The 57671-nt window shown below is 60.1% G+C and carries 46 protein-coding genes and 3 tRNA genes (1 of these 49 cut by a window edge); 28 read left to right on the top strand and 21 right to left on the bottom strand.

Annotated elements, in window-relative coordinates; translation table 11 throughout:
• On the bottom strand, positions 1 to 1912 hold the 5' portion of the coding sequence (locus ASO19_RS04085; RefSeq protein WP_086431071.1) for an ABC-F family ATP-binding cassette domain-containing protein. 5 nt of this gene lie to the left of the window's left edge; the window shows 1912 of its 1917 coding nt (coding positions 1-1912); the start codon lies at positions 1910 to 1912; its stop codon lies off the left edge, out of view.
• A gap of 112 nt (positions 1913 to 2024) precedes the next feature.
• On the opposite strand from ASO19_RS04085, the gene ndk reads away from it, so the two are divergent.
• Complete coding sequence (ndk, locus tag ASO19_RS04090) at positions 2025 to 2447, top strand: nucleoside-diphosphate kinase (RefSeq protein WP_043560494.1); 423 nt, start codon at positions 2025 to 2027, stop codon at positions 2445 to 2447.
• A 96-nt stretch (positions 2448 to 2543) separates the two neighbouring features.
• Here ndk and purN read toward each other — a convergent pair whose 3' ends face one another.
• Positions 2544 to 3134 carry a phosphoribosylglycinamide formyltransferase gene (purN, locus tag ASO19_RS04095; RefSeq protein WP_081563055.1) on the bottom strand — a complete coding sequence of 197 codons (591 nt, stop codon included), beginning with the start codon at positions 3132 to 3134 and terminating at the stop codon, positions 2544 to 2546.
• Between the two features lie 7 nt (positions 3135 to 3141).
• Entirely contained in the window at positions 3142 to 4200 is a 1059-nt protein-coding gene (gene purM, locus ASO19_RS04100) for a phosphoribosylformylglycinamidine cyclo-ligase (protein ID WP_043561347.1), read from the bottom strand.
• 171 nt (positions 4201 to 4371) lie between these two features.
• Between purM and ASO19_RS04105 the strand changes: the two genes are divergently transcribed.
• The 3 genes from ASO19_RS04105 (at position 4372) to ASO19_RS04115 (ending at position 8966) form a co-directional block, all read left to right on the top strand.
• Positions 4372 to 5082, top strand: coding sequence for a DnaA/Hda family protein (locus ASO19_RS04105; protein ID WP_086431070.1), 711 nt, complete (start codon positions 4372 to 4374; stop codon positions 5080 to 5082).
• 252 nt (positions 5083 to 5334) lie between these two features.
• Entirely contained in the window at positions 5335 to 7452 is a 2118-nt protein-coding gene (locus tag ASO19_RS04110; protein ID WP_373364569.1) for an RNA degradosome polyphosphate kinase, read from the top strand.
• Between the two features lie 2 nt (positions 7453 to 7454).
• Positions 7455 to 8966: a Ppx/GppA family phosphatase gene (locus ASO19_RS04115; RefSeq protein ID WP_103765454.1), complete on the top strand. Its 1512-nt coding sequence runs from the start codon at positions 7455 to 7457 to the stop codon at positions 8964 to 8966.
• A gap of 202 nt (positions 8967 to 9168) precedes the next feature.
• Here ASO19_RS04115 and ASO19_RS04120 read toward each other — a convergent pair whose 3' ends face one another.
• From ASO19_RS04120 to ASO19_RS04140, 5 genes are all read right to left on the bottom strand, one after another.
• The gene (locus ASO19_RS04120; RefSeq protein WP_181005195.1) at positions 9169 to 11841 is read right to left on the bottom strand and encodes a DUF4175 family protein; all 2673 of its coding nucleotides are present in this window, start codon (positions 11839 to 11841) and stop codon (positions 9169 to 9171) included.
• A gap of 5 nt (positions 11842 to 11846) precedes the next feature.
• Positions 11847 to 13169 carry a diaminopimelate decarboxylase gene (gene lysA / locus ASO19_RS04125; protein WP_103765456.1) on the bottom strand — a complete coding sequence of 441 codons (1323 nt, stop codon included), beginning with the start codon at positions 13167 to 13169 and terminating at the stop codon, positions 11847 to 11849.
• 149 nt (positions 13170 to 13318) lie between these two features.
• Positions 13319 to 13395: transfer RNA gene (locus tag ASO19_RS04130), tRNA-Arg, on the bottom strand.
• A gap of 31 nt (positions 13396 to 13426) precedes the next feature.
• Positions 13427 to 13503 (bottom strand) — tRNA-Arg (locus ASO19_RS04135).
• 98 nt (positions 13504 to 13601) lie between these two features.
• Positions 13602 to 13979, bottom strand: a complete 378-nt coding sequence (locus ASO19_RS04140; RefSeq protein ID WP_043560483.1) for a hypothetical protein — start codon at positions 13977 to 13979, stop codon at positions 13602 to 13604.
• 165 nt (positions 13980 to 14144) lie between these two features.
• On the opposite strand from ASO19_RS04140, the gene guaA reads away from it, so the two are divergent.
• Positions 14145 to 15740 (top strand): glutamine-hydrolyzing GMP synthase, encoded by a 1596-nt coding sequence (gene guaA, locus ASO19_RS04145; protein WP_081563461.1) that lies wholly within the window; start codon positions 14145 to 14147, stop codon positions 15738 to 15740.
• A gap of 48 nt (positions 15741 to 15788) precedes the next feature.
• On the opposite strand, the gene ASO19_RS04150 is transcribed toward guaA, so the two are convergent.
• Both ASO19_RS04150 and ASO19_RS09115 read right to left on the bottom strand, forming a co-directional pair.
• Complete coding sequence (locus ASO19_RS04150; RefSeq protein ID WP_103765457.1) at positions 15789 to 17540, bottom strand: AIPR family protein; 1752 nt, start codon at positions 17538 to 17540, stop codon at positions 15789 to 15791.
• Positions 17527 to 17691: a hypothetical protein gene (locus ASO19_RS09115; RefSeq protein ID WP_181005196.1), complete on the bottom strand. Its 165-nt coding sequence runs from the start codon at positions 17689 to 17691 to the stop codon at positions 17527 to 17529. Before ASO19_RS09115 ends, ASO19_RS04150 begins: the two co-directional genes overlap by 14 nt.
• Before the next feature lie 186 nt (positions 17692 to 17877).
• Between ASO19_RS09115 and ASO19_RS04155 the strand changes: the two genes are divergently transcribed.
• Entirely contained in the window at positions 17878 to 18597 is a 720-nt protein-coding gene (locus tag ASO19_RS04155) for an SH3 domain-containing protein (protein WP_258036074.1), read from the top strand.
• Between the two features lie 24 nt (positions 18598 to 18621).
• Positions 18622 to 19986: a pyruvate kinase gene (gene pyk / locus ASO19_RS04160; protein WP_043560476.1), complete on the top strand. Its 1365-nt coding sequence runs from the start codon at positions 18622 to 18624 to the stop codon at positions 19984 to 19986.
• 126 nt (positions 19987 to 20112) lie between these two features.
• Here the strand turns inward: pyk and ASO19_RS04165 are convergent, their stop codons facing one another.
• Both ASO19_RS04165 and ASO19_RS04170 read right to left on the bottom strand, forming a co-directional pair.
• Entirely contained in the window at positions 20113 to 21003 is an 891-nt protein-coding gene (locus ASO19_RS04165) for a prephenate dehydrogenase/arogenate dehydrogenase family protein (protein WP_086431052.1), read from the bottom strand.
• Positions 21004 to 21051: 48 nt separating this feature from the next.
• A complete protein-coding gene (locus tag ASO19_RS04170; protein ID WP_043560470.1) occupies positions 21052 to 22062 on the bottom strand; it encodes a lysylphosphatidylglycerol synthase domain-containing protein in 1011 nt (336 codons plus the stop codon).
• Between the two features lie 130 nt (positions 22063 to 22192).
• On the opposite strand from ASO19_RS04170, the gene hpnA reads away from it, so the two are divergent.
• The 12 genes from hpnA (at position 22193) to ASO19_RS04230 (ending at position 36854) form a co-directional block, all read left to right on the top strand.
• Positions 22193 to 23200 (top strand): hopanoid-associated sugar epimerase, encoded by a 1008-nt coding sequence (gene hpnA / locus ASO19_RS04175; protein ID WP_103765459.1) that lies wholly within the window; start codon positions 22193 to 22195, stop codon positions 23198 to 23200.
• 25 nt (positions 23201 to 23225) lie between these two features.
• On the top strand, positions 23226 to 24380 hold the full coding sequence (locus ASO19_RS04180) for a glycosyltransferase (RefSeq protein ID WP_043560465.1): 1155 nt from the start codon (positions 23226 to 23228) through the stop codon (positions 24378 to 24380).
• The gene (hpnC, locus tag ASO19_RS04185; protein ID WP_232317223.1) at positions 24377 to 25267 is read left to right on the top strand and encodes a squalene synthase HpnC; all 891 of its coding nucleotides are present in this window, start codon (positions 24377 to 24379) and stop codon (positions 25265 to 25267) included. Before ASO19_RS04180 ends, hpnC begins: the two co-directional genes overlap by 4 nt.
• A 117-nt stretch (positions 25268 to 25384) precedes the next feature.
• Positions 25385 to 26269, top strand: a complete 885-nt coding sequence (hpnD, locus tag ASO19_RS04190; protein ID WP_103765460.1) for a presqualene diphosphate synthase HpnD — start codon at positions 25385 to 25387, stop codon at positions 26267 to 26269.
• Positions 26266 to 27570, top strand: a complete 1305-nt coding sequence (hpnE, locus tag ASO19_RS04195) for a hydroxysqualene dehydroxylase HpnE (protein ID WP_103765461.1) — start codon at positions 26266 to 26268, stop codon at positions 27568 to 27570. Before hpnD ends, hpnE begins: the two co-directional genes overlap by 4 nt.
• Positions 27571 to 27671: 101 nt before the next feature.
• The gene (shc, locus tag ASO19_RS04200; protein WP_103765462.1) at positions 27672 to 29600 is read left to right on the top strand and encodes a squalene--hopene cyclase; all 1929 of its coding nucleotides are present in this window, start codon (positions 27672 to 27674) and stop codon (positions 29598 to 29600) included.
• Positions 29600 to 30238, top strand: a complete 639-nt coding sequence (locus tag ASO19_RS04205) for a phosphorylase family protein (RefSeq protein ID WP_103765463.1) — start codon at positions 29600 to 29602, stop codon at positions 30236 to 30238. Before shc ends, ASO19_RS04205 begins: the two co-directional genes overlap by 1 nt.
• Positions 30239 to 30417: 179 nt before the next feature.
• Positions 30418 to 31185, top strand: a complete 768-nt coding sequence (gene rpsB / locus ASO19_RS04210) for a 30S ribosomal protein S2 (protein ID WP_043560449.1) — start codon at positions 30418 to 30420, stop codon at positions 31183 to 31185.
• A gap of 148 nt (positions 31186 to 31333) precedes the next feature.
• Positions 31334 to 32245: a translation elongation factor Ts gene (gene tsf / locus ASO19_RS04215; RefSeq protein ID WP_043560447.1), complete on the top strand. Its 912-nt coding sequence runs from the start codon at positions 31334 to 31336 to the stop codon at positions 32243 to 32245.
• Between the two features lie 79 nt (positions 32246 to 32324).
• The gene (recO, locus tag ASO19_RS04220) at positions 32325 to 33095 is read left to right on the top strand and encodes a DNA repair protein RecO (protein WP_043560446.1); all 771 of its coding nucleotides are present in this window, start codon (positions 32325 to 32327) and stop codon (positions 33093 to 33095) included.
• A 41-nt stretch (positions 33096 to 33136) separates the two neighbouring features.
• Entirely contained in the window at positions 33137 to 35347 is a 2211-nt protein-coding gene (gene parC, locus ASO19_RS04225; protein WP_103765464.1) for a DNA topoisomerase IV subunit A, read from the top strand.
• Between the two features lie 85 nt (positions 35348 to 35432).
• The gene (locus tag ASO19_RS04230) at positions 35433 to 36854 is read left to right on the top strand and encodes a phospholipase D-like domain-containing protein (RefSeq protein ID WP_103765465.1); all 1422 of its coding nucleotides are present in this window, start codon (positions 35433 to 35435) and stop codon (positions 36852 to 36854) included.
• On the opposite strand, the gene ASO19_RS04235 is transcribed toward ASO19_RS04230, so the two are convergent.
• Entirely contained in the window at positions 36845 to 37564 is a 720-nt protein-coding gene (locus ASO19_RS04235) for an endonuclease/exonuclease/phosphatase family protein (RefSeq protein WP_248460534.1), read from the bottom strand. The genes ASO19_RS04230 and ASO19_RS04235 overlap by 10 nt on opposite strands.
• 196 nt (positions 37565 to 37760) lie before the next feature.
• Here ASO19_RS04235 and metC point away from each other — a divergent pair, with 196 nt between their 5' ends.
• Positions 37761 to 38987 carry a cystathionine beta-lyase gene (metC, locus tag ASO19_RS04240; protein ID WP_103765466.1) on the top strand — a complete coding sequence of 409 codons (1227 nt, stop codon included), beginning with the start codon at positions 37761 to 37763 and terminating at the stop codon, positions 38985 to 38987.
• Between the two features lie 3 nt (positions 38988 to 38990).
• Here the strand turns inward: metC and ASO19_RS04245 are convergent, their stop codons facing one another.
• From ASO19_RS04245 to ASO19_RS04255, 3 genes are all read right to left on the bottom strand, one after another.
• Positions 38991 to 40487, bottom strand: coding sequence for a YifB family Mg chelatase-like AAA ATPase (locus tag ASO19_RS04245; RefSeq protein ID WP_043560437.1), 1497 nt, complete (start codon positions 40485 to 40487; stop codon positions 38991 to 38993).
• A gap of 94 nt (positions 40488 to 40581) precedes the next feature.
• Positions 40582 to 41847: a phosphoglycerate dehydrogenase gene (serA, locus tag ASO19_RS04250; protein ID WP_043560435.1), complete on the bottom strand. Its 1266-nt coding sequence runs from the start codon at positions 41845 to 41847 to the stop codon at positions 40582 to 40584.
• An 82-nt stretch (positions 41848 to 41929) separates the two neighbouring features.
• Positions 41930 to 42724 carry an inositol monophosphatase family protein gene (locus tag ASO19_RS04255; protein WP_103765467.1) on the bottom strand — a complete coding sequence of 265 codons (795 nt, stop codon included), beginning with the start codon at positions 42722 to 42724 and terminating at the stop codon, positions 41930 to 41932.
• Between the two features lie 65 nt (positions 42725 to 42789).
• Here ASO19_RS04255 and ASO19_RS04260 point away from each other — a divergent pair, with 65 nt between their 5' ends.
• The 4 genes from ASO19_RS04260 (at position 42790) to smpB (ending at position 45885) form a co-directional block, all read left to right on the top strand.
• A complete protein-coding gene (locus ASO19_RS04260) occupies positions 42790 to 43539 on the top strand; it encodes a 3-deoxy-manno-octulosonate cytidylyltransferase (RefSeq protein WP_103765468.1) in 750 nt (249 codons plus the stop codon).
• Positions 43530 to 44369 carry a prephenate dehydratase gene (locus tag ASO19_RS04265; protein ID WP_103765469.1) on the top strand — a complete coding sequence of 280 codons (840 nt, stop codon included), beginning with the start codon at positions 43530 to 43532 and terminating at the stop codon, positions 44367 to 44369. The genes ASO19_RS04260 and ASO19_RS04265 overlap by 10 nt, the downstream gene beginning before the upstream one ends.
• Positions 44370 to 44473: 104 nt before the next feature.
• On the top strand, positions 44474 to 45373 hold the full coding sequence (gene dapA / locus ASO19_RS04270) for a 4-hydroxy-tetrahydrodipicolinate synthase (RefSeq protein ID WP_043560424.1): 900 nt from the start codon (positions 44474 to 44476) through the stop codon (positions 45371 to 45373).
• A gap of 8 nt (positions 45374 to 45381) precedes the next feature.
• Complete coding sequence (gene smpB / locus ASO19_RS04275) at positions 45382 to 45885, top strand: SsrA-binding protein SmpB (protein ID WP_081563081.1); 504 nt, start codon at positions 45382 to 45384, stop codon at positions 45883 to 45885.
• 143 nt (positions 45886 to 46028) lie between these two features.
• Here the strand turns inward: smpB and ASO19_RS09260 are convergent, their stop codons facing one another.
• Together ASO19_RS09260 and recG are read right to left on the bottom strand one after the other, a co-directional pair.
• Complete coding sequence (locus ASO19_RS09260; RefSeq protein ID WP_103765470.1) at positions 46029 to 46715, bottom strand: cold-shock protein; 687 nt, start codon at positions 46713 to 46715, stop codon at positions 46029 to 46031.
• Between the two features lie 279 nt (positions 46716 to 46994).
• Positions 46995 to 49097 carry an ATP-dependent DNA helicase RecG gene (recG, locus tag ASO19_RS04285; RefSeq protein ID WP_103765471.1) on the bottom strand — a complete coding sequence of 701 codons (2103 nt, stop codon included), beginning with the start codon at positions 49095 to 49097 and terminating at the stop codon, positions 46995 to 46997.
• A gap of 106 nt (positions 49098 to 49203) precedes the next feature.
• Here recG and mfd point away from each other — a divergent pair, with 106 nt between their 5' ends.
• Entirely contained in the window at positions 49204 to 52698 is a 3495-nt protein-coding gene (gene mfd / locus ASO19_RS04290; protein ID WP_103765481.1) for a transcription-repair coupling factor, read from the top strand.
• A gap of 85 nt (positions 52699 to 52783) precedes the next feature.
• On the opposite strand, the gene hmpA is transcribed toward mfd, so the two are convergent.
• Positions 52784 to 53998, bottom strand: coding sequence for an NO-inducible flavohemoprotein (gene hmpA, locus ASO19_RS04295; RefSeq protein ID WP_103765472.1), 1215 nt, complete (start codon positions 53996 to 53998; stop codon positions 52784 to 52786).
• A gap of 220 nt (positions 53999 to 54218) precedes the next feature.
• Here hmpA and ASO19_RS04300 point away from each other — a divergent pair, with 220 nt between their 5' ends.
• Positions 54219 to 54683, top strand: coding sequence for an RrF2 family transcriptional regulator (locus ASO19_RS04300; protein WP_081563464.1), 465 nt, complete (start codon positions 54219 to 54221; stop codon positions 54681 to 54683).
• Positions 54684 to 54701: 18 nt separating this feature from the next.
• On the opposite strand, the gene ASO19_RS04305 is transcribed toward ASO19_RS04300, so the two are convergent.
• Complete coding sequence (locus ASO19_RS04305; RefSeq protein ID WP_103791300.1) at positions 54702 to 55565, bottom strand: glycosyltransferase family 32 protein; 864 nt, start codon at positions 55563 to 55565, stop codon at positions 54702 to 54704.
• Positions 55555 to 56346, bottom strand: a complete 792-nt coding sequence (locus ASO19_RS04310; protein WP_103765474.1) for an RlmE family RNA methyltransferase — start codon at positions 56344 to 56346, stop codon at positions 55555 to 55557. Before ASO19_RS04310 ends, ASO19_RS04305 begins: the two co-directional genes overlap by 11 nt.
• 85 nt (positions 56347 to 56431) lie before the next feature.
• Here ASO19_RS04310 and ASO19_RS04315 point away from each other — a divergent pair, with 85 nt between their 5' ends.
• Together ASO19_RS04315 and ASO19_RS04320 are read left to right on the top strand one after the other, a co-directional pair.
• Entirely contained in the window at positions 56432 to 57496 is a 1065-nt protein-coding gene (locus ASO19_RS04315) for a DUF475 domain-containing protein (protein WP_103765475.1), read from the top strand.
• A 69-nt stretch (positions 57497 to 57565) separates the two neighbouring features.
• A tRNA-Gln gene (locus tag ASO19_RS04320) sits at positions 57566 to 57639 on the top strand.
• Positions 57640 to 57671 lie beyond the last annotated feature (32 nt).

The raw sequence follows: 57671 nt of genomic DNA on the forward strand, positions 1-57671 counted from the left end.
TTGTGGCTTTTTCAAGTTCATCCTGCGCTTCCAGCCAGTGCATTTCCGTTTCGTCCTGTTTCTGGCTGACGAGGGCGAGATCGCTGTTCAGCGTGGCAATATCTTCTGCACGGCTGGACTGATAAAGGTCTGGGTCGGCCAGTTTGGCTTCCAGCTGGGCTTTGGCTTTTTCCAGACGTTCCAGCCGTGTTTCCAGATCACGGATCTTGCGGCGGAGTGGAGCGAGCTGGCGGGTCTGCTCCTTGCGCTGGGCACGCTGCTGGTTCCTGTCCGGCTGCGGGATGTCGTCATCCGTATCTTTCCGGGATCGGGCTGCCTGACGCTGGTTTTCCTGCGTGGCCTGTCTGGCCCGTTCGTCCAGCCATGTGCGGTAATCGTCCATGTCGCCGTCAAAAGGCGTGATCGTCCCGTTTTCGGCAATCCAGAGCTGGTCAGCGACAGATTCCACCAGATGGCTGTCATGGCTGATGAGAATGACGGCCCCTTCAAACTCACCGAGGGCACGGATGAGCGCATCACGGGCATCAAGGTCCAGATGGTTGGTCGGTTCGTCCAGCAGCAGCAGATGGGGAGCGTGGCGGGTGGCCAGAGCCAGAAGCAGGCGAGCCTTCTCGCCACCGGAGAGGCTGCTGACAGGGGTTTCCGCCCGTTCTGCATCCAGCCCGAAACGGGCCAGCTGGGCACGGACCTGTGGCGGGGTGGCCTCCTTCAGCGTACGGGCCATGTGCTGGACGGGTGTTTCGTCCAGAACCAGTTCATCCGTCTGATGCTGGGCAAAATAGCCGACCCGCAGGCGGGAGGAGGCCTGTACCTCGCCGGACATGGGAGACAGCTGCCCTGCCAGAAGTTTGGCGAAGGTGGATTTGCCGTGCCCGTTGCGCCCCAGAAGGGCTATCCTGTCCTCACTGTCCAGCCGGAGGGAGAGGCGGCGCAGGATGGCCGTCTCACCATAGCCGACGGACACGTCATCCAGTTTCAGCATGGGGGGTGGCAGGGCACCGGGGGCCGGGAAGGAGAAATGGGTGGGGGTGTCCTCCACCACCGCATCAATCTGCGGGAGGCGGGCCAGAGCCTTCAGGCGGGACTGGGCCTGCTTGGCTTTCGTGGCCTTGGCCCGGAAGCGGGCCACGAAGGCCTCCATCTTCGCCCGCTGGTCCGCCAGCTTTTCGGCCTGCCGGTTCTGCTGGAGCCTCTGTTCCGTGCGTATCTGCACGAAGCGTTCATAGCCGCCGGGGGTGAGAGAGAGTTTTTTCTGGTCCAGATGGGCAATGGCCTGCACGCTGTTGTCCAGCAGCGCACGGTCATGGCTGACGATCAGGGCCGCACCGGGGAAGCGGGCCAGCCAGTTCTCCAGCCAGAGCGTGGCCTCGATGTCCAGATGGTTCGTCGGCTCGTCCAGCAGCAGGAGGTCGGGGGCCAGAAAGAGCGCACTGGCCAGGGCCACACGCATCCGCCATCCGCCCGAGAAATCATTGACGGGACGCTGCTGCGCCGCCTGATCGAACCCCAGACCCGCAAGAATGGTGCTGGCCCGGGCTGGCGCACTGTGGGCATCGATGGCGAGCAGGCGTTCATGCACGTCCGCCAGACGGGTCGGGTCTGTCGTGCTGTCGGCTTCTGCCAGAAGGCGGGTGCGTTCCTCATGGCTGTTCAGGACCGTGTCCAGAAGAGAGAGGTGGCCGGAGGGTGTTTCCTGCTTCACCCGGCCCATCGTGGCACGGCCGGAAAGGGTGATGCTGCCGCCATCGGGAGAGATGTCCCCGGCAATGGCGGCCAGAAGGGTGGATTTTCCTGCCCCGTTATGGCCGATCAGCCCGATGCGCCGCCCGGGTTCGATGGTGAGGGAGGCCTGGTCGAGCAGGGTACGGCCTGCGATGCGCAAGGTAAGATCGGTAATGGAAAGCAGACTCACGCAGGCCCTCGGACGATGAAAATATGAAAAAAGATGCCCCGAACACTACCAGAAACAGGTTTTTTCCTCTAGGGGAGGCTGACTACAGACGTCTATTACTGAGGAGGGTCTTATGGCTCTGGAACGTACACTGTCCATCATCAAGCCTGATGCCACACGTCGCAACCTGACCGGCAAGGTGAATACTGTATTCGAGAATGCAGGCCTGCGCATCGTGGCCCAGAAGCGCATCCAGCTGACAGAGAAGCAGGCTGGTGCTTTCTACGAAGTCCACAAGGACCGCCCCTTCTTTGGTGAGCTGGTGTCCTTCATGTGCTCCGCTCCGGTGGTCGTGCAGGTTCTGGAGGGCGAGAATGCTGTTGCCCACCATCGTGACGTGATGGGTGCCACCAACCCGGCCGAAGCCGCAGAGGGAACCGTCCGCAAGCTTTATGCCCAGAGCATTGGCGAGAATTCCGTTCATGGCTCTGACAGCCTCGAGAATGCAAAGCGTGAGATTTCTTTCTTCTTTGCCGAGACGGAAATCCTGCCCTGATCCCTCTCTGAATGGAGAGCGGCATGGGGCATCGGCCCCTATAAGAAAGGGAGCCGGAGACGGCTCCCTTTTCTGTATCCAGTTGGTGGATCCTGTTCAGGAAATCTGCCGTCCCTCGATGAACCGGCGCAGTGTTTCCGGGTAGAGGCGGTGTTCCTGCTCCAGAACACGGGCTGCCAGAGTGTCAGCATCATCGCCGGGCAGGACGGGGACATGGGCCTGGGCCAGAATGGGGCCTTCATCCACACCATCTGTTACGAGATGGATGGTGCAGCCATGCTCCTTGGCTCCCGCCTTAAGGGCGGCCTCATGCGTATGCAGGCCGGGGAAGGCGGGCAGCAGGCTGGGATGGATGTTGATCATGCGGCCCTGCCACTGCTGGACAAGCCAAGGGGTCAGCACCCGCATGTAGCCTGCAAGGCAGATCAGCTTCGCACCAGAGGCCCGGACGGCCTCGTCCAGTGCCCGCTCATGAGCTTCACGATCCTTGCCGTATTCCTTGTGGGGAATGCAGAGTGTTTTTATTCCAGCCCTGCTGGCCGTTTCCAGCCCGGCCGCATCGGCCCGGTTGCTGAGGACAAGAACGATCTCGGCAGGAAAGTCTGGCCGGGCACAGGCTTCCATCAGGGCGACCATGTTGCTGCCACGACCGCTGATGAAAACGGCGATGGGGGTCTTCTTCACCATTGGTTCCTCAGCCCAGATTCAGCGGGGAGGTGAGGCGGAACGGCGTGCTGCTGCGGACGACACGGCCAATCAGCATGGCTTCTTCATCACGCTGTTCCAGCTCTGCCATGACCTTCTCCGGCTCGCTGGTGACCAGCACCATGCCGATGCCGCAGTTGAAGACCTTCAGCATTTCATCCTCGCTGACAGGTCCCTGTTCGGCAAGCCATGAGAAGATGCCGGGGATCGGCCAGCTCTGCCCGTCCACTTCCACACCCAGCCCCTCAGGCAGGACACGGGGCAGGTTCCCGGGCAGGCCGCCACCGGTGATATGGGCGCAGCCATTGATCAGCTTCTTCTCATGCAGGGCAAGAACGGTGCTGACATAGAGGCGTGTGGGCGTCAGAAAGGCTTCGGCCAGCGTCTGCTTCGGGGAGAAGGGGGCAGGGTCGTTCCAGCTCAGGCCGGAGGCTCCCACGATGTGGCGGACGAGGGAGAAGCCGTTGGAATGGACACCGGAGGATGGCAGGGCGATCAGGCTGTCGCCTTCATGGATGGTGGCGGGCAGCATGGCATCACGTTCCACGGCACCAACGCTGAAGCCTGCAAGGTCGTAATGGCCCTTGCCATAGAGTCCCGGCATTTCAGCCGTTTCACCCCCCACCAGGGCGCAGCCGCTTTCCTTGCAGGCGTTGGCAATGCCCTTGATGATCCGTTCCGCCACGGCGACGGAAAGGCTGCCCGTTGCCATGTAGTCTAGGAAGAAGAGCGGCTGGGCACCCTGCACGATCAGGTCATTGACGCACATGGCCACGAGGTCGATGCCGATCTCATCATGCAGGCCGCTTTCGATGGCGAGCAGGAGCTTCGTGCCCACACCATCCGTGCAGCTGACGAGCACGGGGTCTTTCAGGCCCGCTGCCTTGGGGTCGAACAGGGCACCGAACCCTCCAAGCCCGCCCATGACACCGGGGCGTGTCGTGGCCTTGGCCGCCGGCTTGATGGCATCGACCAAGGCATCTCCGGCTTCGATGTCCACACCGGCTGCGGCGTAACTGGCACTGGGGGAGGAGGATGTCTTGGTCATGGGGGTATGATGTCCCTGCTGGTTGATGCTGGTGCCCTTATAGAGCATCCTGCGTGAAGACGGAATGTGCAGGACTGTCAAATCATTTCGGTTTTGTGAAAGAATGGGAAACCTTCTGCTCCCCGATGACAGGGGCAGGCAGGCTGAGGCAAGGGGGCGGATGAAGCGGGGATGACAGACGCACGGGTACAGCTGGTGTTGGATCTTCAGCAGGACCGTCCTTTCTCGGCGGAACGGTTCATTGCTGGTTCGTCCAATGCGTCGGCGCGTGCATGGCTGGCACGGGCCCGCTGGCCGGAAGGGAGGCTCTGGCTGTGGGGGCCTGCGGGTACAGGCAAAAGCCATCTGCTGCATGTCTGGGCGCAGCAGAATGGGGCTGTGCAGTTCGAGGCTGCGGCACTGTCCTGTGATGCAGATGGGGCCCTGCTGGTGGCGGGGCAGAAGCTGGAGCCGGGCGTAACCCCGTTTGTGATCGACCATCTGGAGGGGCTGGAGCAGAAACAGGAAGTGGCGCTGCTGCATCTGCTCAACCGTGCTCATGCGGCGGGCAGGCGGGTGCTCATGGCATCCCGGCACCCACCGGCACGCCGTTTTTTCCATCTGCCAGACCTTGCGAGTCGGCTCAGGGCGACCATGACAGCGGGGCTGGAAGAGCCAGAGGATGAGTTGCGGGCAACCCTGCTGCTGTCTCTCATGGCTGAGCGGCAGCTTGTCGTGCCACAGTCCGTCACGGACTGGCTCTGGCGTCAGCTGCCCCGGACAGGGGAGGCACTGGTCCGGGCGGTGAACAGACTGGATGATGCTGCCATGAAACGGGGCAGCGCCATCAGTCGTGCTCTGGCCATGGAGGTGCTGGTCGATCTTCTCAAAGAAGAAGACTGATGGAGCCTTGCCTGGTCCGGGGGAAGAAATAAGAGGCGATTTTCTGCCAGATCAGGAACTGTCCAGCCCCAATTGCATTTGTTACCTGCAAGGCTGAAATACTATCTTAATAATTGTCATATTGACGGAACCTCTGTCTTATTGAAGCAATAAAGAAGCGGGATTGTGCCTGCTGACCAGCCAGGTGAGGAGACTGTCATGTCCAACATAGGGAATATGGCGTTTGTTGAGACAAACATGGCGAGTGAAGCCATGACAAAGAAACATCAGACCCGTTTCATCAATCGTGAGCTTGGCTGGCTGGATTTCAACCAGCGTGTTCTGGATGAAGCTGAAAATCCGGCAGCGCCCCTGCTGGAGCGGCTGCGCTTTCTCTCCATCAGTGCGGGCAACATGGATGAATTCTACGCCGTCCGTGTCGCTGGGCTGGTGCACCAGCTGAAGGATGGTTCCGGCAAGAAAAGCCCCGACGGGCTGCCCCTGGCCCAGCAGCTTGAAACGGTACGGCACCAGGCATGGCATCTCCAGGGAGAGCAGCAGCGCATTTGGGGTGACATGCTGAAGGAGCTGCGGGACGAGAATATTCTCATCAGGAATGTTGAGAAGCTCCATCATCACGATCAGGAGTGGCTTTCCAAATATTTTGACAGCCAGCTTTTTCCTGTACTGACGCCGCTGACCCTGAATCCCACCCATCCCCTGCCGTTCATCTTCAGTGGCGGGCAGGCGCTGGTGCTCTGTCTCAAGGACCCGAAGACGGATCATCACATGATGGATGGCATGGTTGTCCTGCCAGAACAGCTGCCTCGTTTCATCCGTCTGCCGGACCAGGATGAAACGATCCGCTTCGTATTGCTGGAGGATGTGATCTCCCGCTTTGCCAAACGTCTGTATCCGGGGCTTCATGCCAGCCGTTCAGGCATGTTGCGCCTTGTGCGTGACCTGGATGTGGAGCTGGAAGAAGATGCTGAAGACCTGCTGAACAGCTTCGAGAAGGCTGTGAAGGAACGGCGGCGTGGGGCCTGCATCCATCTGGAGGTGGATGGTCGCCTGCCCGGGCATCTTATCCGCAAGCTGGGCGTGGCCAAGGATGATGTTGTCCATCTGCCGACCATGGTCGGTGTGGGCGATGTCAAGCAGCTCATCGTGTCCGACCGGCCGGAGCTTCTTTTCAGACCGTATCATCCCAGTATTCCGCAGCGTGTCCTGAAGCATGACGGCGATTATTTTGCCACGATCCGGGAGGCTGACCTTGTCGTCCATCATCCGTATGAGAGTTTTGATACGGTTGTTCATTTCCTCCAGCAGGCAGCACGGGATCCGGATGTCCTGTCCATCAAGCAGTCCATCTACCGGACATCGCATGACAGCCCGATCGTGGATGCGCTGATCGAGGCTGTTGAGGCGGGTAAATCCGTTACGGTAGAGGTGGAGCTGCGGGCCAGGTTTGACGAAGAAGCCAATATCCGTCTTGCCCGGGCACTGGAGACCAGAGGCGTGCAGGTCGTGTATGGTCTGGCGGCTTACAAGACCCATGCCAAGATGATCCTAGTGGTACGGCGTGAAGGCGACCACCTCCAGTCCTATGCCCATTACGGGACGGGCAACTATCATCCCAATACAGCTAAGATCTATACGGACATTTCCTATTTTACCTGTAATCCCGTCCTGGTTGATGACTGTGCCCGGCTCTTCAACTGTATTACCGGCGCTGCGGTGCCGGAGCTTCATGCGGTGGCTTTTTCGCCTCTTACCATTCGCCCGACGCTGGAAAAGCTGGTGCGGGAAGAGATGGAGCATGTCAGCGCCGGACGGCCCGGGCAGATATGGCTGAAGATGAACAGCCTTGTGGACAGGAAGCTGATCGAGCTTCTCTACGAGGCATCACAGGCCGGTGTGAAGATCACCATTGTGGTGAGGGGGATGTGCAGCCTGCGGCCGGGTGTGCCGGGCCTTTCTGAAGGGATTGAGGTACGGTCCATCGTGGGGCGGTATCTGGAGCATGCCCGTGTCTTTGCTTTTGGCAACGGGTGTGAGCTGCCTTCCCGCCAGGCAAAGCTGTACATTGCATCGGCTGACTGGATGAAACGGAACATGGACCGCCGCATTGAGGCCATGGTGCCCATTACGGATACGGAGTCTCATGACCGCATCCTGGGCGAGATCATGGTGGTGAATGTTCATGATACGTTGCAGAGCTGGGTAATGCTGCCTGATGGCCGCTGGAAACGTGTCGAACCCGGCGAATCTCCCCTTTCCGCGCATGAGTATTTTATGGAAAAAGCCTCTGCGTCGGCTAAAGAAGCAGACACTCCAGCGAATCCCCGGCTGGACTCCGAGGATGGGGAAGTGCCTGCGAAGGAGGCGTAAGAATGGTGTATACGGCAGCGCAGTGGGGGGGACGGGAGTCCCGCCGGGCTGCAATCGTGGACCTGGGCTCCAACTCCGTGCGGATGGTGGTCTATGAGGGGGTTGCCCGCAATCCCGTTCCCATCTTCAACGAAAAGGCCACTCTGCGTCTTGGTGCAGGGCTGGAGGCCACAGGGATGCTGAGCGAGGAAGGCATCAACCGCGCGTTGGAGGTCCTTGCCCGTTATCAGGCCATTGGTCAGGCCATGAAAGTGGAACCGTTCGATGTTCTCGCCACGGCTGCCGTGAGGGATGCCCATAATGGGGCTGACTTTGTGAAAGCGGCCAAAGCCCGTATGCCGGAAGCCCGCTTCCGTGTGCTGAATGGAGAGGAAGAAGCGGATTATTCCGCCGCAGGGGTGCTGTGTGCCCTGCCGGATGCTGATGGTGTGGTGGCCGATATTGGAGGGGGCTCGCTGGAGCTGATCCGTGTCAGGAACGGGGCCTATTTCGAGGCTGGGACGACACCGCTTGGAGTGATCCGGTTGCGGGAGCGTTCGCAGGAGGACTTGGGAGAGGCCAGCAAGATTGCCAGAAAGACGCTGGCAGATGTCTCATGGCTGGCAACGGCGGCCGGCAAGCCTCTTTATCTGGTGGGTGGGGCCTTCCGGGCGCTGGCCCGCCTGCATGTGGCTCGTATGGAGTATCCTCTGAACATGGTCCATCTCTTCCGGCTCAGCCGGTCAGAGGCAGAGGAAATGGCAGGCTGGGTCATCGGGGCCAGCCGCAAGCAGATGGAAAAGATCGGCAACGTCCCACGCAAGCGGATGGTGGATGCGCCATTTGCAGCCCAGGTTCTGCTCGCCCTGCTGGCCCAGACGGGTGCGCAGGAGGTCGTTTTCAGTGCGGAGGGTCTGCGGGAAGGCTGGTACATGCGTGAGGTTGCCTCCTCTGTCGCTGAGGAAGACCCTATGGAGGCTCTGGCTCGGGAGATGGCAGGGCGGCTTGGCCGTAATGCCTCCTTGGCCGAGCCTCTTATCACATGGGTGTCTCCTGTCTTCCTGACCGGACTGGACTGGGTAGAAGATTCTTTTCTGGCAGCACAGCTCCGGCTGGCCTGTACCATCTCCGATATCGGGTCATATGACCATCCGCAATATCGGGCAGAGCAGACCTATCGACGGGTCCTGTACTGTCATGGTGTTGGTTTTTCCCATGAATCGCGGGCCTTTCTGGCCCTCGTGCTGGCCGTGCGGTACGAGATCAACAGGGATGATCCCGTTCTGGAGCCGTCCCGCCGTCTGCTGAGCAAGGGACGCTACGAGGCGGCCGTGCAGCTCGGGCTGGTGCTGCGTCTGGTCTATACATTATGTGCTGGGACAGAGGTTCTTCTGGAAAGAACACACCTGGCCATGAAGGATGACAAGCTGGTGCTCAGCCTGCATGGCAGTCGACTGCGTTCTGGTGGCAGCGCCATTTCCCGTCAGCTGGAACGCCTGGCCGAGGCACTGGGGATGAAACCGTCCCTGCGCTGACAGGCGGCTGTTTTCTGTACAAAGAGCCAGCATCCCCGATAGGATGGCTGGCTCTTTTTTAATCTGACATGATCTTGCGGGCCTGGTCCTATTCCCAGACGTTTTGTCGTCCTTCAGGGGGGCATGTCAGACGGTTCAGCTTTTTCTCCATTCCACCCGATATGACGGGTTTCTGCAGGCTGGCTCCCGCCATCTGACAGGGTCAGTGCGACTGACGGAGGGGGGCAAGAAGCCGGTTGAGATAATCCAGCTCACTCTGGGGGCGGGTGCGGTCAGAGGCACGACGTTGCAGTTCACGCTCGATGTCATGGGCACGGTTGCGTTCATGGTCCGGGATGTGGGCATCAGAGTCCGGACTGTCATCCAGTTTCCGGCCCAGCGGGTCCTGATTCTCCGGCTGTTTTTCCTCATCATCATGTGTGTCCTCATCCTGCCCGCTGTTCGGGTCGTCATCGGGGGAGGCAGAGGGGGTGCCGTTCTGCTCATCTGGCGATGAGGAGGCAGAAGGAGGAGGAATGAAGCCAAGATGCCCCTTGCTTTCCTGACTGGATGCAGACTGGTTCCGGCTCATCTCATGACGGGACTGTGACAGATCATTCAGGACGGTCTGGATGTTCTTCACGCTTTCTTCGTCCTGACGGTTGGCGAGGCTCTTCAGGACAGCTCCCATATCTTTTTCCGCTTTTAGCAGATTGGACATTTTTTTCTTTGTCAGGGTTTCCCCACGATGGTTGAGCGTGCCGGCCAGAAGGCGCAGGGCATATTGGGTTGCATGGTCCTTTTGCCGTTCATCAGCATGGAGGAGAACGGCCTCCTGATCCAACTGTGATGTTGTGGAAGAACTGTCTGTTGAGGCGGAAACCATGCCAAGCTGGCTGAGCAGTTCGGCTGTGGACATCTGGGAGACATCCTTGTGCTGGGTGTCCTGATCATCCGTTTTGGGGCGCTCTGAGGCAAGACGTTTCTGGGCGTGGTTCAGAAGGTCGGTTTCCTGCCGTATCAGATCCCGCAGGGCGAGGCGCTGGGTACGGGCTTCAGCCTGCGCCTGCATGGAGGCGGCCAGCGACTGCATGTCTGGCAGGGTCGCCTGCCGGAGCTGTTCGGCAGGTTCCACCATATTGCGCAGGTGCTCCAAAGCCTGTTCTGTCCGTCCGGCCAACGCATCAGACTGGACCTGCCCGGCAAGGCGGATCCAGGGCATTCCCCGGCCACCGGGCATGGGCATGACGAGGCCGCTTTGGCTGGCTTTCTGGAAAATGAAGGCCATGTGGCCGTCCAGAGCAGTTTTCAGGCTTTCCAGTTCGTCATGCAGCGCCTGCTGTTCAGCTGGAGGCGGGGGAGCGGGATGCTGCCCGAGAGCGAGAAGATGCAGGCGTATCCCGTTCTGCAAGGCCCGTACATGAAGCATGGAGGCCGCAATGGCCTGCCCGGATTGTGAACGGTCTTCCGCATAAAGGGCTGTGAACCAGAGCTGTTCAGTCAGGGCCTGGAGGGGCAGGCCTGTCGTTGCCTGCCGCTGTAGCAGGGCGAGTGGCAGGCTGAGATCAGCCGGAAGAGGCAGGTCTGTCAGAAGGGCCAGCAGGTGGGCTGCCTGTGCTTCTGTTGTGCGCTCGAGAACAAGAGCCAATCGCAGGTCCAGCAGTGCGCGGCTCAGTGGATCGTGAAAGGAACGGTGCCCCAGGCGGAAGGTCTGGAGTTTGGAGCAGCGTTCTTTGCCAGAGCTGCTGCGGGCGCAGAGCTGCCCGGCAACTTCCAGCCCGGCGAAGGGGCTGTCGGAGAGGTCGAGCCGGGTGGTGCCCGTGGCTTTGGTCGGCTGTTTTTCCAGCGGCAGGGGAATGGTCAGACCATGAGCAGGGTCCGGCGTGTGCGCTGGTGGAATGATGGGGTGCAGTCTGGCCTCCAGGGAAGCGACACCATGGGGCTGGCTGACTGACCATGGAAAGCTGGTATACCAGTCCTGCGATATGGCACCGGCTTTGGCGGTCCATTGAATGTCTGGCGGTGTGTCGGCACTGACATGAAGCTGCCAGCGCCCCAGCCTGCGGCCCCGGACAGAAAGACTTATGGTGCCGCTCTTTCGCAGGGTTCCTTCAATCTGCCAGCTTCCTTTCTCCCGGGATGTCTGGCTGTGCTCGACAGTACCATGCAGGGCGGGGCGTCCTGATGTGGCGTCCAGCACGGCGTGGAGCCGTGCTCCTTCCGGTAGTGAGAGGGCGGGACTGTGTGCCGTCAGGAAAATGGGTGGGCCGGGTGAATAGGCGGGCTGGTCGATCCATGCCTGCATGGCAGGGAGCGGTGCGGCGTCATCATCCATGCCGGGGATGAAGCCAGCCTTCAGTCTCAGCCCGGCCTGTGGTCCCGCCAGCCCCCCAAGGACGAACAGGCAGAGTACGACAAGAGCGGTTGTCAGCCTGCCTGCCCAGTGTGGAAAGAGCCGTGGAAGACGCAGGCTGAGAGAGTCGAACGAGTCCAGAAGCCGTTGCCGGTGGATGGTCCAGAGCTGCCCTTCCCGGCGTATGTCTTCCTCGGAGAGGCCTTCAGGCAGAGCGGGGCGGTCTGTCAGGGCTGCCAAGGGCGGAAAGGCAAGCCCGGAATCGCTGGCGATACGCTGATCCACCTGTGCAGCGGAGGGACGGGGCAGGCGGTGGAGGCGCCGGGCTGCCAAGAACAGCACACTTCCGAAGGAGGAGACTTCCAGCAGGAGGTGCAGGCTGTCAGGCAGGGATTGTGGGAGATGAAGCAGGGCCGCACAGCCCCACAGGCCAGCAAGCAGCAGGGGCCAGCGGGCATGATGCCAGCACTGTTCCAGCCGGAGCCGACGGTAGGCCTGCCGCTGGATGTGGGCAAACCGGGGAGGGAGGGGTGTGGGCTTCACGGGGGTCAGGGGCGGGCCAGCCAGTCGGGGACGGCTTCCTGTACCAGCAGCTCTTCAAGTGTCTGGCGTCTGCGGATGATGGCTTTCCGGTCGCCTTCAATCATGACCTGCGCAGCAAGGGGGCGTGAATTGTAGGTGGAGCTCATGACTGTGCCATAGGCTCCGGCATCCAGCAGAGCAACCAGATCTCCTTTCTTCAAAGGGGGCAGGGAACGCTGGCGGGCAAAGATGTCGCTGCTCTCACAGATGGGACCGACCACATCTACGCACTCTTCGGTGGTGGTGTCCGGTTCGTTCAGGGGGAGGATGCCATGCCAGGAATCATACATGGCTGGGCGGACGAGGTCATTCATGCCAGCATCAATGATGACGAAACGGCGGGCAGCGTCCTTCACGTCGATCACACGGGCCAGAAGAACCCCGGCGGGTGCCGCCAGCCAGCGGCCGGGCTCGACATGCAGCTGCACATCCAGGTCTCCCAGCGTCTCGGCAATGACATCAGCCAGCATGGCGGGGGGAGGTGCCTGCTCGTTCCGGTAGGCGATACCAAGGCCGCCGCCGCAGTCAATGTCGCTGACATGCAGCCCATCTTCCCGCAGGGTGCGGACGAGTGCGGCAATTCGCTCATAGCCTTTGCGGAAGGGAGCTGCCGTCACCATCTGGCTGCCGAGATGAACGGCAAGACCGACCAGCTCCACACCGGGCATGTCTGTCTGTGCCTTCCGGTAGAGGGCCGGGATGGCGTCATGGGCAATGCCGAATTTGTCTTCGGCACGCCCTGTCGTGATCTTGCTGTGTGTCTGGGCGTCAATATCGGGATTGACCCGGAAGGCGATGCGGGCCCGCTGCTGCATGTTTTGTGCCAGAGCGTTGATCCGGTGCAGTTCTTCCACACTTTCGACATTGATCTGACCGATCTGATGATGAATCGCCAGCTCCAGCTCGTCATCCGTCTTGCCGATTCCTGAGAAGACGATGTCACGGGCCCTGATGCCCGCCGCAAGAGCCCGACGCAGTTCTCCACCGCTGACGACATCAGCCCCGAAGCCACAATGTGCCAGAACGGTCAGGCAGGCCTGATGATCCTGTGCCTTGACGGCAAAGTGGCAATGGATGGGCAGATTGCGGGCCCTGAATGCATCCTGAAGGGCATGAGCACGCTGGCGTAGCGTATCGGCGCTGATGACCCAGCAGGGTGTTCCGTGCTCTCTGGCAATATCCGTGAGAGAGGTGCCATCCATGACCAGCCCCTGTCTGCCTTCGTAGGACAGGTTGGGGTGGTTGTTCAGGAGGGTCTGGAATGTCGGGTCGGGATGTGTCGAAGTCATGACCGCATGATTACAGACCAGCAGCCAAAATGGGAAGGTGTAACCCGCAGGAAACAGGGGCGCAGCCGCAGACAGTACGGAACACCCTGACGCTCTTCCCAAGCAGCTATGGAAGCGCTTCAATCATGTATTCTGGATGAGGAGATATGTGGTGCACCCGAGAGGACTCGAACCTCTAACCCCCAGATTCGTAGTCTGGTGCTCTATCCAATTGAGCTACGGGTGCAGACCTCGGAAGACCCGAGTATATGATGACATGGTGCACCCGAGAGGACTCGAACCTCTAACCCCCAGATTCGTAGTCTGGTGCTCTATCCAATTGAGCTACGGGTGCGCCGTGTTGAGGAGGCTTCTATCCGGTCTGGGGCAGCGGTGCAACCCCACTGGAGAAGTTTTTTTAAATATTTTCCAGTGGGATGTTCCCGGCGTTTTTCAGCGGCGAATCAGCGAAACATGGGCACGGCAGCGTGGTGACGTGTAGGTCCCACCGATGGCCGTACCAACCGGATAGCCGTTGAATGTCTGCCTGTAGGGGGTATCGTTCATTCCCTTGTCGGTCAGTTCGGCCAGGTAGTGCTGCTGGCCTTTTTCATAGGTGCCCCGGAGAGTGGATGTATTCATGCCGGGGTTGAAAACGACCTCATGCCCACGGATGCGAAGGGAGGATATGTCCCTGGTCGGGCAGATTCCCTGCTCGGTAACGAGCTTGCCCGTCCACAGGCCATAGGGGTCGGAAGCCGGGTCGGGAAGGGAGGAGCAGGCCCCCAGAGTGCAGAGGCTGACCAGACAGGTGAGAAAAGCGGGACGCATTGCGCAGTTCCTGAAAAACATGTTCGAGTAATGTGAGCCGCCGCGGAAATCTTTGCCGGAAGGTAAAAACCGGTGGAGAATAAGGATGACGTTGGCGGTCGATCGTCCTATAGAGACTAGCACGAATTGAGCATTGTGCCATATCCAGCAGGCGAGGCCCGGAACTTGACGCAGAAAAACGCAGACACCCTTCAGCAGCTTGATGAAACCCTCCATGAAGACCGTATCCTGATTCTGGATTTCGGCAGCCAGGTGACCCAGCTGATTGCCCGCCGCGTGCGGGAAAGCGGGGTGTATTGTGAGATCTGGCCGTTCACTTCCCCGCTGGAGAAAATCCGTGAGTTCAACCCGCGGGGCATCATCCTGTCCGGCAGCCCGGCCAGCGTGCATGACGACAATGCGCCGACCCTGCCGGAAGGGCTGCTGGAGCTGAAGCGCCCCATTCTGGGTATCTGCTACGGCCAGCAGGTTCTCTGCCATACGCTGGGCGGGCGTGTGGAAACCCATGACCACCGTGAATTTGGCCGTGCCTATATTGATGTCGCCGAGGAATGTGCGCTGTTCCACGGTCTCTGGGCACAGGGTGGGCGTGAGCAGGTCTGGATGAGTCACGGTGACCGTGTGGCGGCCCTGCCGCCGGGCTTCAGGGCCGTGGCCTATTCCGAGGGGGCACCGTTTGCCATCATCGCCAATGAAGAACGCCGCATCTATGGCGTGCAGTTCCACCCGGAGGTGGTGCATACGCCACATGGGGCGGAGCTGATCCGCAACTTCACGCATGGCGTGGCAGGCTGCTCCGGCACGTGGACGATGGCCGGTTTCCGTGATCTGGAAATTGCCCGCATCCGCAAGCAGGTGGGTGATGGCAAGGTGATCTGTGGTCTCTCCGGCGGGGTGGACAGCTCCGTGGCGGCCAAGCTGATCCATGATGCCATCGGGGACCAGCTGACCTGCATCTTTGTCGATCCGGGCATCCTGCGTGCCGGTGAGGCTGACGAGGTGGTGAAGACCTTCCGTGACCGTTTCAACATCCATCTGGTCCATCGTGATGCCTCCGACCTGTTCCTTGGCGAGCTGGCCGGAGTGACGGACCCGGAGGTGAAGCGCAAGACCATTGGCCGCCTCTTCATTGAGGTCTTCGAGCAGGAAGCGGCCAAGCTGGGCGGGGCGCAATTCCTGGCGCAGGGCACGCTGTATCCGGATGTGATCGAGAGTGTCAGTTTCAATGGCGGGCCGTCCGTGACCATCAAGTCACACCATAATGTGGGCGGTCTGCCGGAACGGATGAACATGGAGCTGGTCGAGCCGCTGCGTGAACTCTTCAAGGATGAGGTCCGTGCGCTGGGTCGTGAGATCGGCGTGCCGGAGCATATTGTCGGGCGGCATCCCTTCCCGGGGCCGGGGCTGGCCATCCGTATTCCCGGTGACATCACACGGGAGAAGCTGGACCTCCTGCGGAAGGTGGACAGCATCTATCTGGAGGAAATCCGCAAGGCTGGCCTGTATGATGAGATCTGGCAGGCTTTTGCGGTTCTCCTGCCTGTCCGCACAGTGGGCGTGATGGGTGATGACCGTACCTACGATCAGGCCTGCGCCCTGCGTGCCGTCACCAGCACGGACGGCATGACCGCCGAGGTCTATCCCTTCACTTTCGAGTTCCTCAACCGTGTTGCCGGCCGCATCGTGAACGAGGTGCGTGGCATCAACCGTGTCACCTACGACATTACCTCCAAGCCACCGGGCACGATCGAGTGGGAGTGAGGTTTTTTACGGGGCCATAACACAGTGGCCCCGTAATGTGCAGGATTATTATCCAATGTGAACAAATGAAGAAAATTCTTCGTAAGTACTTTTGTTTTGACTCCGTGTCGAGTTAACCATGCGTCGGAACGTGACACAAGCCTCTTTGATTGATTCTGCTGATCTTAAACCACCTTTTAAGGCGTCTGTTAGATTGGGACAAAAGGGGATGGTGGGTTCTAGAATAAGTCTCCAGATTTCTTCGGCTTTTTTGGGGGAGGTTTTTACGCCGAAGCTAATTCGGAATTTGTTGGGTATTTTCTGATCCAGAATCGTTTCTAAACAACCACTGACTGCGGATGCAAGAAGATGGATTGAGCCTCTCTCTCTAAAGTATTTAAGTACTTCTTCATCGGCCTCTACAAGCTCTTCTTCTTTTGCTTTATTTTGCAAGTTTTGTTTATAGTTTTCTAGACTCTTAATAAGAGTGTAGGCGCAGACAATATGGTCAGCGGAAGTTTTATCATTAAAAAATGTGCTATATAAATTATCCGAAACCCATATATCTGTCTTTTTATGGTATGCTACTTCAGGTTTATTATGGAAACTGGCCAAAGCTTGTCCTACGGTTGGTGAGCGAAGAAGATTGGGATTCCTTTTTATTACTTCTGATCCGCTGCCGCGCCTTCCTCCATTGTATTCAGCTTCTGGTATTTTTTTGAACTCCTCTTTGAGTCTCTTTTGTATGGAGTCTGTACTTCTAAAATCAGAGGCCTCGACAGTGTTTTGGCTATTGTTGTATTTAATTATGTCACGTATAATGTTTGATGTATTTCCCCCTGTTCTGTTTTTAACAAAACGGATTTGAACCCAAGCCTCTTGGGAAGGTGGTTCCTTCAAAGAACCGATTGCTCCTGTTGTTTGGGCTCCATTTACAATCGAGAGGCCAGAAACTACTATATTATTCCCATCTATACGGAAATTGTTTGTTAATACGGTCAGTCCGTTATTGAAAGCCCAAAAATCTTCAGGGTTTCTTTTTATAGTATTTATAATGCCTTGGTTTATATTCGACTCGCTTCTGCGCGATCCTAAGTAATCTCTCACATTTGCAGAAAACATGTTGGTTGTATATTTTTTGTATAATCTATGGAGTTCAGACGCTTGAATAGCCGTAGAGAAAGATTCCCAAGAGGGGCCGCTCATTGAATATCCCTCGCATACCTTTAAGCATATTTCTTCTTCCAGTAGAATGGGTGAGGATGTTGCTTTATAAAGTTCATGTATTTTATTTTTTCCAACTTCGGATACATCGACATTTATATCATTTATTTTGTATAAATCATTTAATATGGCTCTTGCTGTACTCTCTACAACTCCGAGTTCATCTTTTACATTTTGAGATTCTGGCAGGTTATGGGTATACCAAATGTGGAATCTCTCAATATCGTTGTTTTTAAGTGCCGTCCTGAGTTCATTGGCCGCTGGCCTTAGTCTTTCAGGAACTTTATCGATGTGTTCCCCTAGAAGCCAGCCGAGTGCAGTGTTTAAATCTCCAGCTTTCTTGGCTGGTGCAGCACTTTTGGCTGTTTGGGCTTGATAACATTGCATGAGGATAGCATACTTGCCCTCCAAGTTAACATGTACGATATCACAGTTTTTATCATCGGGGCCGTCTACAAGGGAATCAGCGGCCAGAGTATCAAGGTCATCAAGACCAAAGCGCAACGAAAGTGCAAATAGACCTAAGCCGTTATCCCCGTACTTATGTAAATCGTCTCTCGCAGCGTAGGCGGTTTCCCAGCTTTTATTGGAGGGCATAAATTTGCTCCTGCTCCTGCTCCTGCTCCTGATTGTTTAAGATTGGTAATTTTCCTCTATCTGGTTGAAGAAAATTTTGACCTTTTTTAAGGTTAGCGTTTTTTTGAAAGAAGTTGCCACGCTTTTCTGGCAGGGCAGGGTTGCTGTACATGAGCGGATTTTTTGGACATGAGAGGGGGAATACGGCTTGCCCAAATGGCTGTCCCTTGGCAGGGATAAAGGGATGAGAGTACCTGTTTCATTTTCCTGTAGGCTGCCTGTGCAGGGGGCGTTACCGATTGTGGTGATGGCCCTGTTTGCAGCTTGTCCCGCCCGTGGGGCGGAGGGAGAGCAGGCTATGTCTCATGCTTCCCATCATCATGGTAAGGGGCATGAAAAGCACCACGCCGCCGTGCATGAGCCAGCCCATGCGGCAAAAGCGCATGGGCGTGTCCACCATGGGCGCACTACCCCTCACAAGGTCGCTCTTGCGGCTCCGACGACGCAGCCAGCTCCGCCTCCTGTTCCCGACAATGTCGGTACGGAGACAAAGCTGCCACTGCCCCGCTATGCCGCCATGCGGGCGGACCGTGTTTACATGCGGCGTGGTCCCGGTGAGCGGTATCCGATCGACTGGGTCTATCATCGCCGTGGATATCCGGTGCTGATCGAGCGGGAATTCGGGGTCTGGCGTCTTGTGGAGGACCAGGATGGCCAGAAGGGCTGGGTACATCAGGTGACGCTGCATGGCAGCCGTTCCTTTATCATACCCGGTTCCGTGTCCTATGATGGGGATGCGTCTAAAGTTTCGACCACGGGTCATGCTGATTCCCGCATTGTGGCATACGTGCCGGCGGGGGAGGTGGCACGGGGCCAGAATCATGACGTCCCTCTGATGAGTTCGGACAAGCCGGACCGGACCGTCGTCGCCCTGCTGGAGCCGGGGGCGATCGGAAAGATCAAGGCCTGTCCACAGGGCTCATCATGGTGTCATGTCACAGTCAGGGGCTATGACGGGTGGATCGAACGCCGCCTGTTATGGGGGGTGCAACCCGGTGAAATCATTCAGCCTGACTGAACAAATGAAAAGTCGAGGAATGTTATGACAGCCAACATCCATCATCGCCGCACTCGGATTGTTGCGACCCTCGGGCCGGCATCAGAAACCGCTGAGCAGATTCTCCATCTTGCCAAGACCGGTGTGAATGTTTTCCGCCTGAACTTCTCCCACGGTGCCCATGATGAGCACGCCGCCCGTCACAAGGCCGTGCGTGAGGCCGAAGCCAAGCTGGGCCGCCCTCTGGCCGTCCTGGCCGACTTCCAGGGGCCGAAGCTGCGTGTTGGCGTGTTCAAGGATGGCCCGGTCCAGCTGAAGGTCGGCCAGAAATTCACGCTGGATCTGGACAAGACCCCCGGCGATGCCAACCGTGTCAACCTGCCGCACCCGGAGATCATCGCCGCTGTTGATGTCGGTCACCGCCTCCTGCTGGATGACGGCAAGCTGGCTCTGCGCGTCACGAAGAAGCACAAGGAAGCGCTGGAGACGGAAGTTCTCGTGGGGGGCAAGCTCTCCGAGCGCAAAGGTGTGAACGTTCCTGACGTTGCCCTGCCGATCCCGGCCCTGACAGAGAAGGATCACAAGGATCTCCAGTTCGCCCTCTCCATTGGTGTGGATCTGATCGCTCTGTCCTTCGTCCAGCGTCCGGAAGACATTCAGGAAGCCCGTGACATCGTCAAGGGCCGTGCATGGATCGTCACCAAGCTGGAGAAGCCGCAGGCTGTTGAGTGCCTCGATGAGATCATCCGTCTCTCCGATGCGCTGATGGTGGCCCGTGGCGACCTGGGTGTCGAGCTGCCGGCCGAGGATGTTCCGGTCATCCAGAAGCGTGCCATCACCGAGGCCCGTCGTCAGGGACGTCCGGTCATCGTGGCAACGCAGATGATGGAAAGCATGATCAGCAGCCCGGTGGCGACCCGTGCGGAAGTTTCCGACGTGGCCAATGCTGTTTACGACGGTGCTGATGCTGTCATGCTCTCCGCTGAGAGTGCTGCCGGTTCCTTCGGGCCTGAAGCCGTGGCCACGATGGCCCGTGTCACTGCCCGTGTGGAGCAGGACCCGGAATGGCGTGCCCGCATGGACCGCATGCGCCCGGTCTCCGAGCACACGATCCAGGGTGCACAGGCCAAGTCAGCCTTTGATGTGGCCCGCAACGCCCGTGCAGCCGCTCTGGCCGTGCATACGGAGAATGGCCGCAGTGCCGTGCTGGTTTCCCGGGAGCGTCCGCATGAGCCGGTCGTGGCCCTGACGAACGAGACGACCTCCCGCCGCCTGTGCGTGGTCTGGGGCGTGTTCCCGAAGGTTGTTTCCAGCAAGGATGATGTGAAGGCCGTTGGCGAGTTCGCCAAGGGTGGTGAGCATGTCGTCCTGCTCGACAGCTCCAAGAACCTGCGCATCGTCAAGGTCTGATCCTTCGCTGATGCGTTGTCTGCATCCCTGGAGGCTTCGGCCTTCAGGGACGCAGGGAGAAAAGAAGGAGCCCGGCAGACTGATCACCTGCCGGGCTCCTTTTGCATGGGGGTGAAGAAGAAACGGTCAGGCCTGCTTGTTCTCGATCAACCCCTGCCGGATACGGCGTCCACGCCTGATGCGCTCCGTGATGGCCTCGGAATCGCCATTACGTATGGCCTCGACCATGAGGTGGGCATCCTTCTCGAAACGCTCGAACGTGGCGAGCAGAACATCCCTGTTCGTCAGGAAGATGTCCCGCCACATGGTCGGGTCGGACGCAGCAATGCGGGTGAAGTCCCGAAAGCCCGAAGCGGCATATTCCAGCACATCGGCCCGGAGGTCGGCGGAAAGACGGTCCGCAGTATCGCATATGGTGAAGGCCAGAAGATGCGGGAGATGGCTGACCATGGCGCATATCTGGTCATGATACTGGTCGGTAATCTGTCGGGTGCGGGCTCCACAGCGCTGCCAGAACGTTTCCATTGTGGTGATGGCTTCAGAGGGTGTTCCCGCAGGGGGGACGAGCAGGGTCCAGCGATTCTCGAACAGGGTGGCGAACCCGGCATCTGGGCCGGAATATTCCGTACCAGCCATGGGGTGAGCCGGAACATAGCTGACATTTTCTGGCAGCAGAGCGCTGATGTCCGGCCCCAATGTGCTGCGGACGGAGGCGACGTCACTGAGGATGCTCCCGGGCCTCATGTGGGGAAGGATGGCCGCAGCGACCGGCCGGATGGCCCCCGTGGGAATGCAGAGGATGACAGCATCGGATTTTGCGGCTGCCTCTGTCAGGGAGGCTGTGACTTCATCCGCCAGGTCCAGCTCTCTTGCCCGCTGGAGAACAGCCGGGGCGCTGTCGGCTGTGATGAGGCGGCGGGCAAGGGTGCCTGTCTGTCGGGCACGGCGGAGGATGGAAGAGCCGATCAGCCCCGGGCCGATGATGGTCAGGGTGTCAAAGAGGGGGGCATCAGCCATGGAGATATCCGTTTCATCCTGTAAAGCGCATGTGGGCCAGTGTGTTGTTCAGGACCGGCGCAGCTGGCGGAACTCATAGAGCTGCCAGAGCAACAGGACAGGCACGCCGATGACGATGTCCCGTCCCCGTCGCAGCAGGGAGATGCTGATGGAAATGTCGGCACTGATGCCGAACAGATGCCCCAGAGCCACATAACCTGCTTCCTGCACCCCCAAGGCACCGGGCACCAGAAAACCGGCGGACATGATACCACAGACGGCCCCTTCAATGGCCAGTGCATTGAGAAAAGAACAGTGTGCGCCCAGCAGGATAAGGGACAGCCATGTCAGCAGGGCGCTACCAATCCAGCAGAGCAGATGCAGCGCTGCCCCCAGGCCGATGCGGACCGGCTGGTCCCAGAGGCTTTCAATATAGCTCTGGAAATTTTCGCTGTTTTCAGCCAGCGCATCATGCCAGTCGGCAGAGATGTGCTTGGAAAGAAAACGGGCCAGCGCCTGGAGGGCATTGCCGCTGCGCTGCTGTGTCCAGATGAAACCCGCCATGCCGATGCTCAGCAGAACGATGCCAATGGCCAGCGGCCAGACAAATCGCCCGGCATCGGCCTGGCCGACAAGGCAGAGCAGGGCGATGATGATGAAAGCGAGCTGCCCCAGAACTTCCGTTGTGATGTCAACAATGTTGGCGGCAACTCCCTCTGTCCAGCTGATGGGCTGTCCATCCGTCGTGTGGCGGGGGTGGCCCGCCGTGGTGGCCCGTATGCCGATGAGCATTCCGCCAAGCTGGGAAAAAGGCAGGCACGCTGCTGCAGCATCCCGGACAAACCGGGAAAAGGTCAGGCGGAGGAAGCTGATGCTGGCGATGCTGCTTTTCCAGGCGACGCCGAGGAGAATGTTGACGGCCAGCTGGCTGAGGATCAGCAGGATGAACCCGCTGAGGCCGATCTTGGCAAGTGAGGCCAAAATCGGGTGTATGCCAGTACGCAGGGTCAGAAAACAGAAAAGGACGACACCTGTAAGGGAAAGAACAAAGGGAAGTATTTTTTTCAAGGTGCCCGCCATAGTGTTAAATTCATGTTCATGTCCTTCTAGGCCACTCCGTAGCGCACGTCCAATCAGCAGGGCTTTACCCGCCATGATGACGGGGCCTATATCCGGCAGAACAAGGCGCTGAAGTGAGGAAGGAGCGGAGATGTCAGAAGATGTGACCCTGGTGACCGGGGCAACCGGTTTTGTGGGATCGGCCGTCGCACGGGCTTTGCTGGAGCGTGGTCGTCGTCTGCGCCTTCTGGTCCGGCATACATCGGATCGCCGCAACGTGGCCGACCTGCCCGTGGAATTTGTTGTCGGAGACCTGGCAGACCCTCAGAGCCTGGCTGAGGCGCTGGAGGGCGTGACCTATCTTTTCCATGTAGCGGCGGATTATCGCCTTTGGGTACCAAACCCTGAAGTGATGATGAAGGCCAATGTCGAGGGAACCCGGCGCCTGATGCTCGCCGCCATGAAGGCGGGTGTAAAGCGTATCGTGTATTGTTCCTCCGTTGCGGCACTGGCCACGGCCCATGATGGCATTCCGGCCACGGAGTCTTCCCCCGTGACGGAGGATCAGATCGTGGGCGTTTACAAGCGGTCCAAATATCGGGCGGAGCAGGAAGTTCTGCGCCTTGTCCGGGAGGAGGGCCTGCCGGCTGTCATTGTGAATCCATCGACTCCGGTGGGACCACGGGACATCAAGCCGACACCGACCGGGCAGATGATTCTGGACTGTGCGACAGGCCGTATGCCGGCTTATGTCGAGACTGGGCTGAATATTGTCCATGTTGATGATGTGGCAGAAGGCCATGTGCTTGCTTTTGAGCATGGTACGATTGGCGAAAAATATATTCTGGGCGGCGAAAATCTCATGCTGGGTGATCTTTTTCGCATGGTGGCGGAGGTCGCCCATCGCCGTCCGCCCCGTATCCAGCTCAGGCAGTCATGGCTTTATCCGGTAGCCTATCTTTCCGAACTGTTGGCAAAAGGCTTTGGAATTCAGCCTCGTGTCACGAAAGAGATGCTGGACATGTCCAAAAAGTTGATGTTTTTTTCTTCGGCCAAGGCGGAGCAGGAGCTGGGGTACCGCCCCCGTCCGGCCCGTCAGGCCGTTGCCGATTCCGTGGCCTGGTTCCGCCAGCATGGGCGGGGACATTTTTTATCTTGAGAGGTAGTAGCAGGCTGGCACGGTGATGGTTTTTGTGATGGCGTTGTTTTCCTTGTTGGCCTGGCTGGGGCTGACATTTTTTCATGGTCAGTTCTGGATTGGTGGCCCCTGGCTCAGGAGGGGGCTGAAGGCCAGACGTTGGAAGAATGGCCTTCCAGCCGTGGCTGTCATCGTTCCAGCCCGTGATGAAGCAGCCTCCATCAGTGCCTGCCTGTCTTCCCTGCTGGGGCAGGATTATCAGGGGCGCTATCATGTTTTCCTTGTGGATGATGAAAGTACTGATGGTACGGGGGATATTGCCCGCCGTGTGCCAGACCCGCAAGGACGCCTGACCGTTCTGGATGGGAAGCCCCACCCGGCGGGGTGGAGCGGCAAACTCTGGGCCGTTGGGCAGGGGCAGGAAGAGGCTCTGGAGTTCCTTCCTGCTGATGGCTATGTCCTTCTGACAGATGCCGATATTGTCCATAAGGAAGACCATGTTTCCTCTCTGGTGGAGAGAGCCCAGAGCGAAAATATCGACATGGTTTCCGAGATGGTGAAGCTGAACTGCGCCTGTTTCTGGGAAAAGGTTTTTGTTCCGGCCTTCGTCTATTTCTTTGCCATGCTCTATCCTTTTCGAAGGATCGCTGACCCGCAGTCTCCAGTGGCTGGAGCTGCCGGGGGGACGGTGCTGATCCGCCGCAAGATGCTGGAGATGATAGGGGGAATACAGACCCTCAGGGATGCCTTGATCGACGACTGTACGCTCGGTGCCCGTGTCAAGGAGGCCGGAGGGCGGCTTTATCTTGGGTGCAGCGAACAGGCATGGTCCATCCGCACCTATCAGACCTTGGGCGAGATATGGCACATGATCGCCCGCAACGCTTATGTCCAGCTCGAATTCTCCCCCTGGAACCTTCTGAAAGCCTTGGCCGGCATGGTTCTGATATGGTTTCTGCCGGTTCGCCTTCTTCTGTTCGGCCGTGGTAAAAACCGCGTGGTGGGTGGCTGTGCATATGCGCTCAGCTGCATTACGTTCATGCCGACCCTGCGCTGGTTCAACCTGTCATGGTGGCGCGTCCTCTCATTGCCGCTGGTGGCTGCCTTCTACATGATGGCAACCGTCGGCTCCGCAGTGAATCATTATCGGGGCAAAGGTGTCAGCTGGCGCGGGCGGTCGTATGAAGGAGCAGAATCATGATGCCACAGTCTGGTGGGGCCATGGCGCAGGAGGATGCCCAGATCTGGGGAAAACAGGACGTTTCTTCCAGCAAGGGCATGAAGGATGAGAACTTCCCCGTCGGGTCTTTCCTGATATCTCCGGGACACAGGCCCGCCGTCCATGCCTATTACAGGTTTGCCCGTGTGGCGGACGACATGGTGGACAATACCCGGCTGTCTCCCGCTCAGAAGGTGGTCCGGCTGAAAGCCCTGCGTGAGGTCCTGCACGGCGAGCGGAAGCCCCCGCCTGGCCGGGCTGATGCCTGGAGTGCGGTCATCCTCCGGACGGTTCTTCAGGAGCGCAACCTGCCGTTGGAGCTGGGAAGCGACCTGATAACGGCCTTCATCATGGATGCGGAAAAGACACGCTATGAACACTGGTCGGAGCTGCTGCATTACTGCCGCTATTCGGCCAATCCCGTAGGGCGCTTCCTGCTGATGCTGCATGGTGAAGGGGAAGAGACCTTCGGTCCGTCGGATGCGCTCTGCACGGCATTGCAGATTGTCAATCACATGCAGGATGTCAGCAGTGATCTGAAGCAGCTGAACCGCTGTTATGTGCCTCTCCCGTGGTTGCAGGAAGAGAATGTCCGCCTGAAGGACCTCATCCTTGCCCGCAGTAAGCCGGGTGTACGGCGCGTGTTCGATCGCATGCTGGCCCATGTTGATGCCCTGAATGAGGAGGCCGCACGTCTTCCCGCACTTGTGAAAGACCGTCGCATGAGGCTGGAGGCCGCCGTGATCGTGGCACTCTGCCGCCGCCTGACAGAGCGTCTGCACCGGCAGGACCCGATAGCCGAACGGGTGGCGCTGACAAAGTCTGATGGTCTGCGGGCGTTGGGCTGGGCCATGCGTTACCTGCGCTGAGGCGGGTTTCATGCTGGCCCTTTGCCACGGCAGACTTTGCCGCTAGAAGAGGGCAGGCTGTGATCGGCCTGTGGTTACGGTTCTGGCTGCGGCCATTGAAGGGATATGAGGAAGGTTATGGTCTCTGTTCGTCACAATACGTCTCAGGGTCTGCCATGTGCTCCGTCTGACCTGAGACAGGTGGAAGAGATCGTCAACCGGTCAGGGACGTCGTTTGGACGGGGGATGAAAATCCTGCCTCCCGGGCGGCGGGATGGCATGTTTGCCATCTATGCCTTCTGTCGTGTCGTGGATGACATCGCCGATGGCGACACCCCTCATGATGACCCTGCTTCCGCCCTGGAGAGTTGGAAAGGTCGTATTGCCGCCCTGTATGAGGGGCAGGCCGATACGGCGCTGGAGCGTGTCCTGCTTGAGGCCATCAGGCAGTTCGGGCTCAGGCAGGATGATTTCATCGCCATCATTGATGGGATGCTCATGGATTGTGGTGAACCGGTCGTGGCTCCTGATGAGGCTACGCTGGACCTGTACTGCGACCGGGTGGCGTCTGCTGTGGGCAGGTTGTCCGTGCGCATCTTCGGCACGCCGGAGGAGCAGGGAGACAGGCTTGCCTACCATCTGGGCCGTGCCCTTCAGCTGACGAACATCCTGCGTGACATTGCCGAAGATGCAGCCCGTGGACGGCTGTACCTGCCAGCCGAACTGCTGCGGCGTTACAGCGTGCCGACTGATCCCGCCGAGGCTCTCTATGCCGTTGGGCTGGATGGGCTGTGCCGTATCCTCGCAGGACGGGCAAAAGATCATTTCCGCCGGGCTACGGCCCTGATGAAACAGTGCCCGGCAGCCACGGTGCGCCCGGCCCGGATCATGGCGGCCTCCTACCGGGTCACGCTGGCCGCTCTCTGTCGCCGTGGCTGGCGCAACCCGGAGGCCCCCCTGCGGGTTTGTTCCGTCCGCAAGAAGCTGGCCATGCTGCTGGCGGCGGCTGGAGTGTCATTGTGAGCCATGTGCATGTCATTGGTGGAGGACTTGCGGGTCTTTCCGCTGCTGTGGAGCTGGCACCCCAGGCGCAGGTGACCGTCTATGAGGCTGGTCCGGCCTGTGGGGGGCGGGCCCGGTCCTTTCATGACAGGGCGCTGGACACGGTCATCGATAACGGCAATCATCTGCTCCTTTCCGCCAATCCTGCCACGTTCCGCTATCTCGACCGTCTGGGTGCCCGGGATACGTTGCAGGGGCCGGGGGCTCCCGTTTTCCCGTGGCATGATCTGGAGGCGGGCCTTTCCTGGACGTTGCGCCTCTCGCCGGGGCGTCTGCCTTTCTGGCTGCTGCGGCGGGGCAGCCGTGTGCCCGGTATGCGTCTTGGGGAGGTGAGGGCTCTGTTCCGCCTGATGAAGGCTGGTGATCAGGCCAGTGTGGCAGACTGTTTCCTGCCGGGGCAGTTTGCCCGGCGCCTGCTGGAGCCGCTGGCTGTCTCCGGCCTCAATACGGGCATAGACCGGGGAAGTGCCCGTCTGCTGGGTAACATCGTACGGCGGACGCTGGCCAAAGGGGGACAGGCCTGTTGCCCGTGGATGGCCGCCAGAGGGCTTTCGGAAAGTTTTGTGACCCCCGCACTGCATTACTTGGAGCAGTTTCATGCTCAGGTGCTTACGGGTACGCGCGTCTCTGCCCTTGCGTTTGAGGATGGATCAGGGCGTGTGAGTGCGCTGGAGACATCCAGTGGCCCTGTGAGACTGGGGGCAGAAGATGCGGTCATCCTAGCCGTTCCGTCACCGGTGGCGGTCGGGTTGCTGCCGGGGCTGGAAGGGCCGGATGAGTTCGAGAGCATTGCCAATGCCCATTATCGTCTCCAGCAGCCTCTGCGGCCTCGTGGTGCTCTGAAGCAGGCTGGTTTTCTTGGGCTTGTTGGTGGTGTGGCGGAGTGGGTCTTCCTGCATGATGAGGTCCTGTCCGTCACGGTCAGTGCAGCCAACCGCTATGCGGACTGGCGCCAGGACGAGATGCTGGCGCACATATGGGCGGAACTGCATCAGGCCCTGGACCCGCTGGTTGAGACCCCGCTGCCGCAGGACATGCCGGCTGCCCGGTTGATCCGGGAGAAGCGGGCCACCTTTGCAGCCACACCGGAACAGGATAAAAAGCGGCCGGGAGCAAAAACGGCTCATCCCAATCTTGCTCTTGCCGGGGACTGGACGGATACTGGTCTGCCTTCCACGATCGAGGGTGCCATACAGTCCGGGCTGGTGGCGGTGGGAGCGCTTGGTTTTCGCACGGCGTCTGCCGGAGCGGCGTGTACCTGAAGAACTGGTTTATGGTCTCCGCACATGTGGACAGGCACAAGCCCTGCTGTGCGAGGATTTTGGAGGAGAGGTCAGTGAACAAGACGTTGTTCCGTCATAACATGGATGCCACGGTGGTGGAGCAGGCTGTCAGGGCTTCCCATACTGCCTTGGGCAAGCGTCAGAAGAGTGACGGTCATTGGGTCTTTGAACTGGAAGCCGATGCAACCATCCCGTCGGAATATGTTCTGCTGCGCCATTTCCTTGACTGCATTGATGTGGAGCTTGAGCAGAAGATCGGAGTCTATCTGCGACGGACACAGGGTGAGCATGGGGGTTGGCCCCTCTATACGGATGGCCGGTTTGATCTTTCCGCCAGCGTGAAGGCCTATTTCGCCCTGAAGATGATCGGGGATGATCCGGAGGCCCCCCACATGCGCAAGGCCCGTGCGGCCATCCTGCATCATGGCGGGGCAGAGCGGAGCAACGTCTTCACCCGCATCCAGCTGGCCCTGTACGGGGAAGTTCCGTGGGATGCCGTGCCCGTCATGCCAGTGGAGCTCATGCTGCTGCCCCGCAAGGCGTTTTTCTCGGTCTGGAACATGTCCTACTGGTCCAGGGCGGTCATAGCGCCGCTGCTCATTCTGGCAGCTTACAGGCCGCTGGCCCTGAATCCCCGTGGCGTGCGGGTGCAGGAGCTGTTCAGGAGACCGCCAGCCACCATCAGGGACTGGATACGCGGTCCGTACCGGTCGGTCTGGGGGCGGGTATTTACCGGTCTGGACAAGCTCATCCGGCCGCTGGTTCCATTCATTCCCCGTTCCGTTCATGAGAAGGCCATCCGTGTCACGATCGACTTCATCGAGAAGCGGCTGAGTGGCGGTGGACTGGGTGCCATTTATCCTGCCATGGCGAATGTGATCATGATGTACCGGACCCTGGGGGTGCCGGATGATGATCCACGGGTTGTCCAGGCATGGGAGGCGGTACAGGGCCTGCTGGTAGTGAAGGATGATGAGGCCTATTGCCAGCCCTGCGTGTCGCCTGTGTGGGATACGGGGCTTTCCGGTCTTGCCATGCTGGAGGCTTCGACCGGTGCCAGGGGCGTGATGCCGGCCGAGACGGCGACTGCCCTGAAGAAGGCCGCTGCCTGGCTCAGGGAGCACCAGATTCTGGATGTCAGAGGGGACTGGGCCATCAATGCGCCGACCCTGCGTCCGGGAGGTTGGGCTTTCCAGTACGAGAATGATTATTATCCGGACGTGGATGATACGGCTGTTGTTGGCATGTTGCTGCACAGGATCGATCCTGAAGAGAACCGTACGGCCATTGAGCGTGCCCGGGAATGGATCATTGGCATGCAGAGCAGCAATGGTGGTTGGGGTGCCTTCGACATCGACAACAACATGGAGGTGCTGAACCACATTCCATTCTCCGACCACGGTGCGTTGCTGGACCCACCGACGGTGGATGTCTCCGCACGCTGCATTTCGTTCCTCTCCCAGTTGGGTCATCCGGAAGATCGTGAGGTGATCCGCAAGGGGCTGGATTATATCCGCTCCGAGCAGGAAAAATCCGGCAGCTGGTTCGGCCGCTGGGGGACGAATTACATTTACGGCACGTGGTCCGTTCTCTGTGCCCTGAACATTGCTGGCATCAGTCATGATGACCCGATGGTGCGTCGGGCCGTCGCCTGGCTGGAGAGCGTACAGAATGATGATGGCGGCTGGGGTGAGGACTGCGCCAGCTATGAGGGGGCCCCACAGGGCCTCTACAAGGAGAGCCTGCCGACCCAGACGGCCTGGGCAACGTTGGGGCTGATGGCTGTTGGTCGCCACGATAGTGAGGCTGTCCGCCGTGGCATGGCCTATCTGATGCAGGCGCAGGACGATCAGGGTGAATGGCACGAGGCGCCGTATAATGCCGTTGGTTTCCCCAAGGTTTTTTACCTGCGCTATCATGGCTACAAGCAGTTCTTCCCGCTCATGGCGCTGTCCCGGTACCGCAATCTGGCTGATAGCAATTCCGGGCAGGTGGAGTTCGGTTTCTGATGCTGGGGGTCCTGGCAGGGCTCAGGCAGGAAGCACGGCTGGCCCGCCGTTTTTTCCCCGGGGCGAAGATCGCCCTGAGCCATGCCTGTGAGACCGGGGCACGGCAGGCTCTTCAGGTTCTTCAGGATGAAGGTGTGACGGCATTGCTGTCTTTTGGCTGCTCCGGGGCGCTGGATGCCGTCCTGCCACCGGGGAGTGTGCAGGTGGCTGAATATGTGCAGGCTGATAGTGAGCATTACAGGGCTGATCCCGCCCTGAGTGCCCGTTTCGGTGCGGCCCAGGCGGCTGTCCGGGGTGGCATCCTGCACAGTCCGGTCATGATTGGCACGGCCAGAGAGAAAGCTGACCTTTTTTCCCGGACGGGGTGCCACGCCGTGGATATGGAGAGTGGTCTCGTAGCCCGGTCTGGCCTGCCCTTTGCGGTTCTGCGGGTGATCTGTGACGATGCGGGCAGGGACCTTCCCCCCGCTGCCCGGGAAGGCCTGAAGGACGGGCGGGTCCACGTGCCGGCTTTGCTGGGGTCCATCCTGAGGCATCCCGTGCAGATTGGCGCCTTGATCGGCCTGGGGCGTGATGCTGCCCGTGCCCATCAGGCCATGGCTGATTTTCTGGAAACACTTCCGCTCGCACGGGTCTGAAAGGCGTCGTCGGAGTACTTGCGTTTCCGTCCGGCCTGTTCTAGAGAAGGGCCGTATTTGCCGCTTCCATGTGGGGCGGGAGGTATATTTCGCACGCATGGCCCGGATTGCCTGGTGTCCCTTGCCACCAAGGGGCGTTGCCATGCGGAGGACAAACCAGAGAAAGAAAGTTTCAGACTATGGCAATGCCACAGTTCACGATGCGCCAGCTGCTCGAGGCTGGTGTTCATTTCGGTCATCACACACGTCGCTGGAACCCGGCCATGGCACCGTACCTGTTCGGTGTCCGCAACCAGGTGCACATCATCGACCTTCAGCAGACCGTTCCGCTGCTGGACCGCGCCCTGAAGCAGGTGCGTGACACCGTGGCTTCCGGTGGACGTGTTCTGTTCGTCGGCACGAAGCGCTCCGCTGCCGATCTGGTGGCTGATGCAGCACAGCGTTGCGGCCAGTACTACGTCAATCACCGTTGGCTCGGTGGGATGCTGACGAACTGGAAGACCATCACCGGCTCCATCAAGCGTCTGCGTGGCATTGACGAAATGCTGGCTGGCGACACGACCGGCCTGACCAAGAAGGAAGTCCTCGACATCACCCGTGACCGCGAAAAGCTGGAACGCTCCCTCGGCGGTATCAAGGATATGGGTGGCCTGCCGGACCTGCTGTTCGTGATCGACACGAACAAGGAAAAGCTGGCTGTTGAGGAAGCCAACAAGCTGGGCATCCCCGTGATTGCCGTGCTGGACAGCAACTCCGACCCGAAGGGTGTCACTTTCCCGATCCCGGGCAATGATGATGCCATCCGTGCCATCGCCACATATTGCGACCTGGTCTCCGGTGCCGTGCTGGATGGCATTTCTGCCGAGCTGGCTGCGTCCGGGCAGGACATTGGCGCTTCCGCAGAGCTGCCGGTTGAGGAAACCGTTGTGGCAGAGAAGGCTGAATAAGCCTCTCCGGCTTTTGGCCACAGGGCCATGCGGACAGTCCGGCCCGTCTTTCATGGAGTGGCCGGACAGTGGATATTGTGACATGAACAGCTCATGCAGCCGTGGAGACTTTCCGGCTGCATGGGTGTTTTATCGGGGATGAAGAGATATGGCAGAAGTTACTGCTGCAATGGTGCGTGAGCTGCGCGATACAACAAGCGCAGGCATGATGGACTGTAAAAAGGCCCTGACGGAAGCCAATGGCGACATGCAGGCTGCCATCGACTGGCTGCGCAAGAAGGGTCTGTCCCAGGCTGCCAAGAAGTCTGGCCGCGTTGCGGCTGAAGGTCTGGTGGGTGTGGCCGTTGATGGCAAGAAGGCTGCCATGGTTGAGGTCAATGCCGAGACGGACTTCGTGGCTCGCAATGATGCCTTCCAGCAGGCTGTGGAAGACATCGCCAAGGTGGCTCTGCAGGTTGGTGGTGATCTGGAGGCCGTCAAGGCTGCCAAGATGCCGTCTGGCCGTACTGTTGCTGATGAGCTGACCCATCTGGTCGCCACCATTGGTGAGAACATGAGCCTGCGTCGCGTGGACGTGCTGAGCGTGCCGTCTGGTGTCGTGGCCAGCTACGTTCACGGTGCCCTGCGCCCCGGCGTAGGCCGTATCGGTGTGCTGGCTGCTGTCGAGGCTCCTTCCGAGAGTGAAGCTCTGCTGACACTGGGCCGCCAGATTGGTATGCACGTTGCTGCCACCAGCCCGACGGCTCTGGATGTGGATGGCGTGGACGCTGCGTCCGTTGCTCACGAGCGCAAGGTGCTGGAAGACCAGGCCCGTGCCTCCGGCAAGCCGGAAGCCATCATCGAGAAGATGGTGGAAGGCCGTATCCGCAAGTTCTACGAGGAAGTGGTTCTGCTGGAGCAGGTCTGGGTGCATGACGGTGAGAGCCGCGTGAAGGAAGTCGTCAAGAAGGCTGGTGCCAAGCTGGTTGGTTTTGCCCGCTACAAGCTGGGTGAAGGCATCGAGAAGGCTGAGACGGACTTTGCTGCCGAGGTGGCTGCGGCTTCTGGCCAGAAGAAATAAGCCTTTAACGGTTTCTTGCTAGAAGAAAGGGGCTTCGCCAATATGGCGGGGCCCCTTTTTCTGTCTTGAGGGTAACGGTATGGAGTGGGAAGACCCGGCCATCATCCTGCGGCTTTCTCCTCATGGGGAAAGCAGTCTGCTGGTCCGTGCACTGACCCGGCATCGGGGGGTTTTTCATGCTCTGGTGCGTGGCGGGCAGTCCCGGCGGCAGGCGGCGCTCTGGCAGGAGGGCAGTCTGGTCGTGGCCCGCTGGAAGGCCCGCCTGCCAGAACAGTTGGGTTACATGACAGCGGAGCTTGTGCGGCCCACAGCGTCTTTCCTCCTCGACCATCCTCTATCTCTGTCCCTGCTCGGGAGTGCCTGTGGCCTGTGTAGTGAAGCCCTGCCAGAGAGGGAGCCGCATGAGGCGCTGTTTGCGTCTCTGGCCCATTTCATGGGGGTGATGAGCGTGTCCGCCGCCCTGCCACCCGTGGCGCTTTATCTGCGCTGGGAACTGCTTCTTCTGGAGCAGCTGGGGTATGGCCTGACGTTGGACCAATGTGCCGTTACGGGCGTGCGGGAGGGGCTGGCCTATGTGTCTCCCCGCACGGGGCGTGCCGTAAGCGAGGAGGGAGCTGGGGAGTGGAAGGATCGTCTTCTTCCTCTGCCGTCCTGTCTTCTGGATGATGAAGAGGAAGGAAAGCCGGCAGACTGGCTTGCTGGGGCAAGGCTGAGTGGCCATTTTCTTCAGCGGGCTGTTTTTGCTGCCTGCCATCGTCCTTTGCCCGCTGCACGGGATCGGCTGATGACAGCCCTGTACCGACTGGCTGAGGATGCGGCCTCTGGACAGGAGGAAGAAGAGCGTGTCTAACCTGTCTCCATCAGAGAGGCGAACATGAAGCAGGAGACCTTATGACGGGCGATCTCGCCGGGCATATCGAAGATACACGGCTGGCTGAGGCGCTGAGTGAGCGTTATCTGGCCTACGCCATGTCCACCATCACGTCACGCTCTCTGCCGGATGTACGGGATGGGCTCAAACCGGTGCATCGCCGTTTGCTCTATGCCATGCAGCAGCTCAAGCTGGACCCGAGTTCCGGCTTCAAGAAATGTGCCCGTGTGGTGGGTGATGTCATCGGTAAGTTCCATCCCCATGGGGATGCGTCCGTCTATGATGCGCTGGTGCGTCTGGCGCAGGATTTTGCCGTGCGTTATCCGCTGGTGGAAGGACAGGGCAATTTCGGGTCCATTGATGGCGATGGTGCGGCTGCCATGCGGTACACCGAAAGCCGCATGACCGAAACGGCCCGCATCATGCTGGAAGGAATCAGCGATGATGCGGTCGATTTCCGTCCGACCTACGACAATGAGGATCAGGAACCGGTCGTCCTGCCGGGGCTTTTCCCCAATCTTCTGGCCAATGGAGCGGCCGGGATTGCCGTGGGTATGGCCACCAGCATCCCTCCTCATAATGCCGCCGAACTCTATCAGGCGGCCCGGTTACTGATCGAGAAGCCGGACTGTAGCACGGAGGAGCTGCTGGATGTCGTGCCGGGGCCGGATTTCCCCACCGGTGGCCTGCTGGTTGAGGACCGCCAGACGCTCGTTCAGGCCTATGAGACAGGGCGTGGCAGCTTCCGCATCCGCGCACGCTGGGCGGTCGAGAAGGGCCGTGGTGGCGCATGGACTATCATCGTCTCGGAAATTCCCTATCAGGTGCAGAAGGGTAAACTGATCGAAGATATCGCCAGGAAGATGGAAGAGAAGAAACTTCCTCTCCTGGCTGATGTACGGGATGAAAGCACAACGGATATCCGGTTGGTTCTGGAACCCAGAACCCGCAGTTGCGAGCCTGATGTGCTGATGGAAACGCTCTTCCGGCACACCATGCTGGAAAGCCGCTTCAGCCTGAACATGAACGTTCTCAGCCAGGGGAAAATCCCCGGCGTGCTGTCTCTCAAGGATGTTCTGAAGGCATGGCTGGAGCATGTGCATGATGTACTGGTCCGCCGCACGCAGCACCGTCTGGATGCCGTCCTGAAAAGGCTGGAAATTCTGGATGGTTTCCTGAAGGTCTATCTCAATCTTGATGAGGTCATCCGCATCATCCGGGAAGAGGATGAGCCGAAGCCTGCCCTCATGAAAGCGTTCTCCTTGAGTGAGCTTCAGGCGGATCATGTGCTGAACATGCGTCTGCGGTCCCTTCGACGGCTGGAAGAAATGGAAATCCGCAAGGAATGGGACGGTCTGGGCAAAGAGCAGGCGTCACTGGAGGCTCTGCTGGGGTCTGAAAAGCGGCGCTGGAGCCGGATCGGGAAAGATCTCCAGAAGATGCAGGCCCTGTTTGAAGGTGGACCCTATGGCCAGCGTCGCACGGTCATGGGTGAGGCCCCGGTCAGCATTGATACTTCTGCCGCTCTGGCGGTGGAACGGGAACCTGTCACGGTGCTTCTTTCACAGGAGGGCTGGGTTCGTGCTGTCAAGGGGCATGGGCATGATGTGGAGAACCATCGCTTCAAGGAAGGGGACGGACTGGCCTGGCATGTCGAGTGTCAGAGTACGGACCGTCTCTGTCTGATGGCAGCCGGGGGGCGGGCTTTCACGCTGAAGGTGGCGGACCTGCCCCGGGGGCGTGGCTTTGGTCAGCCGGTGCGGACACTGGCTGATCTGGCGCAGGATGATCAGGCTGTGGCCCTGTTTGTTCTTGGTGAGGATGATGCCCGGTATTTTCTGGCCAGTACCGATGGCCGGGGGATGCAGGTGGCCGCCAGCAATCTTGCAGCGGAGAAGAGAACAGGGCGGCAGGTGTTCAACGTGCGGGATGGAGCGCAGGTATGGCTTGCCCTGCCCGCTGAGGGGACGCATGTTCTCTGCCTGACAACTGCCAGACGTGCGCTCATCTTCCCGCTGGAGCAGGTGGCCGAAGTGGCGAAGGGAGGGGGTGTCAGCCTCCAGAAACTGGCTGATGGCGTGGCGATCAGCCATATCCGTCTCTTCTCTCTGGAAGAGGGCCTCGTCTGGCAGGAGGGGCAGAAGGTCCGGTCCCCGGCTGATCTGGCCCCGCTGGTTGGCCGCCGGGGCGCTGTCGGGCGGGCAGCACCACAATGGATGCTGCGCCGATAGGCGGGACAAGCCTGAAACAGCCTGCCGCCCGTCTCCGCCTGCAGGTGGGGGCGGGCTGATTATGGGACCATGCTGAGGAGAGGACATGGCAGCGCTTTTTTCATATACCTTCCTGCTGGGGCTGCTGCATGTCAGTCTTTCCCTTCTGGTAACAGGCCATATCCTGCTCACCAAACGGGATACGGCTGCTGCCGCTGGCTGGATAGGTTTCTGCTGGGTCATGCCCTATCTGGGGTCGCTGCTTTATCTCTGCCTGGGGATCAATCGTGTCCATCGCCGGGCGCAGAAGCTGCGGGAAGATGTCAGCCCGGAGGAGACGGCCTTTCTGGCGACATGGACCCATGATGCTGCCGACAGTTTCATGGCACCTCTGGTAAAGATGCTGGATGGACTGACTGGCCTGCCCCTGCTCAAGGGGAACAGCGTGACCTGCCTGCATGATGGCGACCATGCGTATCCGAGGATGCTGGAAAGCATTGCCCGGGCAAAGCACTCCATTCTGCTCTGTTCCTACATTTTTCGGGATGATGGAATCGGCAGGAAATTCGTGGCAGCTCTGGCGGAGGCCCGGCAGCGTGGGGTCGAGGTCCGTGTACTGGTGGATGGCATCGGCAGTGGCTATCTCTACAGCCCGATCATCCAGAGGTTGAAGCGGGAGAACATACCCTGTGCCCGGTTCATGCATTCTCTCTGGCCGTGGCGGATGCCGTTCATCAATCTGCGGGACCATCGCAAGATATTGGCGGTGGATGGCCGGACAGGCTTCATGGGTGGGTTGAATATTGGAGCGGAAAATCTGCTCAACCAGCCCAGAGGGCGGCGCATCCCGGTGGCGGATACGCATTTCCAGCTGGAAGGCCCCGTGGTCCAGCAGCTTTCCGAGGTCTTCGTGAGGGACTGGGCCTTCACGACTGGGGAAACCCTGGAAGGGGAGCGTTATTTTCCGGTGCCTGTGGCGGGTGGCAGTATTCCGGCCCGTGTCGTGACGTCAGGGCCAGACATGGATGTTGAGAAGATTGAATATACCATTCTTCAGGCTGTCATTCTGGCCCGCAGCCATGTCTGCTTCATGACCCCTTATTTCATCCCGGATAACCGGTTTGCCACAGAGCTTGGGCTGGCTGCCCTGCGTGGGGTGCGGGTGGATATTGTTGTTCCCCGTCACAGCAACCATCCGGTGACGGATTATGCCCGCAATGCCCGCCTCAGGAACTTGGTGCTGGCGGGTTGCCGGGTCTGGCTGGGGGATCCGCCTTTCAACCACTCCAAGCTCATGACAGTGGACCGGGCCTGGAGCCTTGTTGGCAGTGCCAATCTGGACCGACGTTCCCTGCGTCTCAATTTCGAATGCAATCTGACCCTGCATGGTGCGGAGACGGCAGGTCATCTGGAAGAGTTCATCCTTGGCCATTGCAGCCATCAGCTGACGCTTGCTGAAATTGATTCATGGTCCCTGCCGGTCCGCCTGCGGAATGCGGCCTGCTGTCTCTTCCTGCCTTATCTCTGATCAGGAAGGGTGAGGCTGCTGCTTATGGCCTCTGGTTGCAGGGTGACGGCAATGGGGCGATGGTCTGATCCGAAACGGGGATAGACCCGCCGTTCCATCAGGGAGAAACCGCGGACAAGGCAGCGGTCCAGCCGCAGGGGCACCCTGTCGAGCATCCGGTGGGTCTGCTCCCGTGGTCCCACATCCCTGAAACCCCGCAACATGGCGGGGCCTACCTGATTGAAGTCTCCGATGATGATGGCCCGTTCCGGCAGTTCCTCCCGGATGAGCCGCAGCTGACGCCGGTTGAGGATGGGACCGTGGGAGAGATGGACATTGGCGAGGCCGAACGGCCCAAACCCTGTATCAAATTCCAGCAGCTGGGCAGAACGGTGGGCAGCCAGACCGGGCGGCAGCATGTGCAGCCGTGGGGAGGAGAGAAAGGGATGGCGGCTCCAGCAGGCGGTGCCATGGACCCGTCCCTCTGAAGCCAGACGGCTGAAATGCCCCCCTATGAGGTCGGGCAGACGGTTGATGAAGGGGCGGCATTCCTGCATGAGCAGTATGTCGGGCTTCGTAACCCGCAGCAGGAGGCGGATATCCTCCAGCGTGGCACCATCCTCATGAAAAAGGTTCCAGCTCACCAGCCGGAGGGCATGGGGGACTGCAAACGGCAATGTCGGGTCCTGCATTGTTGTAATGACCTGATAATCAACAGAAACAAGACCCATCTGCACAGGCCTGAAAGGGAGAAGGCAGTCTATACCGTTTTGGCGGTAAAGAACATCATGGAACCTTCATGCCAGATACCGGCCTTCTCTACAGGAGAAAGCTGTACGGCAGGGGGCTTCATGAAGGGGGGTTGCGTCTCTTCGTGAAGAAGGGAAAATGTCTGTCCGACCCGCATGGATAGCAGGAGTGACAGGTATGAAGAGCAGGAGCAGGACCATAGGGGCAGGGTCTGTCATTGGTGAGGGCTGGCAGAAATTTGCAACGTTTCTGACCCACGCCGGGCGTCAGCAGCCGGGTCGGGAAGGCGGATTTGTCAACATGCCGGTTGAGCGTGGTTCAACGGTCGTGTTCCCGACGGTTGAGGACATGGAGGCCCAGGGCGTTCATGCCTACGATCACAGGCTTGTTTATGGCGCCATGGGCAACCCCGTCCAGCACAGGCTGGAACAGGTGATTGCAGCCCTGGAAGGCGGAAGCCATACGCAGGTTGTCAATTCCGGTCTGGCAGCCTGTAGCGTGGCTCTGCTGGCGTTCCTGAAGAGCGGGGACCATCTGCTTCTGCCAGATTCCGTCTATGGTCCGACACGGCGTTTTGCGTTGGGAATGTTGGCCCGTTTTGGAGTTGAGACCGGCTTTTATCCGCCCCGTGCGGATGAAGCCACCCTGCGGGCGCATCTCCGGCCCAACACGGCCGTGGTTTTTGCCGAAAGCCCGGGCAGTCATACGTTCGAGGTGCAGGACGTTCCCCGGATCGCCCGTCTGGCACACGGAGCCGGGGCACGGCTGCTGCTGGACAATACATGGGGGATCGGGGCGTTCCAGCCCTTCACGCATGGGGTGGATGTGTCCATTCAGGCCCTGACGAAATATCCCAGCGGCCATGCGGATGTGATTCTCGGGTCCATCACGGTCCAGCGGCAGGAACACTGGCAGGCCCTGCGCCGTGCCGCCATCGAGCTGGGAGCCTGCGGTGCCCCGGATGACTGCTGGCTGACCCTGCGGGGCCTGAAGACCCTGGCTGTCCGTCTGGCCCAGCAGGCCCGCTCCGCTTATGAGCTGGCCCTCTGGCTGGAGAGTCGCCCGGAGGTCGCCCATGTGCGGCATCCAGCCCTGCCGGGCTGTCCGGGGCATGAGATATGGAAGCGTGATTTCACGGATGCCAGTGGTCTGTTCGGTGTGGAGCTGGTTGAAGGGATCACGCAGGAAGCCATGGTCGCCATGCTGAACGGACTGAACCTCTTCAGCATTGGAGCCAGTTGGGGGGGGTATGAAAGTCTTGTCCTGCCGACATCCGGGGGACTGACACGACATCATGAAGAGGGTTTGCCGAAGGGCGCAGCCTTCCGTATTCAGGTCGGGCTGGAGGACGTGGCGGATTTGAAGGCTGATCTGGCCCGTGGGCTGGATGGACTGTCTTCCTGATCTTCAGAGCGGGGTGCGGTAGGAGAGAGCTTCTGCCGCATGGTGTTTCTGCACGGTTTCCGTGCCGTCCAGATCGGCAATCGTGCGGGCGACACGGAACATGCGTGTGATGCCACGGTGTGAAAGTTTCATCCGCAGGGCTGCCTGTTCTGCAAGAGCCAGGGCGTCCGCTTCGAAGAGGAACCCATCGGGGGGCATGGTGCTGTTGCAGGTTCCCTGTCGTTCCATCTGCCGATCATAGGCCTTTTGCACTCTGGCCCGTACCTCTGCGCTGCTTTCCCCTGTGGGGGCACGGCTGATGGCCAGAGGTGAAAGGGAGTGGATATGAACGCACAGATCCATGCGGTCCAGCATCGGGCCGGAGATGCGGGCCGTATAATCCTGTGCGCAGCGTGGTGCCCGGTTGCAGGAACGCTCGGCATCATGGACATACCCGCAGCGGCAGGGGTTCATGGCGGCAACAAGCTGGAAACGGGCCGGATAGTGTGTATGCCGTGCGGCACGGGAGATGGTGACCTCACCTGATTCGACAGGCTGGCGCAGTCCTTCAAGACAGTTGCGGGGAAATTCAGGGAGTTCATCCAGAAACAGGACGCCATTATGGGCGAGGCTGACCTCGCCGGGCATGGCTTTTGGACCGCCACCGACCAGAGCAGGCAGTGTCGTATTGTGGTGTGGCGCCCGATAGGGGGGACGGTTGACAAGCTGCCCGGCAGGCAACAGGCCACCAATGCTGTGGATGCGGCTGGTCTCCAGGATTTCCGTCGCAGAGAGATCAGGCAGGATACCGGGCAGACGGCTGGCCAGCATGGATTTTCCAGACCCGGGCGGGCCAGACATGAGCAGGGAGTGACGACCTGCGGCGGCAATTTCCAGCACACGACGGGCCTGCATCATGCCCTTCACATCCCGGAGGTCGAGGCCATAATCGGGAGGCTGGGGGGTAGGAGGGGGTTCATCCGGCAGGGGCTGTTCTTTGCGGAGATGGCCGATCAATGCCGTGAGGGATGGCGTGGCGATGATCTCAAGGGCCGGATGGCCCCAGCGTGCCTCTGCCCCCTGCGATGCTGGGCAGATCAGCCCTTGGCCCTGGGTCGATGCTGTCAGGGCGGCGCAGAGGATGCCGTTTACAGGGGTGACCGTTCCATCAAGGGCGATTTCACCCAAAGCGGTCAGGGCCGTGATGGAGTCGGCCGGGATGACACCCATGGCGGCAAGCAGGCCCAGAGCGATGGGGAGGTCGAAATGGGCTCCTTCCTTGGGGAGGTCGGCCGGGGTGAGATTGACGAGGATCCGTTTCGGAGGGAGGGCCAGCCCCATGGCGGAGAGTGCCGCACGGACACGCTCCCGGGATTCGGCAATGGCCCGGGCGGGCATCCCGACAATGATGAAGGATGGCAGCCCGCTGGAAATCTGAACTTCCACCATGACAGGCAAGGCATCGATTCCAGAGAAGGTGACGCTCTGGATGCGGGCAAGAGCGGGCGGGGTGGTGGCCATGATCAGAAGTCCTTGTGGGTCGGATATGAAACCGCCCGACAGTGGACCTGCCGGGCGATTGTCAGAAGCAGACCGGACAGGGCAGCAGGACGGCTCAGTCTTCAGCCGGGACCGGACGGATGGAGCGGGCCCGCAGGGTTCCTTTCAGGCTACGGAGCTGCTCCAGAAGCTCTTTTTCCAGTTCGGCGACATTCTGGCCTTCCTGTGCTTCGGCTTCGGTCACGACGTAGCCAAGCTCACCATCTGTCTGGAGGAACTGGGCCGTCAGGTTGCAGGCGGCTTTGGCAAAAATGTCGTTGATCTGCCCAAGGATGCCCGGCTGGTTGGAGTGGACATGCATGAAGCGCATCCCGCCGGGGCGCTCACCCAGCTGAACCTGTGGGAAGTTGACAGCCCCGATGGTGGAGCCGACATCAGAATAATCCACCAGCTTCTGGGCGACTTCGACACCGATGCGCTCCTGTGCTTCCATGGTGGAGCCACCAATGTGTGGGGTCAGCAGTACGTTTTCCAGCCCCTGGAGTGGAGAGGTGAAGCGCTCCTGACTGCTCTTCGGTTCCACGGGGAAGACGTCGATGGCCGCACCCATCAGGTGGCCGTCCTTCAGGGCACGGGCCAAGGCTTCAATATCCACCACCGTGCCACGGGCGTTGTTGAGCAGAATGGAGTTCGGCTTCATGGCCCGGATTTCAGCCTCGCCGATCATGTTCTGCGTTTCCGGTGTTTCAGGAACATGCAGCGTCACGATGTCGGACTGGCCCAGCAGCTCTTCCAGAGAGCTGACGGCAATGGCGTTGCCGTGTGGCAGGCGGGGGGCGATGTCGTAAAAGAGCACCCGCAGGCCGAAGGATTCGGCCAGAACGGACAGCTGGGACCCGATGGAGCCGTAGCCCACGATGCCGACCGTCTTGCCGCGGACTTCCCACGCATTGTTGGCGGATTTTTCCCAGCCCCCCTTGTGGCAGGCCTCCGAGCGGGACGGAATGCGGCGCAGCAGCATCACGATCTCGCCCATGACCAGCTCGGCCACGGAACGGGTGTTGCTGAAAGGCGCATTGAAGACGGGAATCCCGGCCATCCGGGCAGCCTTGAGGTCCACCTGGTTGGTGCCGATGCAGAAGCACCCAATGGCCATGAGGCGGTTGGCAGAGTTGATGATATCGGCTGTCAGCTGCGTCCGGCTGCGAATGCCGACCATATGGACACCCTGAAGGGCTTCCTTGAGGGCATCGCCTTCCAGGGCGCCTTTCAGCCGGGTGACAGAGGCGTAGCCCTGCTGTTCCAGATAGTTGACGGCACTGTCATGGATGCCTTCCAGCAGAAGAATGTTGATTCTGTCTTTGGCGAGGGAGAGGGGCATGGCGGGTAACCTTCATCGTGGGAACCGGGTCAGCAGGCGTGACCTCGTGAAGAATCGTTATCTATGTGTAATGGACAGATCGTCAGGTGGAAAGGGCTTCCATGGCCTCATCACGCAGGGGTGTGCTGGCACAGGCCAGTACGGTGCCGTCACTTTCCAGTGTCAGCGGGGCGCCGGACCAGTCCGTCAGGCTGCCACCGGCCCCCCTGATGATGGGGGCCAGTGGTCCCCAGTCCCATGGTTTGAGCGTATCTTCCGCAATGAGGTCGATCTGTCCCAGAGCCAACAGTCCGTAAGCGTAGGCATCTCCTCCCCATGAGGTCCGGCGGACTTTTTGCTGAAGTGCCTGAAACTGCCGGAACTGGGCAGGACGGAAGATTTCCGGTGCCGTGCAGGAAAGCTCAGCCTCTTTGAGGCGGACAGTCTGCCGGGTGCCGATGGTGCCGGGCATGTGCGGGGCGACATAGCGGCTGGGGTCGCCATCCAGCCCGAGCCAGCGTTCATTGGTGACGGGCTGGTCGATCAGGCCCAGTACGGGACGGCCTTCATGAAACAGTGAGATCAGTGTCGTGAAGCTTGGTCGGCCCGTTACGAAGGAGCGTGTGCCGTCAATGGGGTCCAGCACCCAGAGCCAGTCTTTCCCCGGAGTGCCAGAGGCACCGGCCTCTTCGCCCAGGATGGCATGATGGGGAACATGTTTTTCCAGAATGGCCCTCATGGCAGATTCGGCTTCCCGGTCGGCCAGGGTGACGGGGCTGTCATCGGCCTTGGAGATGATGGTGAGGGACTGGCGGAAATACGGCAGGATGACCTGTCGGGCAGCATCGGCGCAGCGCTGGGCAAGGGCCAGATGGGAGGAAAGATCAGACTGACGCATGAGGATTGTGCCTTTTTCCTGCTGGGTTGATTGACGTGGACAGGACCGCACGGCAATCAGGGATCATGCAACCGATTATTGTCATTCCCTCCAGAATTGCCTCCACAAGGCTTCCACGCAAGGCTCTGGCCGAGATTGATGGCGAGCCCATGATCGTTCATGTCGCCCGCCGGGCTGTGGCGGCCGGGTTGGGGCCTGTCCTCGTGGCGGCCGGAGATGAGGAAATCCGGGACGCTGTGGCAGGCATGGCGGGGGTGAAGGCCATTCTGACAGACCCGGCCCTGCCAAGCGGATCGGACAGGGTGCAGGCGGCGATTGAAGCTCACGACCCGCAGAGGCGGCATGACTGCGTGATCAATCTTCAGGGTGACCTCCCTCTTGTGGAGCCGGAGACCCTCCAGCAGGCCTTGCGCCCACTGGCAGAAGGGCGGTTCGACATCGGGACACTGGTTGCCCCGGTGCAGGGTCCCGAGGAGCGTGACGCCGAGTCGGTCGTGAAGGTGGCCTGTAGTTTCCAGAGTGACGATGACGTGGCCCGGGCACTCTATTTTTCCCGGTCCGTGATTCCGTGGGGTGAGGGCGTGTACTGGCATCATGTGGGTGTCTATGCGTGGCGTCGTGAGGCCTTGGCCCGGTTCGTCACCCTGCCGCCCTCCGGGCTGGAAGAGCGGGAAAAGCTGGAGCAGCTCCGTGCGCTGGAGGCGGGCATGACGATTGGCTGTGCCCGGATTGCCACGGCTCCCTTGGGGGTGGATACGCCGGAAGACCTTGCGAGAGTCCGGGCCAGAGTGGGGGAGCAGCCATCATGCCGGTAATTGCGTTTCAGGGGCGGCCGGGAGCTTATTCCGATCTGGCCTGCCGGGCCACACGTCCGGGCTGGGCCACGCTGCCCTGTCGCAGCTTTGCCGAGACGATCGAGGCCGTGCGGGATGGTCTGGCGGATGAGGCCCTTCTGCCATGCGAGAATTCCCTTGCCGGTCGTGTGGCAGAGATCCATGCGCTGCTGCCGGAAGCGGGATTGAAGATCGTGGGGGAGCATTTCCAGCGGGTGGAACACTGTCTGTTGTGTGTGAAGGGGGCACGGCTTGAAGATGTGAAGCGTGTCCATACGCACCCTGTGGCGATGGCGCAGGTCCGGGGTCTTCTGGCACGGTATGATCTGGAGCCAGTAACAGAGTTTGACACGGCGGGAGCCGCCGAGCTTGTGGCAGGCTGGGGGCGCAGGGAAGAGGCGGCGGTGGCGTCCTCCCTAGCCGGAGAGCTGAACGGGCTCGAAGTTCTTCTGCGCAATGTGGAAGATGCTGCCCACAATACCACCCGTTTCTACCGTGTGGCCCCTCCGGACGCTGTGGTGGAATCCGTGGCAGGCCAGCCGATGATGACGACGCTGATCGTTCATGTCCGGCATGTGCCGGGGGCATTGTGTGATGTTCTGGCCTGTTTTGCACGGCATGGGGTCAACATGACACGGATTGAAAGCTACATGCTGGGAGGCTCTTTTGAGGCATCCCGTTTTCTGATGGACATTGAGGGGGCGCCGGATGACAGGGGAGTTCGGGAGGCTCTTCTGGAGCTGGCAGGGGTGAGCCAGGATCATCATGTGCTGGGCACCTACCGGCGGAGTTCGTTTCGGGATGAGATGTGACCTTTCTCCAGCGGAGAGGTCTCACTATAATGGCAGCAGAATGTCGGCTGGCGAGGTCAGCCCACGGATTTTTATGAGCAGGGACAAGGGTGGAGAGTAAAGAGATGGCACAGAATATCAATGAACGGTACCACAGCTCGCTGACCGCCCTGATCACCCCCATGAAGAAGGACGGCACGCTGGACGAGCAGGCCGCTACCAGGCTGATCGAGCGTCAGATCCAGGGCGGGACGACAGGCCTCATTCCGTCCGGGACAACGGGGGAAAGCCCGACGCTCTCCCATGCGGAACATGGCCGTGTCGTGGAGCATTGTGTGGAGGTGGCTGCTGGCCGTGCGCTCGTGATGGCCGGAGCAGGCTCCAACAGCACACATGAGGCTGTGGGTATGGCTCGTCATGCTCACAAGGTGGGGGCCGATGCCCTGCTGGTGGTCGTTCCCTATTACAACAAGCCGACGCAGGAAGGGCTGTACCGCCACTTCATGACGGTGGCTGACGCCACGCCGTTGCCGCTCTGGCTGTACTGCATCCCGGGCCGTTCCGTTGTGGACCTGACGCCGGAGACCTTGGGGCGTCTGGCCAAGCACCCGAACATTGTCGGTACGAAGGATGCTACGGCCAATCTTTCCCGTCCGCTGGCCGTGCGGCGGGAGGCTGGGGCGGACTTCAACCAGCTTTCTGGTGAGGATGGGACCATCCTGTCCTTTCTGGCCGCCGGAGGGCACGGCTGCATCAGTGTGACGTCCAACGTGGTACCGGATCTCTGCTCCCAGCTCCATCGTCTCTGGCGGGAAGGGAAGGTGCAGGAGGCCATTGCTCTTCAGGACAGGCTGCTGCCGCTGCATGATGCCCTGTTTGCCGAGACCAGCCCAGCCCCGGCAAAGTACGCCATGTCCCGTCTCGGGTTGTGCGAATCCACGCTGCGCCTGCCAATGGTGGAGCCGACGGAAGGAACGAAGAAGCGTGTGGACGAGGCTCTGCGTTTGCTTGGCCTTCTGGATTAAGACGGACCATGGCAGCCAGCAAGAAAAAAACAAAAGGTGGGCTCATTTCCCATGGCATCGCTGCGCAGAACAGGAAGGGCCGTTTCAACTATACCATTCTGGAAACGGTTGAAGCGGGTCTTGTTCTCAAGGGGCCGGAGGTCAAGAGCCTTCGCATGGGCCGAGCAACACTGACCGAGGCCTACGCCGTAGAACGGAATGGTGAGCTGTGGCTCATCAATTCCTATATTCCGGAATATCAGGGAGGGGTGCTGTCCCGGTTTGATACACGGGCTCCTCGCAAGCTGCTGCTGCACCGCAAACAGCTGGCCAAATATATTGGAGAGGTCACCAGAGCCGGGGCTTCACTGGTTCCGCTGGACATTCACTTCAATGCCCGTGGTGTAGCCAAAGTGACACTTGGTCTTGGTAAGGGGCGCAAGAAGGAAGACAAACGCCACGCCATTGCAGACCGTGACTGGCAGCGAGACAAGGCCCGTCTGCTCCGTAACAAAGGGCGTGGAGATTATTGAGGGGAATTCCCCGTTAAAGCTGCCTCGGGCCAGTAGTAGCAGGATGGGATGCCCGTTTCTGCTGGTTGTGGGCAGAGGATACAGAAAACCCCACGGCCCGTAAGGGACGTGGGGTTTTTCTTCAGCGGATGCGGAAGACTGTCTTATTCGGCTGTAATCTCTACAGCCTCAGGGCCTTTGTGTCCCTGAACAACCTTCATGCCGATCTGCTGGCCATCAGCCAGACCATGCAGGCCAGAGCGCTCCAGAGCAGAGGCGTGGACGAACACATCCTTGCCACCTGTCTCAGGCGTAATGAAACCGAAGCCCTTCGTGGTGTTGTACCACTTGACGATTCCACGCATTTCCTCGGCCTGGGACAGGTCCGGAGCAGGATGGAAACGTTCCTGGCGCATGGGGGCAGGGCGACGGGGGGTTTCTGCTGTGGCCGTGCTGGCATCGACAGAAATCACCTCAGCCACTTGGCGGCCTTTCGGCCCCTGGCCGACACGGACAACAACGGTCGTTCCCGGTGCAGGCTCAGCATGGCCGAGGGCGCTGATCGTGTTGGCATGGAGGAAAACATCGCCACTGCCATCGCTCAGGCCAACGAAGCCAAAGCCACGCTCGGTGTTGAACCATTTGACGGTACCGGTGATCTCCGGACCTGTCGGGGTGATCTGCGGGCCACCACGGCCACCGCCACGGCGGGCGCCACCGCCAAAACCACCGCCACGCGGGGCATCGTAACTGCCGCGATCATCAAAATAGGAAGGCTGGGTCATGAAATCGCGGTCAAAACCGCCGCGGCGAGAGGAAAAGGAGCTGCGGTCGGATCTATTATTTCTCAAGGGTCTCGTCCCGTACTGGGGTCATCAGGGAGGAAGCGGTCGATCCGCTCCCTCAGGGTCATTATGTTGGAAACATGCCTGCATGTTCCACTTCTGACGGTAGCATGTTTTTTCAATTAAGCCACAAGGAAAAAGATGAAATTACGATAATTTTTTCTGCCGTTATTATGCTGCGTCGTCTGGAAGTCTAATTGTAGGCCACTCCTTCGTAGAGATGACAATAATGTAAGTTTATGGCTGAACAAATATTGTTAACAATTTCTGTGACAGTCTTTTATTTCAGCCAGATACAAGCAGTCTGTCCGGTATGGCCCGGTCGAACAGATGCAGGAGGTCCTGGAGGGCCTCTCCCCTTGGCCCTGTCAGGTCGGGGTTGCGGGTGAGTTCACGCTGGCTGTCCTGCCGCATGGCTGTCAGAAGCAGGGAGAGGCGGGTCGGGTCGGCCAGCCGGAAGCCCGGCAGGCCGGACTGTCGGTTGCCTGTCAGGTCGCCACCACCACGGATGCGGAAATCTTCATCGGCAATCAGGAAGCCATCCTCCGTATCCCGCAGGAGGTGGAGGCGACGCTGGGCTATGAAGCTGGTGCCTTCACTGTGCAGCAGCAGGCAGAAGGATTTCTGTGCCCCCCGGCCGACACGGCCACGCAGCTGATGCAGCTGGGCCAGACCAAAGCGTTCGGCCTGTTCGATGACCATGATGGTGGCATTGGGAATGTCCACGCCGACCTCGATGACCGTGGTGGCGACCAGCAGGCGGGTCTGGCCTTTCTGGAAGGCCGTCAGGGCGTTCTGCCTCGTGTCGATGTCCTGCCTGCCATGAGCCAGCCCGATGATGGGGCCGAAACGTTTTGTGAGCTCCGCCCAGCGTTCTTCTGCCGCTGCGGCACTCTGCGTTTCACTCTCCTCGATGAGGGGGCAGACCCAGAAGATCTGCTTCCCCTGGTCCAGGGCCCGTTTCATGCCGGCAAAGATGTCGTCCAGCTTGCCCATGTTGTGCACGGTCGTATGGATGGGCTGGCGGCCGGCTGGCTTGCTGTCCAGCCGGCTCACGCCCATTTCGCCCCATTCCGTCAGTTGCAGGGTGCGGGGGATGGGGGTGGCGGTCATGACGAGAAGGTCGGTGGCTGCCCCCTTGCTGGCCAGCCTCATGCGCTGCTCCACGCCGAAGCGGTGCTGCTCGTCGATGACGGCTAGGCCGAGGTCGGCAAAGGTGACGCCATCCTGAAAGAGTGCATGGGTGCCGATAGCGATCTTCGCATGGCCATCGGCCAGTTTCGCCAGTGCGACCCGCCGTGCCTTCCCCTTGACGGAGCCGCTGAGAAACACGAACGGCACCGGGCACAGGGCCTCGCACGTGCTGGCATGCTGCTGGGCAAGGATCTCCGTCGGGGCCATGAAGGCGGCCTGTGTTCCGGCCTCGACGGCCTGGAGCATGGCCGTCAGGGCGACAAGCGTTTTGCCGGCGCCGACATCACCCTGGAGCAGGCGCATCATGGGGGCGGGACGCTCCATGTCAGCTGCGATTTCGGCCATGACACGTCGCTGCGCCGGTGTGGGTTCATGGCCGAAACGCTCAAGCAGGGTACGGCGCAGGGAGCCATCGCCCGCCAGCGGGCGGCCCGTGCGTGTCCGGGCCTGCATCCGGGCCAGCCCCAGGCAGAGCTGGTCCGCCAGAACTTCATCGGCTGCCAGCCGGGCACGGGCACGCTCCAGAATGGGGGTGGGGTCGTCGTCGGAAGGCAGTGTTTCGGGGAAGTGCATCAGCCCAAGAGCCGTGGCGAAGCTGGGCCAGTTCCGTTTTTTCACCAGGGGCGGGTCCAGCCATTCCGGGAGGTCGGGCGGGATCAGGGCCAGGGCGGCCTGCATGGCTTTCCGCACGGTGGAGGGAAACAGCCCGGCCGTGAGAGGCCAGACCGGTTCCAGCCACGGGAATCTGTCCTTCTTTTCCCAGGCCATGATGTGGTCCGGGCGGGAGAGGGTCAGCCGGTCATGGTAATGCCCGACCTTGCCGGAAACGAGGATTTCTGCCCCCTCTGGGGGGAGGAAGAGCCGCCCCTTCTGGAAGAAGGTGATCTCCAGCGTGCCGGTGCTGTCTCTGGTGGTCAGGATGGTGGGCTGGGAGGAGCGGACGGGGCGGCGGATGCCTGTCACACGGACACGGCTTGTTAGGATGTCGCCCGCTGGCAGTTTCCGCCCCTCGGCGACGCTCATGAGCCTGCGCCGGTCGATCAGCTTTTCTGGCAGGGTGAAGAGCAGGTCGATGATCCGCCTGCCGCCGCTGATCCGGCCCAGCATCGTGGCGTGGCGGGGGCCTGTGCCCGGCAGGCTGCTGATGGGAGCCAGAAGTGGCGCAATCCGTGCGGAAGGGGGAGCTAGGGGCATGGCATCGGGGGCGGGTGGCTTCCGGGCTGACAGGGGGGCTGTGGAGGGCTATAGGGTAGCAGAACCGGCCGATAATAAAAATGTCCTTAGTGGAGAGCCCGCCCTGATGCCTGTTGATCGTTCTGCCGTTGCGTCCTTTGGTCCGACAGTCTGGGGGGTGCCTGATGGGGCGGTGGCATTCCTGCTCCGTCAGCGTCTGGCGGAACATGAGGGGACGCTTGTTCATGTGGCACATGATGACGCTGCCCTGGCGTCTCTGGCGGACATGCTGGGCTGGCTGATGCCGGAAGTCACCGTCCTACGCTTTCCGGCATGGGACTGTCTGCCTTATGACCGGATTTCCCCCAATCCTTCCATCGTGGCCGAGCGTGCCGCCACGCTGAGCCACCTTCTGGAGCCACGGCCCAAGACGGGCCGCATCGTGCTGACGACCATCCATGCCATGCTCCAGCGTGTGCCGCCCCGTGCGGCCTTTGCGGGGCAGACCATCCATGTGAAGGTCGGTGATACGCTGGATGCGACCAGTCTGGCGGAACGGCTCGTGGGCAACGGCTACAGCCGTGTGGATACGGTGATGGAACGTGGCGAGTTCGCCATGAGGGGCAGCATTTTCGATCTTTACCCCGCTGATTCCGGGGAGCCTGTCCGGCTGGACCTCTTCGGGGATGAGGTGGACAACATCCGCAGTTTTGATGCCGCCACCCAGCGGTCCACGGACCAGCGGACGGAGTTCAGCCTGACGCCGGTTTCGGAATATGCGCTGGACAAGCCCAGCCTGAGCCGCTTCCAGACGGGCTGGCGGGATGTGTTCGGCGTGGGAGCGATGGAGGATGTTCTCTACCGCCAGCTTCTGGAAGGACGCAGGGCCAGTGGAGCAGAGCATTATCTGCCACTGTTCCATGACGGCGACGGCCAGCATATGGAAACCCTGCTGGATTACCTGCCGGATGCCGCCCTGAGTTTCGAACGGGACACGCCGGAAATTCTGACGGCACGGCTGGACATGATCGCCGACCATTATCAGGCCCGCTGTGCCGCCGGGCATGAGGGGGAGCTGCCCTATCGGCCCCTGCCACCGCACCGGCTCTATCTGAACCGTCATGGCTGGGACGGGATGCTGAAGGGTCACCCCACCGTCCTGCTGTCACCTTTCGCCCAGCCCGATGGCGCAGAAGGCGTGGATGCCGGGTACAGGCCGGGTCCGGTCTTTGCCAGCATGGGCGGTGCCGGACGGGAAGGGGTCTTCCACCAGTTCTCCACCCATGTGCAGGACTGGGCGAAGCAGGGACGGCGGACCTATCTGACGGCCTGGAGCAACGGCTCCCGGGAGCGGATCAGCAGCCTGCTGCGGGACCATGATATTCCCTGCGAGAGTTTCGATGACTGGGCGCAGGCGGCGGGCATGGCCCGTGGGGCTGTCGGGCTTGTCGTGCTGGGCATGGAACGGGGCTTCACCGGGGAGCGTCTGGCCTTCGTGTCCGAACAGGACCTGCTGGGGGAACGTCTGGCCCGTCCGCCCCGGCGCAGGCGCAAGGGCAATGACTTCATCACGCAGATCGGCGAGATTTCAGAGGGGGATCTTGTCGTGCATGAGGAATACGGCATTGGCCGCTATGTCGGGCTGGAGACGGTGCGGGAAGGGCGTGTGGCCCATGATTATCTCTCCATCCTGTATGATGGTGAGCAGCGGCTTCTTCTGCCCGTAGAAAATATTGATCTGCTGAGCCGTTTCGGCTCCGAGCAGGGGGCGGTGCAGCTCGACCGTCTGGGCGGCAGCTCGTGGCAGGCCCGCAAGGCGAAGATGAAGACCCGCCTGAGGGAAATGGCCGGAGAGCTGATCCGCACGGCGGCGGCCCGTGCCATGAAGGAAGCTCCCATCATGGCCCCGGCTGAAGGGATGTGGGATGAATTCTGCGCCCGTTTCCCCTTCATGGAGACGGAAGACCAGTCACGGGCCATTGCGGACGTTCTGGAGGACCTGAGCAGTGGCAAGCCGATGGACCGGCTCGTCTGTGGTGATGTGGGCTTCGGCAAGACGGAAGTGGCCCTGCGGGCGGCCTTCGTGGCGGCCATGTCCGGGATGCAGGTGGCGGTGGTCGTACCCACGACCCTTCTGGCCCGGCAGCATTATATCGGCTTCAGGAAGCGGTTCGAGGGGCTGCCCGTGAAGGTGGAGCAGCTCTCCCGCATGGTCACGGCCAAGGAAGCCACGAAGGTGCGGGAAGGGCTGGCTGATGGAACGGTGGACATTGTCATCGGCACCCATGCGCTGCTCTCGAAAGCCGTGTCGTTCGAACGGCTGGGAATGCTCATCATTGACGAGGAACAGCATTTCGGCGTGTCCCATAAGGAGAAGCTGAAGGCCCTGCGGGAAGACGTGCATGTGCTGACGCTGTCCGCCACGCCTCTGCCACGGACGCTTCAGCTGTCCCTTTCCGGCGTGCGGGAAATGAGCCTTATCGCCACCCCGCCGACGGACCGTCTGTCCGTACGCACCTTCATCACGCCTTTTGACCGGGTGATGATTCATGAGGCCATCCAGCGGGAACGCTTCCGGGGAGGGCAGGTCTTCTGCGTGGTGCCCCGTCTGACGGACATGCGGCACATGGCCGACCGGCTGCGGGAGATCGTGCCCGATGCCCGCATTACGGAGGCTCATGGCCGCCTTACTCCCACCGAGCTGGAAACGGTGATGACGGAGTTCTCGGAGGGGAAATACGACATCCTGCTTTCCACCAACATCGTGGAGAGTGGGCTGGACATGCCCCGGGTCAACACGATCATCATTCATCGGGCGGACATGTTCGGCCTTGGGCAGCTTTACCAGCTGCGGGGCCGTGTGGGGCGGGCCAAGCAGCGGGGCTATGCCTATCTGACCTGGCCGCAGACGCATGTCCTGTCGGCTTCATCCGTCAAGCGGCTGGAGATCATGCAGACGCTTGATTCCCTCGGGGCGGGCTTCACGCTGGCTTCTCATGACCTTGACCTGCGAGGGGCAGGAAATCTGCTGGGGGATGAGCAGTCCGGTCACATCAAGGAGGTGGGAATCGAGCTGTACCAGCAGATGCTTCAGGACGCCGTGACGGACCTGCGCCGGATGAGGAACGAAGGCGAGGAGGAAGATACGGGCTGGACGCCGAACATCATCCTCGGCCTGCCGGTGCTGCTGCCGGAGGACTATGTGAAGGACCTGCCCGTCCGTCTTGGCCTGTACCGCCGCATTGCCGCCCTGAAGGATGAGGCGGATGTGGACGCCATGCGGGTTGAACTGGTGGACCGTTTCGGTCCTCTGCCGCAGGAGGTGGAGAACCTTCTGGATGTCGTGATGATCAAGAAGCTCTGCCGTGAGACGGGCGTGGAGCGGCTGGAGGCAGGCCCGAAAGGCATGGTCCTCCAGTTCCGCAGGAACAGGTTCGGCAACCCTGATGGTTTGATCCGCTGGGTTGCCCGTAATGAGAAGGCCGGTGTGAAGATACGGCCTGACCACAAGCTGGCCATGGTGCGGGAAATGACCAATGCCGTGCGTATCAGCATGGCCCGGAAGATTCTGGCTTCTCTGACCAAGCTGCTGGAGAAGGTTCGCCCGGCCGAGGCAGGCTGAAGGTTGCTTTCAACCCGCAAAGCAGGAATGGGGCGGCAATAATGGTGCCGCCCCATTTTTCATGTCGTTGCGGTGTCGGACAGGTTCAGGCCTGTGTGACGAGATAGGGGGTGGATGCAGAGCCGAACATTTCATAATGGATGCGATCCATGGGAATATCCTGCTCCCGCAGGGTGTGGATCATGCTGACCATGAACTCTGTCGGGCCACAGATATAGAAATCAGCCTGTCTGTCCTTATGCGCTTTCAGCCATGAGGGTGTGAGGCGTCCAGTATGGCAGTTCAGGCCATCTGTCCGTTGTGGAAGGCTGTTCATCTGGCTGTAGAACAGGTCTGCCGTAATGGCTCCGCAGGCAGCCAGCCCATGGGTTTTGCGGGCAAAAATTTCGTTGTCTGCTGTCTGGGTGCCATGAATGAAATGGATGGCCGGATGTGAAGTGCGGGTGGTCAGTGCTTCCATCATGGACATGACAGGCGTGATGCCTGCACCGGCAGAGATGAAGCACAGCGGCCTTTCGGAGGAAGATTGCAGGAAGAAATCACCGGCTGGAGCAGAGACATCCAGAGTATCACCTGCCCGGACATCGTCATGGAACCAGCGGGACACGACGCCGTCTTCCTGTTTCCTGACAGTGATGCGGTAATGGTCATCTGCCGGGGCTGATGAAATGCTGTAATTGCGGCGCTCCGGGCCATGGCCAGGGATGTCCAGCCGGAAGCTGAGATACTGGCCCGGCTGGTGCTGCATGACGGGTTGGCCATCCACCGGCTGAAGAATGAAGGAGACGGTGTCAGCCGTTTCCTCATGCCGATCGGCAATGCGGAAGGCACGCCATCCTGTCCAGCCGCCTTTTCTGGCGGCGTGGTCCTCATATATCTGCCGTTCCCGGTTGATCAATACGTCAGCCAGAAAACCATAAGCCTCTTTCCATGCCTCCATGATTTCAGGTGTGGCCTGCTCTCCCAGGACATGGGCAATGGCCCCAAGCAGCGCTGTGCCAACATGGGGGTAATGTTCTGGCAGGATGTTCAGTCCGACATGTTTCTCGGCAATACGCTCGATCATGTCTTTCAGGGCCGTGGGACCGTCAATATGGCGGGCATAAGCGAGGACGGCATAGGCCAGGGCCCTGGGTTGGTCGCCATTTTTCTGATGGGAGATGTTGAAGAGGTCTCGGATGTTTTCATCACTCAGAAGGCGGCGATACATCTCTCTGGTGATGTCAACGCCATGAGCCTCCAGGGCAGGAATACAGGCTTTGACGATGGTACGGGTCTGTGGGGTGAGGGAAATGGACAAGGATCACACTCTCTAAAAGGTGTATAGAAAATACATCTTTAAAATAGGTCGATACCAGCCGTTGTCAAGCCGGAAGAGACGAGGCAAGGAAACAGGTTGGCAGATGTCATCTTTCTGTTAGTTTCGGAGAAGGAGCCACTGCCACCACGTCTCCTCTTTTGCATGCAGGCTTGGAGTGACGCCGGATCATCTGAAACACGACCGGAAGGAAGCTCCCGGAATGCGTCTGACCCTCTATACCGACTATGCCTTCAGGTCCCTGATCTATCTGGAGACACAGAAGGAGCGTCTCGTCTCCATTGGCGAGATTGCCCGCGTGTACGGCATATCAGAGAATCATCTGGTCAAGGTCGTGCACAGGCTGGGGCGGCACGGCTTCATCAAGACGCTGCGTGGCCGCAATGGTGGGCTGCGTTTGGGCAGGAATGCTGAGGAGATCTATCTGGGAGACATTGTCCGCTGCACGGAGGATGATCTCGCCCTTGTCGGCTGCATGGGCAAGGAGGAGGGAGCCTCTGGCTGCATTCTGGTTGGTGGCTGCCGTCTGAAACAGACGCTGCTGAAAGCCCGATTCGCTTTCATGGATGTGCTGGATGAAGTCACGCTGGCCGATGTCACGGCCCCTCATGAGCGAAGTGTCCTGATGCAGGCCGTGCAGGAAATGATGACTGGAGCGGAACGGTGATGGATCCTGCTGTCAGGATCAGGGGGTGTTGCTGTCAGGCCACCTCATGAATTTTCGCCAGTTGGCATTGGTGCTCTGGTAGGCAAAGTGTGAGCAGGTATCGAGTGTCTGCTCGACCTGACGATGGGCAACAAAGGCGATTCCTGCTGCCATCAGGAACTGGCTGACCTCATGGAATGGAATTTTCTGGTTTTTCAGGGTGTGGGCGATCCAGCTCATCGTGCCGACAACCATGGCGCCGGGGCCGGTCGAGACCCAGACATTTTCAAAATAGCCGGTTTCCAGAATGTGCCGGACCCGTTGGAACATGGTTTCCATGATATGCTGCATGAGAGGGTTGCCAGCCTCCTGGATGAGTACGTCATTGTCGAGGCACCATGGTTCGCCGACGGAATAAGGTAACAGCGTCCTGAAATGTGTGCCTCTGGTTATGTCTGTCAGAGGGGCACGGCTTGTTACATCCGCATCAATATAGACGCCGCCTTTTACATGCAGGTAGCAGAGCCGCCAGAAGTCCGACCGCATGGCCGGGTGAGGGCAGACGTCATAGAGGGCGGTGATGCTGGCGCCATAGTGGTCATGGATGAACGCCCGGGCGGAGGCATCACATTCCAGATGGTAGGAGAAAGCCGGGTTGTCATTCCGGATGCCCTTCATGGCAGCCCGGACGTCTTCCGGCGGTTCAGGGCTGTCCCAGAACTGGGCAATGTGCTTCGGAATGTTCCGGGGGAATTCCTGTGGAACGCAGCGGGACAGGACCGGAAACAGGGACTGTTCCAGACCGATCGGCAGAAGGGCAAAGCAGGCGTCCTGATGGCCGCAGAGCGCCTCTATGAAGAGGTTCCGAATCGGTTCCGGATAGTCGTTGAACTCACGGCTCACCACGGAAACCCGTGGCAATGACGTAAAGCTCGCTCGATTCCTTGCGGGAGGCAGGGGGTTTGACGTGCTTGACGACGGTAAAATTGCGTTTCATCAGGTCCAGCATGTCTTTCTCGGACCCTCCCTGAAAGACCTTGGCGATGAAGGCTCCGTCCTCGGCCAATATCTTCAGGGCGAAATCCAAGGCGTTTTCGGCCAGGGCCATGATGCGGATATGATCGGTTGCGGCATGGCCGGTCGTGTTCGGTGCCATGTCGGACATGACGAGATCAGCCCGCCCGCCCAGCATGGCCTGGAGCCGCTCCGGCATGTCGGCCTCCATGAAGTCACCCTCGATGATCTCGGCCCCCGGCACCGGGTCCACCGGCAGCAGGTCCACGCCGATCACCTTGGCAGCTCCACGCTTGACGGCAATCTGTGCCCAGCCTCCCGGGGCGGCCCCGAGGTCCACCACCCGGCTTCCGGGCCTGATGAAGTGGAAGCGGTCATCCATTTCCAGCAGCTTGAAGGCGGCACGGGAGCGCCAGCCCTGCTGTCGTGCCGCTGTCACGTAGGGGTCGTTCAGCTGGCGGTTCAGCCAGCGCTGCTGCGCCGGCGTGCGGCCCCGTGCCTTGCGGAGTTTTACGGTCTGGGTTCGCAGTGTCTGGGAGGTGGCCGCGTCATCCGCCGTATCCCGGGTGCCGGGCGTGCGGGAGTGGCGCAGGGGTTTGCCGGGGATGCGGGGTGGCGTGGCACCGCCCTTTGGCCGGCGGGAGGAAGGAGGCGTGTGTTTCGGACTCATGGAGGGAAAGATAGGCTCTTACTGTCGCCCTGCAAAGCCTGTCCGTTGCTGCCTGCCCCTTTTTGCCTGTAAGGGATGAGGGATCATGAGCAGAAAGGCTCATCATCTTGAGAAACAGGTACAGCTCTTGAGACAGTTTTACGTCGCTTTTGTTCTGGCCGCTCTGGCCCTGTGTGTTGGTGCCGCTCTGGGGTACGGACATACGCCCAGCCTGTACGGTGCTCTCATGGGTGTGGAGGGCGTGGCCATTCTTGCCCTGATGGAAACGGCTGAATCCATGGATAATGCCATCGTGGATTATGGCATCCTCAAAACCATGTCGCCACGCTGGCAGAAGCGGTACATCAGCTGGGGGATGCCTCTTTCCGTACTGGGGATGCGGTTCCTGTTCCCCGTGCTTCTGGTCGCTCTGGTGGCCGGGCTGTCACCATGGCAGGCGGCCCGTCTCGCCATCATGGAGCCGCAGCGTTATGCCGCCATCATGCTGGGGGCAAAGGACATGATTTCCGCTTTTGGTGGGTCGTTCCTTCTGCTGATTGCGCTGAACTATTTTCTGGATGATGACAAGACGCATCACTGGCTCTCATGGCTGGAGCGTCCGGCAGCCCGTCTGGGCGGGGTGTCAGCCCTGCCGGTCGGGCTGACACTGGCAGTTCTCATGCTCATCACCCGCCTGATAGGGCAGGGGCATGACCCGATGGCCTTCCTGTTCTGGGGCTGCGGGGGGATTGCGGCCTATATTCTGGGCAAGGAAACGCTGGTCTGGCTGATAGGCGAGCCGGGGGCGTCCCGCATGGCGGCTGGCGGGGGGCTGCTGACCTTTCTGTATCTGGAATTCATTGATGCCAGTTTTTCCTTTGATGGTGTCATCTCGGCCTTTGCGATCACGACGGACCCAGTTGTCATTGCGCTGGGGCTGGGCGTGGGGGCGATGTTTGTCCGTTCCATGACACTCTCCATGCTGAAAACGAATGCTCTGGCCGAGTATGTCTATGTGGAGCATGGGGCGTTTTACACCATTTTCATCCTTTCCCTCCTGATGCTGGTCAGCGTGCTGGTGGAGGTGCCGGAGTGGGTGACGGGGCTTGTCGGGCTTGTCCTGATTGGTGGAGCATTTCTGGCCAGCGCACTCCGGCGTCCGGTAAAATAAGGAAAAACTTTCCCATCCCCCTTGCGTCGTGGGGGGAATGGGGCTAGAACCCCTCCAGCAAACGCCGCTTGGGAGATAGTTTAGCGGTAGAACTACCGGCTCTGACCCGGTCAGCCCTGGTTCGAATCCAGGTCTCCCAGCCAGTCATGTGGTGTGTTTGCTCCAGGGGGAAGCC

It is taken from the genome of Parasaccharibacter apium (assembly GCF_002917995.1).
Lineage (GTDB): Bacteria > Pseudomonadota > Alphaproteobacteria > Acetobacterales > Acetobacteraceae > Bombella > Bombella apis.

Excerpts from the sequence above, each read along its gene's own strand:
- ndk (WP_043560494.1), top strand. The coding sequence starts at position 2,025 with ATGGCTCTGGAACGTACACTGTCCATCATCAAGCCTGATGCCACACGT.
- purN (WP_081563055.1), bottom strand. The coding sequence starts at position 3,134 with ATGGTGAAGAAGACCCCCATCGCCGTTTTCATCAGCGGTCGTGGCAGC.
- purM (WP_043561347.1), bottom strand. The coding sequence starts at position 4,200 with ATGACCAAGACATCCTCCTCCCCCAGTGCCAGTTACGCCGCAGCCGGT.
- ASO19_RS04105 (WP_086431070.1), top strand. The coding sequence starts at position 4,372 with ATGACAGACGCACGGGTACAGCTGGTGTTGGATCTTCAGCAGGACCGT.
- ASO19_RS04110 (WP_373364569.1), top strand. The coding sequence starts at position 5,335 with ATGACAAAGAAACATCAGACCCGTTTCATCAATCGTGAGCTTGGCTGG.
- ASO19_RS04115 (WP_103765454.1), top strand. The coding sequence starts at position 7,455 with ATGGTGTATACGGCAGCGCAGTGGGGGGGACGGGAGTCCCGCCGGGCT.
- lysA (WP_103765456.1), bottom strand. The coding sequence starts at position 13,169 with ATGACTTCGACACATCCCGACCCGACATTCCAGACCCTCCTGAACAAC.
- ASO19_RS04140 (WP_043560483.1), bottom strand. The coding sequence starts at position 13,979 with ATGCGTCCCGCTTTTCTCACCTGTCTGGTCAGCCTCTGCACTCTGGGG.
- ASO19_RS04150 (WP_103765457.1), bottom strand. The coding sequence starts at position 17,540 with ATGCCCTCCAATAAAAGCTGGGAAACCGCCTACGCTGCGAGAGACGAT.
- ASO19_RS09115 (WP_181005196.1), bottom strand. The coding sequence starts at position 17,691 with ATGTACAGCAACCCTGCCCTGCCAGAAAAGCGTGGCAACTTCTTTCAA.
- ASO19_RS04155 (WP_258036074.1), top strand. The coding sequence starts at position 17,878 with ATGTCTCATGCTTCCCATCATCATGGTAAGGGGCATGAAAAGCACCAC.
- pyk (WP_043560476.1), top strand. The coding sequence starts at position 18,622 with ATGACAGCCAACATCCATCATCGCCGCACTCGGATTGTTGCGACCCTC.
- ASO19_RS04165 (WP_086431052.1), bottom strand. The coding sequence starts at position 21,003 with ATGGCTGATGCCCCCCTCTTTGACACCCTGACCATCATCGGCCCGGGG.
- ASO19_RS04170 (WP_043560470.1), bottom strand. The coding sequence starts at position 22,062 with ATGGCGGGCACCTTGAAAAAAATACTTCCCTTTGTTCTTTCCCTTACA.
- hpnA (WP_103765459.1), top strand. The coding sequence starts at position 22,193 with ATGTCAGAAGATGTGACCCTGGTGACCGGGGCAACCGGTTTTGTGGGA.
- ASO19_RS04180 (WP_043560465.1), top strand. The coding sequence starts at position 23,226 with ATGGTTTTTGTGATGGCGTTGTTTTCCTTGTTGGCCTGGCTGGGGCTG.
- hpnC (WP_232317223.1), top strand. The coding sequence starts at position 24,377 with ATGATGCCACAGTCTGGTGGGGCCATGGCGCAGGAGGATGCCCAGATC.
- hpnD (WP_103765460.1), top strand. The coding sequence starts at position 25,385 with ATGGTCTCTGTTCGTCACAATACGTCTCAGGGTCTGCCATGTGCTCCG.
- shc (WP_103765462.1), top strand. The coding sequence starts at position 27,672 with ATGGATGCCACGGTGGTGGAGCAGGCTGTCAGGGCTTCCCATACTGCC.
- ASO19_RS04205 (WP_103765463.1), top strand. The coding sequence starts at position 29,600 with ATGCTGGGGGTCCTGGCAGGGCTCAGGCAGGAAGCACGGCTGGCCCGC.
- rpsB (WP_043560449.1), top strand. The coding sequence starts at position 30,418 with ATGGCAATGCCACAGTTCACGATGCGCCAGCTGCTCGAGGCTGGTGTT.
- tsf (WP_043560447.1), top strand. The coding sequence starts at position 31,334 with ATGGCAGAAGTTACTGCTGCAATGGTGCGTGAGCTGCGCGATACAACA.
- recO (WP_043560446.1), top strand. The coding sequence starts at position 32,325 with ATGGAGTGGGAAGACCCGGCCATCATCCTGCGGCTTTCTCCTCATGGG.
- parC (WP_103765464.1), top strand. The coding sequence starts at position 33,137 with ATGACGGGCGATCTCGCCGGGCATATCGAAGATACACGGCTGGCTGAG.
- ASO19_RS04230 (WP_103765465.1), top strand. The coding sequence starts at position 35,433 with ATGGCAGCGCTTTTTTCATATACCTTCCTGCTGGGGCTGCTGCATGTC.
- ASO19_RS04235 (WP_248460534.1), bottom strand. The coding sequence starts at position 37,564 with ATGGGTCTTGTTTCTGTTGATTATCAGGTCATTACAACAATGCAGGAC.
- metC (WP_103765466.1), top strand. The coding sequence starts at position 37,761 with ATGAAGAGCAGGAGCAGGACCATAGGGGCAGGGTCTGTCATTGGTGAG.
- ASO19_RS04245 (WP_043560437.1), bottom strand. The coding sequence starts at position 40,487 with ATGGCCACCACCCCGCCCGCTCTTGCCCGCATCCAGAGCGTCACCTTC.
- serA (WP_043560435.1), bottom strand. The coding sequence starts at position 41,847 with ATGCCCCTCTCCCTCGCCAAAGACAGAATCAACATTCTTCTGCTGGAA.
- ASO19_RS04255 (WP_103765467.1), bottom strand. The coding sequence starts at position 42,724 with ATGCGTCAGTCTGATCTTTCCTCCCATCTGGCCCTTGCCCAGCGCTGC.
- ASO19_RS04260 (WP_103765468.1), top strand. The coding sequence starts at position 42,790 with ATGCAACCGATTATTGTCATTCCCTCCAGAATTGCCTCCACAAGGCTT.
- ASO19_RS04265 (WP_103765469.1), top strand. The coding sequence starts at position 43,530 with ATGCCGGTAATTGCGTTTCAGGGGCGGCCGGGAGCTTATTCCGATCTG.
- dapA (WP_043560424.1), top strand. The coding sequence starts at position 44,474 with ATGGCACAGAATATCAATGAACGGTACCACAGCTCGCTGACCGCCCTG.
- smpB (WP_081563081.1), top strand. The coding sequence starts at position 45,382 with ATGGCAGCCAGCAAGAAAAAAACAAAAGGTGGGCTCATTTCCCATGGC.
- recG (WP_103765471.1), bottom strand. The coding sequence starts at position 49,097 with ATGCCCCTAGCTCCCCCTTCCGCACGGATTGCGCCACTTCTGGCTCCC.
- mfd (WP_103765481.1), top strand. The coding sequence starts at position 49,204 with ATGCCTGTTGATCGTTCTGCCGTTGCGTCCTTTGGTCCGACAGTCTGG.
- ASO19_RS04300 (WP_081563464.1), top strand. The coding sequence starts at position 54,219 with ATGCGTCTGACCCTCTATACCGACTATGCCTTCAGGTCCCTGATCTAT.
- ASO19_RS04310 (WP_103765474.1), bottom strand. The coding sequence starts at position 56,346 with ATGAGTCCGAAACACACGCCTCCTTCCTCCCGCCGGCCAAAGGGCGGT.
- ASO19_RS04315 (WP_103765475.1), top strand. The coding sequence starts at position 56,432 with ATGAGCAGAAAGGCTCATCATCTTGAGAAACAGGTACAGCTCTTGAGA.